General features: G+C 69.1%; 58 protein-coding genes (2 of these 58 running past the window's edge). 32 read left to right on the forward strand and 26 right to left on the reverse strand.

What is annotated here, in order from left to right; genetic code table 11:
- The 3 genes in view from radA to HDA44_RS29580 are tightly spaced (at most 46 nt apart) and all read right to left on the reverse strand, a layout consistent with a single transcriptional unit that may run on beyond the window.
- A protein-coding gene (gene radA, locus HDA44_RS29570) for a DNA repair protein RadA (protein WP_184839973.1) crosses the window boundary here: on the reverse strand, positions 1-724 show its 5' portion. Its footprint begins 677 nt before the window's first position; only the first 724 of its 1401 coding nucleotides appear in the window; its start codon is at positions 722-724; the stop codon falls past the left edge of the window.
- Between the two features lie 46 nt (positions 725-770).
- On the reverse strand, positions 771-1466 hold the full coding sequence (locus HDA44_RS29575) for a methyltransferase domain-containing protein (protein ID WP_184839975.1): 696 nt from the start codon (positions 1464-1466) through the stop codon (positions 771-773).
- Positions 1467-1470: 4 nt separating this feature from the next.
- Complete coding sequence (locus HDA44_RS29580; protein WP_337906560.1) at positions 1471-2664, reverse strand: MFS transporter; 1194 nt, start codon at positions 2662-2664, stop codon at positions 1471-1473.
- A 144-nt stretch (positions 2665-2808) separates the two neighbouring features.
- Here HDA44_RS29580 and HDA44_RS29585 point away from each other — a divergent pair, with 144 nt between their 5' ends.
- Positions 2809-4215 (forward strand): WS/DGAT/MGAT family O-acyltransferase, encoded by a 1407-nt coding sequence (locus HDA44_RS29585; protein ID WP_184839979.1) that lies wholly within the window; start codon positions 2809-2811, stop codon positions 4213-4215.
- On the opposite strand, the gene HDA44_RS29590 is transcribed toward HDA44_RS29585, so the two are convergent.
- Entirely contained in the window at positions 4212-4844 is a 633-nt protein-coding gene (locus HDA44_RS29590; RefSeq protein WP_184839981.1) for a VOC family protein, read from the reverse strand. The two genes, HDA44_RS29585 and HDA44_RS29590, sit on opposite strands and share 4 nt — an antisense overlap.
- A gap of 55 nt (positions 4845-4899) precedes the next feature.
- Complete coding sequence (locus HDA44_RS29595; protein WP_184839983.1) at positions 4900-5640, reverse strand: DUF3109 family protein; 741 nt, start codon at positions 5638-5640, stop codon at positions 4900-4902.
- A 96-nt stretch (positions 5641-5736) separates the two neighbouring features.
- Here HDA44_RS29595 and HDA44_RS29600 point away from each other — a divergent pair, with 96 nt between their 5' ends.
- The 6 genes from HDA44_RS29600 to HDA44_RS29625 are packed head-to-tail and all read left to right on the forward strand — an operon-like array spanning position 5737 to position 10245.
- Positions 5737-6669: a Ppx/GppA family phosphatase gene (locus tag HDA44_RS29600; RefSeq protein ID WP_184839986.1), complete on the forward strand. Its 933-nt coding sequence runs from the start codon at positions 5737-5739 to the stop codon at positions 6667-6669.
- Between the two features lie 4 nt (positions 6670-6673).
- A complete protein-coding gene (locus tag HDA44_RS29605) occupies positions 6674-7528 on the forward strand; it encodes a sugar phosphate isomerase/epimerase family protein (protein WP_184839988.1) in 855 nt (284 codons plus the stop codon).
- Entirely contained in the window at positions 7525-8175 is a 651-nt protein-coding gene (locus tag HDA44_RS38715) for a TetR/AcrR family transcriptional regulator (RefSeq protein WP_184839990.1), read from the forward strand. Before HDA44_RS29605 ends, HDA44_RS38715 begins: the two co-directional genes overlap by 4 nt.
- Positions 8175-8744, forward strand: a complete 570-nt coding sequence (locus HDA44_RS29615) for an HDIG domain-containing metalloprotein (RefSeq protein WP_184839992.1) — start codon at positions 8175-8177, stop codon at positions 8742-8744. The genes HDA44_RS38715 and HDA44_RS29615 overlap by 1 nt, the downstream gene beginning before the upstream one ends.
- 44 nt (positions 8745-8788) lie before the next feature.
- Positions 8789-9511: an ABC transporter ATP-binding protein gene (locus HDA44_RS29620; protein WP_184839994.1), complete on the forward strand. Its 723-nt coding sequence runs from the start codon at positions 8789-8791 to the stop codon at positions 9509-9511.
- Complete coding sequence (locus HDA44_RS29625) at positions 9508-10245, forward strand: ABC transporter permease (protein ID WP_184839996.1); 738 nt, start codon at positions 9508-9510, stop codon at positions 10243-10245. Before HDA44_RS29620 ends, HDA44_RS29625 begins: the two co-directional genes overlap by 4 nt.
- 50 nt (positions 10246-10295) lie before the next feature.
- Here HDA44_RS29625 and HDA44_RS29630 read toward each other — a convergent pair whose 3' ends face one another.
- The 3 genes from HDA44_RS29630 to HDA44_RS29640 all read right to left on the reverse strand — a co-directional run bounded on the left by HDA44_RS29630 (position 10296) and on the right by HDA44_RS29640 (position 12978).
- Positions 10296-11327, reverse strand: coding sequence for a hypothetical protein (locus HDA44_RS29630; RefSeq protein WP_184839998.1), 1032 nt, complete (start codon positions 11325-11327; stop codon positions 10296-10298).
- Between the two features lie 11 nt (positions 11328-11338).
- A complete protein-coding gene (locus tag HDA44_RS29635) occupies positions 11339-11848 on the reverse strand; it encodes a SigE family RNA polymerase sigma factor (RefSeq protein ID WP_184840000.1) in 510 nt (169 codons plus the stop codon).
- A gap of 95 nt (positions 11849-11943) precedes the next feature.
- Complete coding sequence (locus HDA44_RS29640; protein WP_184840002.1) at positions 11944-12978, reverse strand: DUF695 domain-containing protein; 1035 nt, start codon at positions 12976-12978, stop codon at positions 11944-11946.
- 150 nt (positions 12979-13128) lie between these two features.
- Here HDA44_RS29640 and HDA44_RS29645 point away from each other — a divergent pair, with 150 nt between their 5' ends.
- The 3 genes from HDA44_RS29645 (at position 13129) to HDA44_RS29655 (ending at position 15536) form a co-directional block, all read left to right on the forward strand.
- Complete coding sequence (locus HDA44_RS29645; RefSeq protein ID WP_184840004.1) at positions 13129-14058, forward strand: proline dehydrogenase family protein; 930 nt, start codon at positions 13129-13131, stop codon at positions 14056-14058.
- 29 nt (positions 14059-14087) lie between these two features.
- Positions 14088-14891, forward strand: coding sequence for a pyrroline-5-carboxylate reductase (proC, locus tag HDA44_RS29650; RefSeq protein WP_184840006.1), 804 nt, complete (start codon positions 14088-14090; stop codon positions 14889-14891).
- A 72-nt stretch (positions 14892-14963) separates the two neighbouring features.
- Positions 14964-15536, forward strand: a complete 573-nt coding sequence (locus HDA44_RS29655; protein ID WP_238352581.1) for a hypothetical protein — start codon at positions 14964-14966, stop codon at positions 15534-15536.
- A gap of 11 nt (positions 15537-15547) precedes the next feature.
- Here the strand turns inward: HDA44_RS29655 and HDA44_RS29660 are convergent, their stop codons facing one another.
- The 5 genes from HDA44_RS29660 to HDA44_RS29680 form a co-directional block, all read right to left on the reverse strand.
- Complete coding sequence (locus tag HDA44_RS29660) at positions 15548-16291, reverse strand: endonuclease/exonuclease/phosphatase family protein (protein WP_184840010.1); 744 nt, start codon at positions 16289-16291, stop codon at positions 15548-15550.
- Positions 16288-17256, reverse strand: coding sequence for a tryptophan--tRNA ligase (trpS, locus tag HDA44_RS29665; RefSeq protein WP_184840012.1), 969 nt, complete (start codon positions 17254-17256; stop codon positions 16288-16290). The genes HDA44_RS29660 and trpS overlap by 4 nt, the downstream gene beginning before the upstream one ends.
- 148 nt (positions 17257-17404) lie before the next feature.
- Positions 17405-18175: an SGNH/GDSL hydrolase family protein gene (locus tag HDA44_RS29670; RefSeq protein WP_184840014.1), complete on the reverse strand. Its 771-nt coding sequence runs from the start codon at positions 18173-18175 to the stop codon at positions 17405-17407.
- 235 nt (positions 18176-18410) lie between these two features.
- Positions 18411-19568: a GDSL-type esterase/lipase family protein gene (locus HDA44_RS29675; protein WP_184840016.1), complete on the reverse strand. Its 1158-nt coding sequence runs from the start codon at positions 19566-19568 to the stop codon at positions 18411-18413.
- A 62-nt stretch (positions 19569-19630) separates the two neighbouring features.
- Positions 19631-20188: a TetR/AcrR family transcriptional regulator gene (locus HDA44_RS29680; protein WP_184840017.1), complete on the reverse strand. Its 558-nt coding sequence runs from the start codon at positions 20186-20188 to the stop codon at positions 19631-19633.
- A 74-nt stretch (positions 20189-20262) separates the two neighbouring features.
- On the opposite strand from HDA44_RS29680, the gene HDA44_RS29685 reads away from it, so the two are divergent.
- From HDA44_RS29685 to HDA44_RS29695, 3 genes are all read left to right on the forward strand, one after another.
- Complete coding sequence (locus tag HDA44_RS29685) at positions 20263-20574, forward strand: hypothetical protein (RefSeq protein WP_184840019.1); 312 nt, start codon at positions 20263-20265, stop codon at positions 20572-20574.
- 17 nt (positions 20575-20591) lie between these two features.
- Positions 20592-21767, forward strand: a complete 1176-nt coding sequence (locus tag HDA44_RS29690; protein ID WP_184840021.1) for an acetoin utilization protein AcuC — start codon at positions 20592-20594, stop codon at positions 21765-21767.
- A gap of 157 nt (positions 21768-21924) precedes the next feature.
- Complete coding sequence (locus tag HDA44_RS29695) at positions 21925-22140, forward strand: helix-turn-helix domain-containing protein (RefSeq protein ID WP_132209923.1); 216 nt, start codon at positions 21925-21927, stop codon at positions 22138-22140.
- 27 nt (positions 22141-22167) lie between these two features.
- Here HDA44_RS29695 and HDA44_RS29700 read toward each other — a convergent pair whose 3' ends face one another.
- Positions 22168-22389, reverse strand: coding sequence for a hypothetical protein (locus HDA44_RS29700; protein ID WP_184840023.1), 222 nt, complete (start codon positions 22387-22389; stop codon positions 22168-22170).
- 164 nt (positions 22390-22553) lie between these two features.
- Entirely contained in the window at positions 22554-23414 is an 861-nt protein-coding gene (locus HDA44_RS29705) for an alpha/beta fold hydrolase (protein ID WP_184840025.1), read from the reverse strand.
- 92 nt (positions 23415-23506) lie between these two features.
- On the opposite strand from HDA44_RS29705, the gene HDA44_RS29710 reads away from it, so the two are divergent.
- Complete coding sequence (locus HDA44_RS29710; RefSeq protein WP_337906832.1) at positions 23507-25339, forward strand: AfsR/SARP family transcriptional regulator; 1833 nt, start codon at positions 23507-23509, stop codon at positions 25337-25339.
- A 64-nt stretch (positions 25340-25403) separates the two neighbouring features.
- Here HDA44_RS29710 and HDA44_RS29715 read toward each other — a convergent pair whose 3' ends face one another.
- On the reverse strand, positions 25404-25619 hold the full coding sequence (locus HDA44_RS29715; RefSeq protein WP_184840029.1) for a hypothetical protein: 216 nt from the start codon (positions 25617-25619) through the stop codon (positions 25404-25406).
- A gap of 104 nt (positions 25620-25723) precedes the next feature.
- Between HDA44_RS29715 and HDA44_RS29720 the strand changes: the two genes are divergently transcribed.
- The gene (locus tag HDA44_RS29720; protein ID WP_184840031.1) at positions 25724-25897 is read left to right on the forward strand and encodes a hypothetical protein; all 174 of its coding nucleotides are present in this window, start codon (positions 25724-25726) and stop codon (positions 25895-25897) included.
- On the opposite strand, the gene HDA44_RS29725 is transcribed toward HDA44_RS29720, so the two are convergent.
- Both HDA44_RS29725 and HDA44_RS29730 read right to left on the reverse strand, forming a co-directional pair.
- Entirely contained in the window at positions 25875-26420 is a 546-nt protein-coding gene (locus HDA44_RS29725) for a GNAT family N-acetyltransferase (RefSeq protein ID WP_337906563.1), read from the reverse strand. The genes HDA44_RS29720 and HDA44_RS29725 overlap by 23 nt on opposite strands.
- A 22-nt stretch (positions 26421-26442) precedes the next feature.
- Complete coding sequence (locus tag HDA44_RS29730) at positions 26443-27105, reverse strand: class I SAM-dependent methyltransferase (protein ID WP_184840032.1); 663 nt, start codon at positions 27103-27105, stop codon at positions 26443-26445.
- 110 nt (positions 27106-27215) lie between these two features.
- Between HDA44_RS29730 and HDA44_RS29735 the strand changes: the two genes are divergently transcribed.
- From HDA44_RS29735 to HDA44_RS29745, 3 genes are read left to right on the forward strand one after another with little or no spacing between them, the layout of a single operon-like run.
- The gene (locus tag HDA44_RS29735) at positions 27216-27317 is read left to right on the forward strand and encodes a 30S ribosomal protein bS22 (RefSeq protein ID WP_008356322.1); all 102 of its coding nucleotides are present in this window, start codon (positions 27216-27218) and stop codon (positions 27315-27317) included.
- A 37-nt stretch (positions 27318-27354) separates the two neighbouring features.
- Positions 27355-28380 carry an NAD-dependent epimerase/dehydratase family protein gene (locus HDA44_RS29740; protein WP_337906565.1) on the forward strand — a complete coding sequence of 342 codons (1026 nt, stop codon included), beginning with the start codon at positions 27355-27357 and terminating at the stop codon, positions 28378-28380.
- Entirely contained in the window at positions 28373-29557 is a 1185-nt protein-coding gene (locus tag HDA44_RS29745) for a 1-acyl-sn-glycerol-3-phosphate acyltransferase (RefSeq protein ID WP_184840034.1), read from the forward strand. Before HDA44_RS29740 ends, HDA44_RS29745 begins: the two co-directional genes overlap by 8 nt.
- A 131-nt stretch (positions 29558-29688) precedes the next feature.
- Here the strand turns inward: HDA44_RS29745 and HDA44_RS29750 are convergent, their stop codons facing one another.
- Together HDA44_RS29750 and HDA44_RS29755 are read right to left on the reverse strand one after the other, a co-directional pair.
- Positions 29689-30906: a DUF5667 domain-containing protein gene (locus HDA44_RS29750; RefSeq protein WP_184840037.1), complete on the reverse strand. Its 1218-nt coding sequence runs from the start codon at positions 30904-30906 to the stop codon at positions 29689-29691.
- 106 nt (positions 30907-31012) lie between these two features.
- A complete protein-coding gene (locus tag HDA44_RS29755) occupies positions 31013-31585 on the reverse strand; it encodes a sigma-70 family RNA polymerase sigma factor (protein ID WP_202887630.1) in 573 nt (190 codons plus the stop codon).
- A 362-nt stretch (positions 31586-31947) separates the two neighbouring features.
- Between HDA44_RS29755 and HDA44_RS29760 the strand changes: the two genes are divergently transcribed.
- The 7 genes from HDA44_RS29760 (at position 31948) to hemB (ending at position 39419) form a co-directional block, all read left to right on the forward strand.
- Entirely contained in the window at positions 31948-33396 is a 1449-nt protein-coding gene (locus HDA44_RS29760) for an AMP-binding protein (RefSeq protein WP_184840039.1), read from the forward strand.
- A complete protein-coding gene (locus HDA44_RS29765; RefSeq protein ID WP_184840041.1) occupies positions 33393-33629 on the forward strand; it encodes a glutaredoxin family protein in 237 nt (78 codons plus the stop codon). Before HDA44_RS29760 ends, HDA44_RS29765 begins: the two co-directional genes overlap by 4 nt.
- Before the next feature lie 136 nt (positions 33630-33765).
- The gene (locus HDA44_RS29770) at positions 33766-34521 is read left to right on the forward strand and encodes a redox-sensing transcriptional repressor Rex (RefSeq protein ID WP_184840043.1); all 756 of its coding nucleotides are present in this window, start codon (positions 33766-33768) and stop codon (positions 34519-34521) included.
- Positions 34518-35840, forward strand: a complete 1323-nt coding sequence (locus tag HDA44_RS29775) for a glutamyl-tRNA reductase (RefSeq protein ID WP_184840046.1) — start codon at positions 34518-34520, stop codon at positions 35838-35840. Before HDA44_RS29770 ends, HDA44_RS29775 begins: the two co-directional genes overlap by 4 nt.
- The gene (gene hemC, locus HDA44_RS29780; RefSeq protein WP_184840048.1) at positions 35837-36721 is read left to right on the forward strand and encodes a hydroxymethylbilane synthase; all 885 of its coding nucleotides are present in this window, start codon (positions 35837-35839) and stop codon (positions 36719-36721) included. The genes HDA44_RS29775 and hemC overlap by 4 nt, the downstream gene beginning before the upstream one ends.
- Positions 36718-38433 (forward strand): bifunctional uroporphyrinogen-III C-methyltransferase/uroporphyrinogen-III synthase, encoded by a 1716-nt coding sequence (locus HDA44_RS29785; RefSeq protein ID WP_184840050.1) that lies wholly within the window; start codon positions 36718-36720, stop codon positions 38431-38433. The genes hemC and HDA44_RS29785 overlap by 4 nt, the downstream gene beginning before the upstream one ends.
- A gap of 2 nt (positions 38434-38435) precedes the next feature.
- Positions 38436-39419: a porphobilinogen synthase gene (gene hemB, locus HDA44_RS29790; protein WP_184840052.1), complete on the forward strand. Its 984-nt coding sequence runs from the start codon at positions 38436-38438 to the stop codon at positions 39417-39419.
- A gap of 32 nt (positions 39420-39451) precedes the next feature.
- Here the strand turns inward: hemB and HDA44_RS29795 are convergent, their stop codons facing one another.
- The 3 genes from HDA44_RS29795 to HDA44_RS29805 all read right to left on the reverse strand — a co-directional run bounded on the left by HDA44_RS29795 (position 39452) and on the right by HDA44_RS29805 (position 43979).
- Entirely contained in the window at positions 39452-41047 is a 1596-nt protein-coding gene (locus HDA44_RS29795) for an FAD-dependent oxidoreductase (protein ID WP_184840053.1), read from the reverse strand.
- On the reverse strand, positions 41048-42169 hold the full coding sequence (locus tag HDA44_RS29800) for a LacI family DNA-binding transcriptional regulator (RefSeq protein ID WP_184840055.1): 1122 nt from the start codon (positions 42167-42169) through the stop codon (positions 41048-41050).
- Between the two features lie 64 nt (positions 42170-42233).
- Positions 42234-43979, reverse strand: coding sequence for a hypothetical protein (locus HDA44_RS29805; RefSeq protein WP_184840057.1), 1746 nt, complete (start codon positions 43977-43979; stop codon positions 42234-42236).
- A 213-nt stretch (positions 43980-44192) separates the two neighbouring features.
- Between HDA44_RS29805 and HDA44_RS29810 the strand changes: the two genes are divergently transcribed.
- From HDA44_RS29810 to HDA44_RS29835, 6 genes are all read left to right on the forward strand, one after another.
- Positions 44193-45116: a carbohydrate ABC transporter permease gene (locus HDA44_RS29810; RefSeq protein ID WP_184840059.1), complete on the forward strand. Its 924-nt coding sequence runs from the start codon at positions 44193-44195 to the stop codon at positions 45114-45116.
- A complete protein-coding gene (locus HDA44_RS29815) occupies positions 45106-45984 on the forward strand; it encodes a carbohydrate ABC transporter permease (RefSeq protein ID WP_184840061.1) in 879 nt (292 codons plus the stop codon). Before HDA44_RS29810 ends, HDA44_RS29815 begins: the two co-directional genes overlap by 11 nt.
- 68 nt (positions 45985-46052) lie before the next feature.
- Positions 46053-47354 carry an ABC transporter substrate-binding protein gene (locus tag HDA44_RS29820; RefSeq protein WP_184840063.1) on the forward strand — a complete coding sequence of 434 codons (1302 nt, stop codon included), beginning with the start codon at positions 46053-46055 and terminating at the stop codon, positions 47352-47354.
- Positions 47355-47421: 67 nt separating this feature from the next.
- On the forward strand, positions 47422-48510 hold the full coding sequence (locus HDA44_RS29825) for a Gfo/Idh/MocA family protein (RefSeq protein WP_337906568.1): 1089 nt from the start codon (positions 47422-47424) through the stop codon (positions 48508-48510).
- Complete coding sequence (locus HDA44_RS29830) at positions 48507-49415, forward strand: DUF6807 domain-containing protein (RefSeq protein ID WP_184840067.1); 909 nt, start codon at positions 48507-48509, stop codon at positions 49413-49415. Before HDA44_RS29825 ends, HDA44_RS29830 begins: the two co-directional genes overlap by 4 nt.
- A 206-nt stretch (positions 49416-49621) precedes the next feature.
- Complete coding sequence (locus HDA44_RS29835) at positions 49622-50989, forward strand: hypothetical protein (protein WP_184840069.1); 1368 nt, start codon at positions 49622-49624, stop codon at positions 50987-50989.
- A 32-nt stretch (positions 50990-51021) separates the two neighbouring features.
- On the opposite strand, the gene HDA44_RS29840 is transcribed toward HDA44_RS29835, so the two are convergent.
- On the reverse strand, positions 51022-52224 hold the full coding sequence (locus HDA44_RS29840) for a cytochrome P450 (RefSeq protein WP_184840071.1): 1203 nt from the start codon (positions 52222-52224) through the stop codon (positions 51022-51024).
- Positions 52225-52358: 134 nt separating this feature from the next.
- Entirely contained in the window at positions 52359-52964 is a 606-nt protein-coding gene (locus tag HDA44_RS29845) for a TetR family transcriptional regulator (RefSeq protein ID WP_184840073.1), read from the reverse strand.
- Positions 52965-53075: 111 nt separating this feature from the next.
- Between HDA44_RS29845 and HDA44_RS29850 the strand changes: the two genes are divergently transcribed.
- Complete coding sequence (locus tag HDA44_RS29850) at positions 53076-53858, forward strand: SDR family NAD(P)-dependent oxidoreductase (RefSeq protein ID WP_184840075.1); 783 nt, start codon at positions 53076-53078, stop codon at positions 53856-53858.
- Between the two features lie 45 nt (positions 53859-53903).
- On the opposite strand, the gene HDA44_RS29855 is transcribed toward HDA44_RS29850, so the two are convergent.
- Positions 53904-54819 carry the 3' portion of an aldose epimerase family protein gene (locus tag HDA44_RS29855; RefSeq protein ID WP_184840077.1) on the reverse strand. 314 nt of this gene lie beyond the right edge of the window, so only the last 916 of its 1230 coding nucleotides appear in the window; its start codon lies beyond the right edge, outside the window — the gene reads right to left on this strand; it ends in the stop codon at positions 53904-53906.

Here is a 54819-nt window from a genome sequence, read left to right on the forward strand (position 1 = left end):
CGTCGAACGCCAGCACCACGTCGACCAGGTGCTCCAGCATCCGCGGGCCGGCGATCGCGCCCTCCTTGGTCACGTGCCCGACGAGCACGACCGCGATGTGCCGCTCCTTCGCCAGCCGGACCAGGGCGCCGGTCACCTCGCGGACCTGGGTCACGCCACCGGGCGCGCCGTCCACATCGGGGTGCGCCATGGTCTGCACCGAGTCGATCACCAGGAAGGACGGCTCGACCGCGTCTACCTGGCTGACCACCGCGCCCAGGTCGGTCTCGGCCGCGAGGTACAGCTCGTCGACGAGCGCGTCGGTGCGGCCGGCCCGGAGCCGCACCTGGGCGGCCGACTCCTCACCGGACACGTACAGCGTGCGCTGGCCGCCGCGCGCGGACTGGGCCGCGACCTCCAGCAGCAGCGTGGACTTGCCGACCCCGGGCTCACCGGCGAGCAGGATCACCGCGCCCGGCACCACCCCGCCGCCGAGCACCCGGTCCAGCTCGCCGATCCCGGTCGGCCGGGACTCGGCCTCGATCGCCGACACCTTGCCGATCGGCAGTGCCGGCGACGTCACCGGGCCCGCGGTGATCCGCGCCGACTTGGCCGCGCCGACCTCGGCCACCGTCCCCCAGGCCTGGCACTCACCGCACCGCCCGATCCAGCGCGCCGAAGTCCACCCACACTCCGAGCACGCGAACGCGGACTTGCCCTTCGCCTGAGTCGCCGCCTTAGCCATGGGAACAACCTAGGCGAGACCACCGACAAGACGCTTCAAGGTGCTTTCAGAAGGTTCGGGTCCAGAGGTTGATCGCGTAGTCGACCTCGGTGCCCTGGTGCGCCGCCAGGATGCGGCGGGCGTCCGCGGGGGTGAACTCGATCTTCACCACCGCCTCCAGGTCCGCCCGGCTCTCGAACCGCCAACCCATGTCCAGCGGCGTACGGTGCCAGCCGCGATCCGCCCAGAACCGCTCCACCTCCGGCGCCTTGATCATCGGGTACGAAGCGCTGAACCACCTTCCGAACGTCGACCGACTCCCGTCGTTGTCGATCACGAACGCCGTACCGCCGTGCCGCATGACCCGGTCCAGCTCGGCCAGACCGGGCTCACAACCCGGACCGAAGAAGTACGCCCAGCGCGCGTGCATCACGTCCACCGACGAGTCCGGTACGGGCAGCCGCTGCGCGGTTCCTTGGCGTACCTCGACGTTCGGCAGCGCCCGCGTACGCCGTCGGGCTGCTTCCGCGAGGGCACCGTGCGGCTCCACGCCGACCACCCGCGCGGCGGTCGCGGCGAACATCGGCAGGTGGAAGCCCGTCCCGCAGCCGATGTCCAGCACGGTCGCGCCGGTCCAGTCCCGGATCGCCCGCATGGCCGGCTCGATCACGCCGTCCGGGTCGACCGCGCGGTTCTCGAGCTCGTACACCTTCGGGTGGTGCCAGATGTTCGGGCTCGGAATCCCACCGTCCGCGATGCTCACAGCCCTAGACCCTAACCATTGCCTGCTTGGTAGTAGCGGCGAGGACGGCGACCGGGATCAGCAGAATGCCGCAGAAGATGGCGAGCCAGTGGAAGCCGAGGTAGGCCAGCACCGGGCCGGCGGCCGTGCCGGAAATGGAGGCCAGGATGCCCATGGTCAGGTCGGACAGACCCTGCGCCGAGGTACGGATGTCATCGGGAACCGACCGCGACAGCAGCGTCGACCCGGCGACCAGACAGGCCGACCAACCCAGCCCGAGCGTGAACAGCGCTACTCCGGTCAACACGTGCGCGTCGTCCGGAGCAACCGCGGCGATGGTCATCGCGATGGCGAGAATGCCCAGGCCGATGCCGATCGTGGGGATGCGGCCGAGCCGGTCGGCCAGCCAGCCGGTCAGCGGCGACAGGGCGTACATGCCGGCCACGTGGCCACTGATGACGAAGCCGACGATCGTCAGCGATGCGCCGTGGTGCCGTAGGTGCACCGAAGTCATCGACATCACGCCGACCATCACGGCATGCGCGGTGGCGATGGCCAGCAGGCCGAGCCGGGCGTGCGGGATGCCGACCACCAGCCGAAAGGTCGCGGCCAGCGGCTGCCGTTCGACCTTCTCGGGGCGTACCTGGCTGCGCATGCCCACCCAGACCGTGGCCGCGCTCAGACCGAAGGCGACCACCGAGAACACGTACGGGCCGGCCAGCGCGAGGATGCCGAGCGACGAACCGACCGAGCCGCCGACGCCGGTGAGGTTCGGACCGACGATGACGCCGATCGTCGTGGCCCAGACGACCAGGCCGAGTGAGCGGGCGATCCGGCTCGGTTCGGCGGCGTCCGTGGCGGCGTACCGGGACTGCAGGTTCGAAGCGGAGCCGCTGCCGAAGAGACAGCCGGCGGCGAGCAGCAACGCCAGCGAACCGAGTTGCGCGGCCACGATCGTGAGCGCGGCCCCGGCGAACGCGAGCAGGTAGCCGAGCGACAGCGACACCCGCCGGCCGTGCGAGCGGGCCAGCCCGGCAAGCGGTACGGCCAGGACGGCCGCACCGAGAGTGGTGGACGTGGCTACCAGGCCGGCCAGCGAGGTGGACCCGGACACGTTCTCCGCGAGCAGCGCCGCCACCGCGAACCCGCTGGCCGTCGCGACCCCTCCGAGCGCGTTGCTCGCCACCAGTACCCGCAACGTCGTCCGCTGGCTAGTCACGCCCAAACCCTCTCACGCCCCTGACATCTCAACATCTTTCCGGAACAAAGTTTGCGCAGGCTGCCGGCTTCTTTCCGGAAAGGCTTGGTGAAGCGTCGGGCGCGGGGGTGGACGAGGTTCGGGTGCGGTGGCGACGATGGTGCGATGAGCGCTGTCGGGCCGCTGGACGCCATGTTCCTGGGCGGCGAGAGCCGTGAACAGCCGATGCACGTCGGCGGGCTGATGCTCTTCGAGCTGCCCGAAGGCGCCGGGCGGGACCAGGTGTTCCCGGAGAGCTCGCGGGACTTCGTCTCCCGGCTGTACCACGAGCTGGTCGCGGCGCCGGAGGTGAACCCGCAGTTCGCCCGACGCGTCCGCAACCGGATACAGGACCTCGGCTACTGGTCGTGGGAGCAGGACGACGCGATCGACCTCGACTACCACGTACGGCTGTCGGCGCTGCCGCGGCCGGGCCGGGTCCGGGAGCTGTTCGAGCTGACCAGCCGCCTGCACGGCACCCTGCTGGACCGGCATCGCCCGCTCTGGGAGATGCACCTGATCGACGGCGTCGAGGGCCGCCGGTTCGCGGTCTACAGCAAGATCCACCACTCGATGATCGACGGCGTCACCGCGCTCCGCTGGATGCAGAAGACCCTCACCACCGACCCGACCCGAACCGGCATGCCCGCCACGTACGCCCTGCCGCCGGAACCTGCAGATCCACAGTCCGGGAATGGTTGGCTGCCCACCATCACCCGGACGCCTACAGACATCCTCAAAACAGTTGTGGACGTGGCCGGCCTGCCGCTTGCCGGCGTCAAGGGACTCGTACAAGCGACTATGCCGTTTCAGGCGCCGCGGACGGTGTTCAACCAAGGGGTGACCGGGGCGCGGCGGTTCGCGGCGCAGTCGTGGCCGATCGAGCGGCTGGAGAAGGTTCGGGCGATCTCCGGGGCGACTCTGAACGACGTCCTGCTGGCGATGTGTTCTGGGGCCCTGCGCAACTATCTGCTGGAACTGAACGCGCTGCCGGACAAGTCGCTGACCGCGATGGTCCCGGTCTCGCTCCGCGACCGCGAGAGCACACCCGCCGGCGGCAACCCCGCGCCCGGTGGTGGTAACTCGCTCGGTACCCTGATCGCCGATCTGGCCACCGACGAGGCCGATCCGGAGCGGCGGATTCGCCGGATCATGGCGTCGACCGCGCACGCCAAGAGCGTGCTCTCCGGCCTCACCCCGTTACAGAACCTGATCGTCGGCGCGCTCGGCTTCGGCGTCGCCGGTCCGGCCGCGGTCCTCCCCGGTGTCGCGGGCCTGGCGCCACCCCCGTACAACCTGGTCATCTCGAACGTACCCGGCCCGCGCGAAAGCCCGCTGTACTGGAACCGGTCCCGGCTGCTCGGGATGTACCCGGCAAGCATCGTGCTGAACGGCCAGGCGCTGAACATCAGCGTCACCAGCTACGCCCACCAGCTCCACTTCGGCCTGGTCGGCTGCCGCCGCACCGTACCGCACCTGCAACGCCTGCTCGGCCACCTCGAAGCCTCGCTGGCCGGCCTCGAGAACCTTTAGAGCCGGACGACCCCGTTCGGGGTGTTGAAGACCGCGGCGACCAGGCCGGGCTGGCCGTTCGGGCCGACCCAGGCGACGTCGAGGTCGTCGAGCAGGTGGTCGGCCGGGTGGCCGATCCAGTCCGTCACCCGGGCCGGGTCGCCGGCGATCTCGAGCGCGGTCAGCTTGATGTCCTTGCCGCCGATCGACGGGTGCTGGCTGAGGTCGTCCCAGTGCACGAAGAACGGCAGCTGCGGGTCCGCGATCAGGCCCTTCACGCCGAGCTGCCGCCAGGTCAGGTTCACCCCGTCCGGGCGGTGCCGGTTCCCTGGTACGGCCTGCCGGCCGAGGCGCTGCTCGATCGCGGCCAGGTCGGTGACCTCGACCACCCACCCGAGCCAGCCGCCGCCGAGCTCCTTCCGGGCCCGCACCGCCTGCCCGAACGGCGCCTTGTCCGACGCCGGGTGGTCGAGCACGTCCACGACCTCGATGTACCGGTCGTTCTCCAGCGGCAGGATGTGGTTGACGGTCCCGAACCGCGGGTGCACCCCACCATCCACGAACTCCGCCCCGAGCAGCTCCGAAAGCCGCTCGAGCGTGGCCGCGCACCCATCCGGTCCGCACGCGTACGACAGATGATCCAGACGCATGCCAGCCATTCTTGCGCCCCGCACCGACAACCGCCGAGCGGGGTGTGTCGTCAGGCTATTTGGAAGCCGGGTGCGGCAGCAGCGGATGTACTGCCTCGAGGCGCTGGCGGCACAGTTCGGCGAGTACGTCGTACGCCTTGAGGCCCATCAGCGTTTGCAGTTCGACCTTGCTCGATTCGTACACCGGCTCGACCGCGATGTGCGCCTCGGTGTTACCGGTGCAGTACCAGTCCAGGTCGTGCCCGCCGGGGCCCCAGCCGCGGCGGTCGTACTCGCCGATGCCGACCTCGGTGTACGTCGTCCCGTCCGGCCGCTCCACGTCCCGGAACGTACGCCGGATCGGGAGTTGCCAGCACACGTCCGGCTTCGTCTCGACGAAGTGCACGCCGCGCTTCAGCGCCAGCCCGTGCAGCGCGCAACCGGCGCCACCGGAGAACCCCGGGCGGTTCAGGAAGATGCAGGCACCTTCCCAGACCCGGGTCTTGCGGTCGCCGTCGTCATCGGTCTCGACCCAGCCGTTCGCCCGGCCTTCCTTGCGGAACTGCCAGTCCTCCTTGCCGAGCTCCTTGACGTACTTCTTCACCCGCTTCTCGTCGTCGTCATCGGAGAAGTGCGCGCCGAGCGTGCAGCAGCCGTCGTTCGGGCGGCCCTTGTAGATCCCCTGGCAACCACCGCCGAAGATGCAGGACCAGTTGGAGGTCAGCCAGGTCAGGTCGCAGCGGAACACCTGATCGGCGTCGTCGGGGTCGACGAACTCGACCCAGGCACGGGGAAAGTCGAGAGAAACCTCAGGCACCCGGAAAGCGTACGCGCCGGACCGCCGCAACCCGAACGCCGACTCCGGAAAAGCCGTGATGGGGGCCGCTATCCGATTGTCCAGTAGCGTGAGGGTATGCGGCTCGGCGTACTCGACGTGGGATCCAACACCGTCCACCTGCTCGTGGTGGACGCGCATCGTGGTGCCGCGCCGTTACCGGCGTACTCGCACAAGACCGAGCTGCGGCTGGCCGAGCACCTGGACACCGACGGGCGGATCGACGAGTCCGGTGCCGACGGGCTGGTCGAGTTCGTCAAGGAAGCGGTCGCGCTGGCCGAGGACAAGGGCTGCGAGTCGGTGCTGTCGTTCGCCACCTCGGCGCTGCGGGAGGCACCGAACGGCGAGAAGGTGCTGGCCAGGGTACACAAGGAAACCGACGTCACGCTGGAGGTGCTCAGCGGCGAGGACGAGGCTCGGCTGACCTTCCTGGCCGTCCGCCGGTGGTTCGGCTGGTCCTCCGGCCGGCTGTGCGTGTTCGACATCGGTGGCGGCTCGCTGGAGATCGCGGCCGGGTCGGACGAGCAGCCGACGGTGGCGGAATCGGTCCAGCTCGGCGCCGGCCGGCTGACCCGGGAGGGACTGACCGCCGACCCGCCGGACAAGGACGAGGTACGCGCGTTACGCCGCCGGATCCGGATGGAGCTGGCCGCCGTCGCGGGCCCGATCCTGCGGGCCGGCAAGCCGCAGCGTTCGGTCGCCACCAGCAAGACCTTCCGCTCGCTGGCCCGGATCGCCGGCGCGGCGCCGTCCGCCGACGGGCCGTACGTCCCACGGCTGCTGAACCGGGACGACCTGAACGAGTGGATTCCGAAGCTGACCACGATGACGGCCGCCGAGCGGGCCGCGCTGCCGGGCGTCTCGGCCGGCCGCGCCTTCCAGCTGACCGCCGGTGCCCTGGTCGCGGACGCGGTGATGGACCTCTTCGACCTGCCCGCGCTCGAGGTCTGCCCGTGGGCCCTGCGTGAAGGCGTCATCCTGTCCCGGCTCGACCAGCTGCAACCCCGGTGAGCGAATGAACCCCCGTACGACCGCGAAGATCGGCCTGTCCACTGCCTCCGTGTACCCGGAGTCGACCGCCAGCGGGTTCGAGCTCGCCGCGCGGCTCGGGTACGACGGGGTCGAGGTGATGATCGGGATCGACCCGCTGAGTACCCAGATCGACGCGATCCAGCGGCTGATCGACTACCACCAGCTGCCGGTGCTGGCGATCCATGCGCCGACGCTGCTGATCATGCAGCGGGTGTGGGGCACCGACCCGTGGAGCAAGCTCGAGCGCAGCGCCGAGGCGGCGAAGGAACTCGGTGCCGACGTGGTCGTCGTGCATCCGCCGTTCCGCTGGCAGCGTGACTACGCGCGCGGGTTCGTCGAGGGGGTCGCCCGGCTCGAGGCCGAGACGGGCGTGACGCTGGCGGTCGAGAACATGTACCCGTGGCGGGCGCCGGGCAAGGGCCTGCAGGCGTACGCGCCGAGCTGGGACCCGACCGAGCAGACGTACGCGCACACCACGCTGGACCTGTCGCACGCGTCCACCGCGGAACAGGACTGCGTCGAGCTGGCCGCGACGATGGGCAAGAGCCTCACGCACGTACACCTGACCGACGGCACCGGCTCCGCGAAGGACGAGCACCTGGTGCCGGGTCGCGGTACGCAGCGCGCGGCAGAGCTGCTGTCGACGCTGGCCACCCAGGATTTCCGCGGCCACATCATCATCGAGATCAACACCCGGCGCGCGACCAGCCGCTCCGAGCGCGAGATCGACCTGGTCGAGTCGCTGGAGTTCACCCGCAAGCACTTCGTCCGCAAATCCTCCCGCCGGACCCCGTTCGCGGTCACCCCGGACGGGGTGGTCTCGGAGCTGGCGCCGTGACGACCGCGCGCCCTCCGGCGTCGGGCCGGTCGTCGTCAAGCCGGTCGTCGTCGGGCCGCCCGGCGTCGGGACGGTCGCCGGGCCGGCGGCCGGGCGGTCCGGACACCCGCGGCGAGATCGTCAAGGCGGCCCGGGAGACCTTTGCGGAGAAGGGATTCGCGGCCACCTCGCTCCGTGCCGTCGCCCGGCAGGCCGGCGTGGACGCGGCGCTGGTGCACCACTATTTCGGCGGCAAGGACGAGCTGTTCATCGAGGCGATGGCGCTGCCGCTGGACCCGCGGCAGATGGCGGCGCGGATCGTCGACGGTCCGCGCTCGGAGCTCGGACGGCGGATCGTGACCCTCTTCCTCGGCGTCTGGGAGTCGGCCGACGGGCGGCAGCGGATGACCGCGATGCTGCGCAGCGTCGTCACCAGCGAGGCGGTGGCGCGGACGATGCGCGAGGGGATGACCGGCATGATCCTGGAACCGGTCTCGCGGTTCATCGGGCCGCCGGACGCCAGGCTCCGGGCCGGCCTGATCGCCGGCCACCTGTTCGGCGTCGCACTGACCCGGTACCTGGTCGAGCTCGAGCCGGTCGCCGACGCCGACCTGAGTACGTTGATCGACCGCATCGCGCCCGCGATCCAGCAGTACATCGACGGCTGATGCGGGTCCCGACCGACCGCGAGATCCGCGCGCTGCATCGCGAATGCGCGCCGAGCCGCGGTTCGTACGAGCTTGTGTCCGAGCATTGCCGGCTGGTGTGTTCGGTGGCGGAACAGTTCTTCACCCGGCTGGACCTCGACACCGACCTCGTACGCGCGGGTGCGTTGCTGCACGACATCGGCGTGTACCGGCTGGACTCGACCGCGTACATCCGGCATGGCGTACTCGGCCATGAACTGCTGGCGTCACTCGGATATCCGGTCGAACTCTGCCGGTTCGCGTCCTGTCACACCGGGGTCGGGATCACCCGGGAGGACGTGGTGCGGCAGGGTTTGCCGATCCCGGTCGCGGACTACGTACCGGCGACCCCCGAGGAAGAGCTGGTCCTTTACGCCGACAAGTTCCACAGCAAACGGACGCCGCCGGTGTTCCTGTCCGGGGCCACGTACGCCGCTGAGGTCGCGCGGTTCGGCGCGGACAAGGCCGTCGCGTTCGACGCGTTGCGGGCGCGGTACGGCGAACCCGAACTGGGCGCGCTGAGCGCCGCCACCGGGTACGCCGTCAGCTGACCGGGGTTGTTGCCAGGCGATGTTGCACGCGCTAAATTCATCATATGATGAAAAACGCCGTGAGCTGCCGGGACGTGGTCGTCGTACGCGGCGACCGGGAGGTACTGCACGGGGTCGGCTTCGACCTCCGGGCCGGAACGGTGACCGGCCTGCTCGGGCCGTCCGGCTGCGGCAAAACCACGCTGATCCGCGCGATCGTCGGCCTGCAGGCGCGGGTCACCGGCGACGTGTCGGTGCTCGGGCAGCCGGCCGGCGCGCCGAAGCTGCGCGGCCGGATCGGGTACGTGACCCAGGAGCCGAGCGTGTACGGCGACCTGACCGTGACCGAGAATCTGCGCTTCTTCGCCGCGGTGCTCGGGGTCGAGCCGGCGGATGTGCAACGGGTGATCGAGGCGGTCGACCTGACGACGCACGCCGATGCTCGGGTCGACCAGCTGTCGGGTGGCCAACGTTCGCGCGCGTCCCTGGCCGCGGCGCTGCTCGGCAGCCCCGAGCTGCTGGTGTTGGACGAACCAACGGTCGGGCTGGATCCCGTGCTCCGGCGTGATCTCTGGAACCTGTTCCACGAGCTGGCCGACGTGGGCGCGACGCTGCTGGTGTCCAGTCATGTCATGGACGAGGCGTCGCGCTGCGATCGGCTGTTGCTGATGCGCGAGGGGGAGCTGCTCGCCGACGACACACCCGACGCGCTGCTCACTTCGGCCGGTACGGCCGACATCGAGCAGGCGTTTCTCACCCTGATCGACCGGAAGGCAGGTGCACGATGACTCCGCGGGTGACGTTCGCGGTCGCGGCCCGGGTGCTGGCGCAGTTGCGCCGGGATCGTCGGACGGTGGTGATGCTGATCGTGCTGCCGGCGTTGCTGGTCAGCCTGATGTACTGGATGTTCACCGACTCGCCGAACACCTTCAACCGGGTCGGCGGGCCGCTGCTGGCGGTTTTCCCGTCGATCATCATGTTCGTGGTCACCTCGGTGGCGACGCTGCGGGAGCGGTCCAGCGGGACGCTGTCGCGGTTGTTCACGATGCCGATGGCAAAGCTGGATTTCCTGCTCGGGTACGCGTTGGCCTTTGCGCTGATAGCCGTTGTGCAGGCGCTCGTAGTGGTGTCGATCGCCCTTTATCTGCTGGACTTGCAGATCCAGGGTGCTGCCTGGCAGCTCGGGGTGGTCGCGGTGCTCGACGGCGTACTGGGCGCGGCGCTCGGCTTGTTCGCGAGTGCTTTCGCGCGGACCGAGTTCCAGGCCGTCCAGCTGATGCCGGCCGTGATGATTCCGCAGATCCTGCTGTGTGGATTGCTCGTGCCGCGCGATCAGCTACCGGGTGTCCTGCGCGCGATCAGTGACGTACTTCCACTGTCCTACGCGGTCGACGCCGTTCTGGGGGTTGCCAAGGGCAACGGTTTCGCCACCGGTACCGGCGGCGACGCGCTGGTCGTACTGGCCTTCATCCTCGCCGCGCTCGGTCTCGGCGCCGCCACCCTGAAACGCCGTACCGCCTGAGAACGCAGACCGCCCGGACCGTGGTGTCAGCACGGCCCGGGCGGGCGGGGTCAGTTTTCTCCGAAGACCCTTACCACCTTGTTGTTCTTGTCATAGGCAGTGGCCTTCGGGAACACCTTCGCGGGGTGCTTGGCCTTGGAAGTGAAGACGTAGGCGAACCAGCCGTCGTTCACCGGCACCTCTTGCACCGGGCCGGTGCCCTGCTGAACCTTGACCTTGGTCGCGTTCGACGCGGCCCGGCCCCAGTCGACGTAGGTGTCACCGAAGCAGGCCCCGTTGTGGCACTGCCCGCCGCCGCCACCGCCCGAGTACAGGTCGAGGCGCTTGTTGCCGACCGCCGGCATGGCCGGGTCGAGGTTCGGGTCGATCTTGTCCAGCGTCAGCGAACCGATGCTGGTCAGGTCGTACCAGGGCGCATTCTCATCGGTTTGCAGGGTGCAGTTGACCGCCTTCTGCCTCGACGGCGAGACCGCGACCACAATCGCCTTGCCGAGCGCGGCGTTCCGGTCCTGGGCGACGACCGTCCACTTGGTCAGGTCGGACCAGGCGGCCACCGAGCAGGCCTTCAGCTGGCCGGCGAGATCTGCCGGGACACTCTTGGTCTTCTGGACCTCCGCGACCAGTGCCGCGGTCGGCTTGTCGCCGCCCGGGATGTCACAGCTCCCCGGCTTCGTCCCGTTCCGGAGGTCGTAGACGGCGGAATGCACCGAGCGGAACGTCTTGCCCATGAGGGGTAGCTTCTGCTCCGGGTTCCGGAGCGCGCAGCGGCGCTCGGCCTCCGCCTTGCTGATCGTCTGATTGACGCCGGCCTCCCCGCTGGGCACACCGGGCACGGCCTCGAACATCGAGCTGTCCTGCCCGGCAACGCTCGGCTGCCGGTCGGCGCTGGTCAGGTTCGGTACCAGGGCGGCGCCCAGCGCGATCACGGCAACCCCGGCGACGGCCCCACCAGCGCCGAACAGCTTGCGGCGGCGCCGGCCGCGGCGGCCCTTGGCCACCAGCTGAGCCGTGTCGAACGGCTCCAGCGGCTCGCCGTCGGCCAGCCGGTGCAACTCGGCGCTGACCTCACGTGTGTCATCCATCTTGTTCTCCTTCACAGCGCCGCCCGGCCGGATCGCCGGAGGTCGATGGCTCGTCGGAGAGTGTCGAGCCCACGAGCTGCCTGGCTTTTCACGGTGCCTTCCGAGCAGCCGAGGATCTCCGCGGTCTGCTCGACCGACAGGTCCTCGTAGTACCGCAGCACCACGCAGGCGCGCTGCCGCGGCCCGAGTGACCTCAGTGCTGCCAGTACCTCGTCCCGCTCGGCGTGACCGTGGGCGAAGTCGTCCGGAACCACTCGGTCCGGTACCTCGGCGATCGCCACCTCACGCCGCCAAGGCCGCCGCGTACCGTCGTACGCCACGTTCACCACCATCCGGCGCGCATAGGCCAGCGGGTTACCGACCCGCCGCACCTTGGGCCAGGCCAGATACAGCTTGTACAGCGCGTCCTGGACGATGTCGTCCGCCTTGTGCCGATCTCCCGACACCAAGAACGCCGTCCGCCGTAACGCCGCGCCCGCCACCTCGACGAACTCGACGTACTCCCGGTCCCGCTCCGCCATCCAAGCCTCCACTCTCCATCTCCACCTCAAGACGGAAAGCCGAATCCCCCAGGTTGCACCGTCACCAGATTCGCATACGAATCCGTCCGGTGGGGCTAACTGGAGAGGTGGGCGACATTCTGCCAGGCGGGGTCGGGGGTGGTGACCAGGGTCACTTTGCCGTGTGGCCAGCCGGTGGTGGCGGCTTGCAGCTGGGCGTCGGCGGGGGTGGTGCTGTCGGTGTAGTAGTGCAGGATTCGGGTGCCGGCCGACGTCTCGTGGGCGAGCAGGTTGCCGGAGCCGCCGAGGCGGTCGGTGAGGTGGTCCTCGAAGGCGCGGAGTTCGTCCAGCATCTCGGATTCGGGCAGGCCGTCGTCGCGGACCAAGGGGTACTGGATCGAGACCGCGACGTGCGTGTCGAGGTGCGGCCGGCGGATCGAACGCAGTGGGTACTCGGCGGTGGCGATCACCCGTCGACCGTCCCGCGTACCCTCCAGCATCTTCCAGGCCGGGCTGCCGTCGTCGAGGGTGTGCTCGGCGGCGAACCCGGCCACCGCGGGCAGCAACTCCTGTACGGGTACGGCGCCCGCGGGTGCCTCCGCCAGCGGGTCGATCGCGCCGACCCAGGTCTCCACCATCTCCTCACCCAGGACCAGATCGAGGATCAGGAAGGTCACCCGACGCTGCGCGTCCACCGGCAGGGTCCCGAACACCGGGTGGTGTACGCCGACATGCACCGACGCCGAATCCGGATCGATCGACACCAGCGATTCGTCGATCGCGACCGGCGGCAGTCCGTCGAACTGGATCGTCACCGCGGGTCCGGGGCGGCGCAGGTCGGCGTACTCCCAGACCTGGTCCGACGTCGGCGCGGCCCGCAGCCAGCGGCGGGCGACCGCGCGCTGGGCCGGGTTGCCGGCGGCGGTGACGATCAGCACGTGCTCGGCGTGCAGCCCGGGCCCGAGCTCCCACTCCAGGTCCGGGTGGATGCGGGCGATCCGCTCGTTCAGCGTCGCGTTCGCGTCGGCCGGCTGCCGGCGGGTGACGGCGTCCGCGACCGTCGTGGCGCCGGTACCGGCCCACCAGGACCAGAACGCGCCGATCGGGTCGGCGTCCACCACGATCCGCTTCCGGCGCTTGAAGATGGGCATGCGCGCATCTTCTCCCAGCCAGGGGTGCGACCGCCGAACCAGTACACCTGCTGGTGTGGTCCCGGCCACACGATTAGGGAGCGCTCAGTTCAGGCGCGTAGCCTGCAGACACCACTGCGGCTGGGTGGGTTTGACGAGGAGGAACACGTAGTGCTTCGGCGAGTCCTGCTGGGCATGTCCCGCAGCCCCCAGATCAAGAAGGCAGTGTCGTCGCTGCCGGTGTCCAGTGGGATCGTGGCGCGGTTCGTCGCCGGTGAGACCGCTCCGGAGGCCGTGCTGGCGACCGAGAAGCTGGTCAGCAACGGCCTGAACGTGACGCTCGATCACCTCGGTGAGGACGTCACCGACCTGGCCGCCGCGCAGGCCACCGCCGACGCGTACCTCGACCTGCTGAAGAAGCTCGCCGCCGCCGGCCTGACCAAGCACGCCGAGGTCTCGGTGAAGCTGTCCGCCGTCGGCCAGGCGCTGCCGGGCGACGGCGAGAAGATCGCGCTGGAGAACGCGCGCACCATCTGCCGCGCGGCCCGCAACGCCGGCACGACGGTGACCCTCGACATGGAGGACCACACCACCACCGACTCCACGCTGGGCATCCTGCACGAGCTGCGCCAGGACTTCCCGGAGACCGGCGCGGTCCTGCAGGCGTACCTGCGGCGGACCGAGGCCGACTGCCGCGACCTCGCGTACGCCGGCTCCCGGGTCCGGTTGTGCAAGGGCGCGTACAAGGAGCCGGAGTCGGTCGCGTTCCAGGAGAAGCGCCAGGTCGACAAGGCGTACGTACGCGCGACGAAGGTACTGATGAACGGCGCCGGCTACCCGATGATCGCCTCGCACGACCCGCGGCTGATCTCGATCGCGGGCGCGCTCGCCGACCGCGCGAACCGGCAGCCGGGCAGTTTCGAGTACCAGCTGCTGTTCGGCATCCGCCCCGAGGAGCAGCTCCGGCTGGCCGGGCAGGGGCACACCGTGCGCGTCTACATCCCGTACGGCGAGGACTGGTACGGCTACCTGGTCCGCCGCCTCGCCGAACGGCCCGCGAACCTGCGGTTCTTCGCCCGCTCCTTGATCAGCAAGAAGTAGCCCGCCCGCCTCGCGCTAGCCTGTGGACCATGAGTGCACAGGTGGCGGTCCTCGGGGCCGGAGTGATGGGGGAGACGTTGCTGTCCGGGCTGATTCGGGCCGGCCGGCGACCGCAGGACCTCCTGATCACCGAGCGCAGGCCGGAGCGTGCCACTGAGCTGCGGGAGCGGTACGGGGTGGAGGTCGTCACCAACGTCGAGGCGGCGAAGCAGGCGGACACGCTGGTGCTCGTGGTGAAGCCGCAGGACATGCCTGACCTGCTCGCGGAGATCGCGCCCGCGATCCGGGTCGAGCAGACGGTGGTTTCGCTGGCTGCCGGTATCAGCACCCGGTTCGTCGAGTCGCGGTTGCCGGAAGGCGTCGCCGTCGTACGCGTGATGCCGAACACGCCTGCCCTGGTGGACGAGGGGATGGCCGCCATCTCGCGTGGCGCGCACTGCGACGAGAGCCACCTGGAGCTGGCCGAGAGCCTGCTGGCCGCGACCGGCCGGGTGATCCGGGTGCCGGAGAAGCAGCAGGACGCGGTGACCGCGATTTCCGGCTCTGGCCCGGCGTACCTGTTCTTCGTGGTCGAGGCGATGATCGAGGCGGGCGTACACATGGGTCTGCCCCGCGGTACGGCCACCGATCTGGTCGTACAGACCGTGGTCGGCTCGGCGAAGCTGCTCCGCGAAACCGGCGAGCACCCGACCGTACTGCGTGAACGCGTCACCTCCCCGGGTGGCACCACGGCCGCGGCGGTCCGCGAGCTGGAGGACCACAAGGTCCGCGCCGCGTTCCTGTCCGCGATCGAAGCCGCTCGCAACCGGTCACGAGATTTGGCCGCTGAGTAACACCTGTCGCTCAGGTGGCGTTAAGGTTGGGCGCCGAGGTATTCCTGCCATGTTCGAGGGATGATTCCGCCCATGGGTAATGGTTCGGTCGAGCCGGCCACCACACCTGCGCAGCCACAGCAGCACGAGGTGCCGCAGCTCCCGTGGCGTGTGCCGCTGGACCCGGCGCCCTGGTGGGCGTGGGCGCTGTTCGTCCTGCCCTTCATCGTCGTGCCCGCGCTGAACTCGTGGCTGTGGATGGGCGCCCGGGACATGCTCGCGGTCGGCCTGCTGACCATCATCGGCGCCTCGGTGGTACGAGTTGCCGGCGGCGTCGTGCTCTACCGGGTCGAGCTGACCGCGACCTCGCTGAAGGCGCGGACGAGCATGCTGATCCGGAGCCTGTCCTGGCAGGACGTGGACGCGATCGAGATCGGCGACGACAACGTCGTGCTGACCCACGGCCGGGACGAGAACGAGATCAACGGCATCCCGAAGGACCGCGCCGCCGAGGTCGGCGCCGTGATGGCGGCGATCCGGCAGCAGGCCGCGGACACCCCGACCCGCCGGCACCGCCCGCGGCCAGGTGTCGGCGCGCTGCTCGTCCTGCTCTACCTGGTCCTGTCCATCGGCGCGTTCCTGCTCCGCTGGCACATCGTCATCTGACGTCCGAGGATCTAGAGGGACAGCGTCGCGACAACCGGCCAGTGGTCGCTCGGGACGCGGCCTTCGGGGCGGTGGTGGGAGACGGCCGCGTCGGTGACGGTCCAGCCGGGGGTGACGAGGATGTGGTCGATCCGGTCGTCGTCGGTCGCGCCGGTGAAGTCGTGCCAGCTGCCGCCGGCCTCGAGTGGGACGGCGAGCGAGAGGCCGGATGCCAGCAGGGCCTTGAGCGGCGCGGAATCGGGGGTCGCGTTCAGGTCGCCCATCACGATCCATGGCAGCGAGCCGGTGATCCAGCGCGCGATCAGCCGCGACGACTGCAGCTGGGCGACCTCGCCGGCGTGGTCGTAGTGCGTGTTCACGACGCCGACCGTCGTACCGTTGCGATGCCGGAGCCAGACCAGGGTCGCGATCCGGGTCAGGTCGGCGTCCCAGCCGATCGACCCCGGCGTACCCGGATCGTCCGACAGCCAGCGCGTCTCATGTCGCTCGATCCGCCAGTCGCCGGGCCGGACCAGGACCGGGGAGTGCTCACCCGCATCCATCCCGTCGTCCCGGCCGGCGCCGACGATCTCGTACTTGGGGAACCGCCAGCGCAGGTACTCCAGCTGGTCGGGCAGCACTTCCTGCAGCCCGACCACGTCCGCGTCCAGCTGTTCGATCGCCGCCACCGCCGCCTTCCGCCGCACGGGCCAGGCGTTGTCGCCGTCCGGTGCGGAGGAGTTGCGGATGTTGAAGGAAGCGGTGCGGATCTTCATGGCGCAGATCCTGCCAAACCCATCGCCCGGGCCGCAGCCTGGAGTCGCGGCGTACTCGCGTCGAGGGCCCGGTCCCGGCCCTGAGCCAGCAGGTGATCGATCGCGCCCGGGTCGGTGGTCAGCCGCGCGTACTCGTTCTGCAGCGGTTCGATCAGCGCCAGTACCGCGTCCGCGACGTCCTGCTTGAGCTGGCCGTACGACGCGTACGCTGTCGCCAGCTCGACCGGATCGCCGTCGGTACACGCGGCCAGGATCTCCAGCAGGTTCGTCACGCCCGGCTTGTTCGCCTCGTCGTGCCGTACCTCGTTGCCCGAGTCGGTGACCGCGCGCATGATCTGCCGGCGGATCACGTCCGGCGGGTCGAGCAGCCGGATCGTACCGATCGCGTCGTCCGCGTCCGACTTGCTCATCTTCGCGGTCGGGTTCTGCAGGTCCTTCACCCGGGTCGCCAGCGCGGCCTTGTTCAGTCGCGGTACGACGAACGTCTCGCCGTACTCGCGGTTGAACCGGATCGCGACGTCCCGGGCGAGTTCCACGTGCTGGTCCTGGTCACCGCCGACGGGCACCCGCTCCGCGCCGTACAGCAGGATGTCCGCGGCCATCAGGCACGGGTACGTGAACAGCGAGGCCCTCGTCATCGGGCGGCCGTTGCCCTTCTCCTTGTACTGGATCATCCGGGACAGCTCACCGACGTACGACGTGCACTCCAGCAGGTACGCGAGCTGCGCGTGCGTGGGTACGTCGGACTGCACGAACACCGTGCCTTCGGGGACACCGGCCGCGAGCATCAGCGTCGCGAACTCGCGGGTCAGCGTGGCGAGTCTTCGGGGATCGTGCTTGGTCGTCATCGCGTGCAGGTTCGCGACGAAGTAGAAACCTCCCCTGTCGGTGAACCGGCGGAGCGCGCCGAGGTGGTTCCCGAGGGTGAGCCGGCCGGACGGGGTGATGCCGGAAAGCGAGGTCATGATGGTGCCCTTTCGGTGAGTCGGAGCCCCACCGAGGGCAAGAAAAAAGGCCGCCTCGGCGAGGCGGCCTTGGTGGCTGCGTGCGAACACGCGCTGGGATGGACCGCCCTAGGCGGCCCACCACTGCTGCAAGTTCGTGTTCACACAATCAGCCTACCAGCGACTGGACGATCAGCTCGTTCCGCGCGTCCTGACCGAGCGGGACCGACGGGTGTACGCCGTCGCGGAGGTAGTTGGCCAGCCGGTACGGCTTGACCCAGAGCCACTCGGCCCAGCGGATGATCCGCAGGTTCGGGTACCGCTCCTGCGCGTCGTACAACTGCATGTTCAGCCAGGAGCTGTTCCGCTGGTCGGCGAGCTGCACGGCCGCGGAGACACTGCGGCGGACGACCTGGAGGTTCACCCAGTACAGCGTCCGGTTCTGGCCGACGATGCTGACCGCGCGGGCGACCTGGGCGGCGAACTTCGGCGGGTCGAAGATGTCGTTCGAACCGCTCGCCATCAGGATGCGGCGCGGCAGCCCGTACGTCGACGCCCACTGCTGGAGCGCGTCGACCGCGCCGGAGGTCGGCCGGCTCGACCAGTTGTGTACGGCCAGCTGGGTGCCGTTGCGGTTCAGCAGCCGCACCGCCAGCGCCTTGCCGTCCTGGACCGAGATGCTGTCGCCGAACATGTAGACACCGCCGGTCTGGCGGGTGCGCTGGATCTGCTCCGGCGTGGAGATGGCCCGGGTCGCGGACGACCAGGAACCGGCGACGCCCGAGCCGTACGGTCCGGTGGAGGCGGTCGACGCCGCCAGCTCCGCGGCTGCCGGGCGGGCGGCGGCGGTCTGGGTCTGGACGCCGGCGGTAGCTGCGGCAGCGGCGGCCGCCGCTCCGGCCGTGACGATCTGCCGGCGCTTCGGGGTTGTCTTCCTCACCGGAGAACTGTGCGGCCTGGACCGGAGACGCGCAAGTCCGGATCTCACCGGAAGTTCACTGTATGCAGTCGGATCATGCGTTACTCAGGAGTAGATCAGCGGAAATTTGCAAATCCTGTAACGCTTTGCAGTCCGGGCCCGATAAATCGACTGTTGGACCACAGACGGGCCGGCGCGACCTGGGAGGGGTGTCGCGCCGCCCGTCGTCGTGTTTTCAGACCCTTTTCTGGGGTCCTCAGGCTGTCGGCACCACGCTGACGTCGATCGCGTCCAGCTCGGTGTAGCAGTCGCCCTTGGTGAACTTCACCGTGTTCGAGCCGGCAGTCAGCGGCAGATCGACCGCCGACTCACCGAGCAGGTCCCAGCTGTACGACGGGTACTTGACCGTCGCCGGCGGCCCGCCGTTCGCGGACACCTGGTGGCTGCAGACCGTCCCCATCCCGTTGGCGCCCCGGGCGCGGATCCGGTACGTGCCCGTGCTGCCGACCTGGAAGGTGAAGGTGACCGAGCTGTCGGGGTAGTCGATGTACCCGATCTTCCCGCCGCCGGACGCTGACGTGATCTGGACGCGCTTCGCGTTCGTGATCGTCGCGTTCGCGGTCTGCTCGGCCTCGTACCGGGTGATCGGTACGCCGGTCAGCGCGCCGTACCAGCGGATCGCCGCCTTCGACGCGGCGCCGTAGTTCGGGTGCCACATATCGACGAATTCGTACGGCTGGAACAGACCCGAGTTCGCGTCCACGTACCGCACCTGTTTGCCGGCCGCCGCCTTCGCCGCGACGATGCCGGGGATGGTGTAGTTGAACGCCGCCACCCGCGCGTAGTGGTTCGGGTCGGCAAGCTGCGGGATGCTCGCGACGAACAGCTTCACGCCCGGCAAGGTCGCCGTGATGGTGTCGAGCAGCGTCGACAGTTTGCCGGGCGCGGCGCCCGCCGAGGCGTCGTCGTACATGTCGTTGGTGCCGATCTGAAGGGTGATCACGTCCGGCCGGTACGTCGTCAGCCAGCCGGTGACGCTGCCCTGGATCTGTCCGATCGTCCAGCCGCCGTGCCCTTCGTGATCACGGTCCCCGAGGACACCGGCTGGTCCGCTGTTCACCGACCCGACGAAGTCGACCGGTCTGCCGTCGGCGCGCAACAGCTGCCACAAGTCGGCCCGGTACGCGGCTCCGGCGGCGTCACCACCGACGGTGTTCGAGTCGCCCAGCGGCATCAGCTTGGTCGGCGTCGCGCGACTGATCGGCACGGCCGGCTCGTCGGCCGTCGGGGCGGAAGTTGGAGCGAGGGTGAAGGCCAACGCGCCGACGCCGGCGATGGCAGGCAGCGCACGGAGTAATCCACTGGGCAAACCACTGGGCAAACCACTGAGCAAACCGCTGGGCAATCCACGCATGGGGTATCTCCTTCGGGGCGGCGGATGCCCCGATCGTCGGCCTGGCCCCGGCCGGCGGCAATCTATTCGAGCGCCCTGGAACCCTTCACCAGCTCGTCGATCAGCGGCCCGGCCACCGCCATCAGCTGCTCGGGCGCGGCGTCCAGCCCTTCGAGGCGAACCAGGTGCCGGCTGATCACCAGGCCGAGGGTGAGCGCACCGATGACACCCGATCGCAAGACGGCGTCCTCGCCAGGCAGAAGCGCCGCGACCTGCCGTTGCTGGGCCGCCATCGCTGCCCGGACCTCGTCGGCCGCGGCTGGGTGGCTGAACATGGCGCGGAGCGCACCCAGCGCGGCGGTCGGCTCATCGGTCAGCTTGCTGCTGAGCGCGTCCGCCAGTTGCCGGGCGATCTGGTCCGGTGTGCCGTCGATCGGCCCGGCTGCCGGGATCGCGGTGGCCTGGGCGAACAACTTCTCCTTGGAACCGAAGTACCGCATCACCAGGCCGGGGTCGCTGCCGGCCGCGGTGGCGATCGCCCGGATCGTGGTCCGGTCGAAGCCGCGCTCACCGAAGAGTTGCCGGGCCGCGGCGAGGATTCGGTCCTCGGTCCGTTGTCGTTGCTCGAGCCGGGTCGCCATCACCTCAGTCTACGGATGTTGACTCGAGTGCTATGGTTTCAGTCAACACTTGTAGACTGAAACCGGGAGCTCCGATGCTGCAGACGATCGCGCTGACCTTCCTCGGCGTGCTGATGGGGACCAACGGCATTCCGCACTTCGTGCAGGGCATCACCGCCCGCGAGTACCCGAACGTGACCGGGAACTCGGCCACCCACAACGCGATCGCCGGACTGGCGGCCTTCGCGGTCGCCGGTGCGCTGATCGCGCCGGCGCACGTCGGCCGGCATCCGTGGCCGGCGTTGATCGCCGGTGCGCTGGGTGCTGGGGTGATGTCGGTCTTCCATGCCCGTCGGGGTGCCTACTGGCTGAGCAGGAGGTTCGGGAAACCTCTGCCTGAGCTGTGACGGTTAAGGTCGTTGCCATGAGTGGCGAGGCGTTGCTGGTGTTCGACGACGGATTGACGGCTTACGACTTCGGCCACGGGCATCCGATGAATCCGGTCCGGGTCGAGTTGACGATCAAGCTCGCGCGGGCACTCGGCGTACTCGACCGGCTGAAGGTGGTGCCCGCGCCGGCCGCTGACGATGCGCTGCTGGAGAGCGTGCACACCGCCGAGTACGTTGCCGCGGTGAAGCGCGCCGGCGAGTACCCGGACGACGCGGACCCGGCGCACGGGCTGGGTACCAGCGACACGTACTGCTTCCCGAACATGCACGAGGTCTCGGCCCGGATCGCCGGCGCTTCGGTCGAGGCGGCGCGGGCGGTGTGGCAGGGCGACGTACTGCATGCGGCGAACGTCGCGGGCGGTCTGCACCACGCGATGCCCAACCAGGCCAGCGGTTTCTGCGTGTACAACGACCCGGCGATCGCGATCCAGTGGCTGCTCGATCACGGCGCCGAGCGGGTCGCGTACGTGGATGTGGACGTACACCACGGCGACGGCGTACAGACCGTGTTCTACAACGACCCACGGGTGCTGACCGTCAGCCTGCACGAGTCGCCGACCACGTTGTTCCCAGGTACGGGCAGCGCCGGCGAGACCGGTGGACCGGGCGCGGAAGGTACGGCGGTCAACGTGGCGCTGCCGCCTGGTACGGGCGATGCCGGTTGGCTGCGGGCGTTCCACGCGGTCGTACCGGACGTGGTCAAGGCGTTCCGGCCGAGCGTACTGGTCACGCAGCACGGATGTGACTCGCACGTCGAGGACCCGCTGGCGCACCTGACCAAGACGATCGACGGGCAGCGGGCCGCGTACCTGGCGCTGCACGACCTCGCGCACGAGTTGACCGAGGGGAAGTGGGTCGCGACCGGTGGCGGCGGGTACGCGATCATCGATGTGGTCCCGCGGGCCTGGACCCATCTGCTGGCGATCGTGGCCGGCGAGCCGATCGACCCGGCCACCCCGGTGCCGGACGGGTGGCGCGAGGAGGTCCAGCTGCGCTTCGGACGGGTCGCGCCGCTGCGGATGACCGACGGCCGCGAGCCCACGTACGCCGACTGGTCGACCGGCTACAACCCCGGCGCTTGGCTGGACCGGGCCATCAAGGCCACCCGGGACGCCAGCTTCCCGCTGCTCGGGCTCGATCCAACCTACTGAGCGCTCGGGTTCAGTACCCGTTCCGAGTTCAACGATTGAGTCACAGGAGTCCCCCTCTTTCCCATTCGCACCAACAGCCACTACGCTCGTGACATGCACGGACGGAGGTGCCGGAGGGGAAGCCGGCGCACGATCCGTGCTGGAAGTGCGGTGCGCAATGGCATCAAAGAAGTCCGGTGGTGAGCAGCCGCTCGCCGAGGTGAAGTTCCTGACCGTGGCGGAGGTCGCCACGGCCATGCGCGTGTCCAAGATGACTGTGTACCGGTTGGTGCACTCCGGCGAACTGCCCGCGGTCCGCGTGGGACGTTCGTTCCGGGTGTCGGAGGACGCCGTGCACGACTACCTCAAAGGCGCCTACTTTCAGGCCGGATAACCACGAGAAACGAAGGGCCGGTTCCAGCTACCTGGACCGGCCCTTCGTCATGTCAACTGCGGTTTCGGGGCTGGTGAGGGCGCGGAGTGACTCGGCCGCCTGGGTGACTGCTGTGGTGGGCAGGTTGGCCCAGTGCTCGTGGTGTGCCGCGGCGCCGGCGGCGACTGCACGCCCGGCGAGCTCGACGCCCTCCAGGGTGAGCCGGAGCTGCGTCCCGCGTCCGTCCTCCGGGTCCGGCTCGCGCACCACCAGCCCCCTCCCATCCAACTGCCCTCACCGCATCAGCCACGTACTTAGCCGGCCAGGTTCGGCGGCTCGACAGGTAGTGCACCGGCGAGACGGTGTACACGCGGCGGCGATCACGCTCAGGTGCACTACCCAGCCGGCCAGTACCTCCTGTCGTGCCGCTGAAGTTACCGGGCGAGCAGCGCGCGAATGGCGGTGGTGATCTCGGCCGGGGCCTCCTCGGCCATGAAATGGCCGGCGGTGGTGGTCTGATGGTGGAGGTCGGTCGCCCACGCCTTCCAACGGGCCGCCGCGTCGAACCCCAGCGCCGCGCCCCAGTCCTGCTGAATCACCGTCACCGGCATCCGCAGTTTGTTGCCCTGAGCAAGATCAATCTCGTCGTCCGCGACATCGACGGTCGCCGACGCTCGATAGTCCGCGACGATCGACGGTACGGCTGCCCGGCACGACTCGAGGTAGTGCGCGCGTACATCAGCCGGGATCGCCGCCGGATCTTTCGTCCACAGGTCAAGGAAGTACCCGAAGAACTCGTCCGAACTCGCGGCAATCATCCGTTCCGCCAACCCAGGCGGCTGCGCCATCAAGTACAAATGAAACCCGACCGCCGCGCCGGCCCCGTGCATCACTTCCCACATGTCCAACGTCGGCAACACATCCAGACACATCAGGTGCGTCACCACGTCCGGATGATCCATCCCCGCCCGAAACGCGACCAGCGCCCCACGGTCATGCCCCACCAACGCGAACCGCTCATACCCAAGTCCCCGCACGACCCCCACCACATCCGCCGCCATCACCCGCTTCGAATACCCGTCAGCAGGTTTGTCACTACCCCCGTACCCCCGCAGATCCGGCACGATCACCGTGTGCTCCGCCACCAACGCCCGAGCAACCTCCCGCCACATCAAATGCGTCTGCGGAAACCCATGCAACAACACCACCGGCAACCCCGACCCCGCGACCGCGACGTTCAACTCGATGTCGTCGGCCCCGCGCACGCGGACGTACTCAAATCCCTCGATCTCCATGTCACCAGCGTCGCGCCGGTCGATGAGCGTTCGATGAGCGTTACCGTGGGTGGGTGGAGTTTGGGGTGTTGGGGCCGGTGGTGGGGTGGGATGTGGGGCCGGTTGATTTGAAGGGGCCCCGGCATCGGGCGGTGTTGGGGCGGTTGATTGTGGCGCGGGGGCGGGTGGTGCCGGTCGAGGTGTTGATCGGGGATCTGTGGACGGTTCCGCCGGCTGGGGCGTTGAGTGCGGTGCGTACGTTTGTTGCCGCGTTGCGCCGGGCGATCGAACCGGATCGGGCGCCGCGTACACCGCCGCGGTTGCTGATCACGTCCGGCCCTGGGTACGCGTTGAAAACGGAGAACGTGGACGCGTGGCGGTTCGAGGCGGCCGTACGGGCGTCGTTGCCGGCCGAAGAGTTGTTGCCGGAGTTGCTGTCCGCGTTGGCGTTGTGGCGCGGGCCGGCGTACGCGGAGTTCGCCGATGAGGGGTGGGCGCTGGCCGAGCGGAAGCGGTTGACGGAGCTGCGGTTGCGGGCGGTGGAGCGGGTCGCGGAGGCGCGGCTGGCGTTGGGGCGGGCGGCGGATGCCGTACCTGAGTTGGACGCGCATGTGACCGAGCATCCGTGGCGCGAGGACGCTTGGCGGCTGCTCGCGCTGGGGTTGTACCGGAGTGGGCGTCAAGGTGATGCGTTGGCTGTACTGCGTCGCGCCCGCGAAACCCTGGTCAGTCAACTCGGCGTCGATCCCAGCCCAACCCTCGCCCGGCTGGAAACCGACATCCTCAACCAGGATTCGCACTTGGCTCTACCTGCTCGAGTTGAGGCAGGTGGGGTCTGGGAGGAGGCTGCGGCGGTGTACGGGCGGGTGGTCGGCGGGTCGCGGGCTCGGATCGAGTCTTCGGTCGGGTTGTTGCGGAGTCTTGCGGTGGCCGGGGGTGGGGGATTGGAGGCTGCCCGGCGGCATCGGCTGGCGGCCGTGGTGGCGGCTGAGGAGCTTGGTGATCCGGACCTGACCGCTCGGGTGATCGGCGCGTACGACGTACCGGCGATCTGGACGCGGGCGGATGATGAAGCGCAGGCGGCCGCGATCGTGGCGGCGGCCGAGCGGGTACTGCCGACGCAGGATCATCCGAGTATCCGTGCCCGCCTGCTCGCGACCATCGCGCTCGAGTCACGCGGCTCACGGGAAGCACCCCGCCTGGACGAACCTCGTCTGGACGGACCTCGCCTGGTCGGGCAGCGGCGTGTTTCGGCGTCGCGTGCCCGCGAGGCGGCGCTGGAGGCCGAGGAGCTGGCGCGCGGTCTCGACGACCCGATGCTGCTCGCGTTCGCGTTGAACGGGGACTTCATGCAGACCTGTTACCGCTCCGGCCTCGCGCCACAACGGGCAGCGATCGGTACGGAGCTCGTCGCGTTGTCCCAGCGCCACAACCTCTTTACGTACGAGGTTCTGGGCCATCTCATCAGCATGCAAGCAGCCTGCGCCACGGCCGATCACACGCGCGCCGATGAGCACGCGCAGGCCGCGGACGCGCTCGCAGTACGCCATGAGTTTCCGCTGGTCGCGGTGTTCACCCGCTGGTACGCCGCACTGCGCGAGGACACACCGGAGTCCTATCGCGCGGCCGCCAGCTTGCTGGACGATGCGGGCATGCCGGGGTTGAGCGATGGACTGCTTCCGCTGGCGTTGGCCGCGCACGCCGTACGCCATGGGGAACCGATTCCGGTAGCCGACTACGGTCCGCATACGCGGGGGATGCACGGATCACCGCCGCCGGGTTTGCTGCTCGAGGCGTACTCGGCGCTGACCGTCCACCAAGCACGGCAGTCAGGTGATCTTCGGTTGCTCGCGAAGGCACAAGCCGCGCTAGCACCCGCGGCCGACGAGGAGGCGGCCGGCAGCGGCCTGCTCACCCTCGGCCCAGTCGCCGACTACCTCAACTAGCGCCGACGGCCTCGACTAGCGCCGGTCCCGCGAGACCAGAGGCCGTAGACGCCGTCCCGCCAGGCTAGAGGTCGTCCGGTGAGCCGGTCTCGGACTTCCGGTCCGCCTGCTGTCGTAGCTCGTAGTGCGACTGGTGCCCGGTCGTCCGGTACGCCTCCTCGTACGCGGCCAGTGCCCCGGCCACACCGGACCCGCGTCCGCGCCGCTTCGCCCACGAGGCGAACCAGGTCAGCCCGCCCAGCACGACCACGACGCCACCGAGAAACACCACGTACGCCATGCCCTTCACGGTACCGCCCGTTCCCAGCCGGCTCCCAGGTTGCTGCCAGGGGCGTCGCAGCCCGCGGCGTCAGGATGGAATCACCAACCTGAAGGAGGCACCCGATGCCGATCCGAATCGTCAAAACCGTTGCCGTAGGCACCATCGCGTCCCTGGGCCTGGCCGCCGTCGCCTTCACCCCCGCCGCCTACGCGAGCAGCAGCAAGCAGACCGCCACCCCGCACCTGGCCGTACTGGCCGAGCCGGTCGGCGCTGTCACCGCCCGCAAGGCCGCCTAAGGTCCAGGCTCCAGTCGTTGCAGCGCATCCAGTGCCCTTTCGGGTACTCGAAATCGCGCTCGCGGACGAGGCTGAAGCCGGCCTTGCGGCAGAGCGCGTTGGACGCCGCGTTGGTCACGCCGGGGTAGGCGTGCAGCGTCCGGTACGAGCCGGCCGCCCGCGCGACCTCCGCCACTGCCTGCACCGCCAAGGCCGCCAGACCGCGACCCTGGAACTCCGGCAGCACCGCCCACCCGGTCTCCCACACCGTCTCGGTGTGCTCGGGGTCGTCGGCGTGTTCCCAGTACCCGATCAGGCCGGCCCGCTCGCCGTCTTCGGTGACGATCACGAACATCTGCCCGGTGAAAGCATTCTCGGCGTACTTGCGATGCCGGTCACGCACCTTCTCCGGCGTCTCCGGGCCACCCAGATGCGCCGTCATCTCGGGCGTGTTGCACCGCTCGAGCAGCCCGAAATCCTGCTCACTCCACGATTCCAGCGTCACCATGCCGACAGTCCACCACCCGACACCGACAGTTTTCACCCCGGGATGTCAGCCCAGGATTTCAGTTCGTACGCCGCGCCCGCACCGCCAGCGCGTGCGGTACTTCCGGACCGTCCGGCTCCTCAAAGCGCTCGATCGACAGCGACGGGACCAGGAACGCGTTCAGGAAGTCCGCCAGCGGTACGTGATGCATCCCGACCCGCCGCCGAATCCCGTCCTCCGACCAGTACGGCGACTCGTCGTGCCAGCCCCGCTGCCGGTACGTCGGATGTACGAGCCGGCTGCCGTCCTCGTTGAAGTACATGTGTGGCCCGTTGAAGCACGGGTGGACGCCGTACACGACGAGCACCCCGCCCGGCCGCAGTACCCGGGTCGCCTCCCGAACGACGGTCGCGAAGTCCTCGACATCAGTCGAGATCCACATCGTCACCGCGGTATCGAAGCTCCGATCCGCGAACGGCAGCTTGGTCGCGTCGCCTCGCATCAGCGGGCCGTCGGTGCGGGTGCGGGCGCGGCGGAGCTGGTCGGCGGAGAAGTCCAGCCCGACCACCGTACGACCGGTGGCGCGGATGGTTCCGAAGTTGCGCCCGGTGCCGCAGCCGATGTCCAGACAGGGCCCGGAGCCGGTGCCGAGCAGGTCGAGGAGGCCGGGTTGATGGGTCGGCGCGTCGGCGCCGAACCGCTCGTCGTACCAGTCCGCCAACCCGTCGTACCGAGCTCTCATGAAGCCTCCCCAGGTCCCCGCCCAGTCTAGTTGTGGAGGCTGCTTTAGGTCGGGGCAGCGACCTACGGGTAAGCTTTGCCGACGTTCTCTTTGAGTTTGGATGGTCCGACGTGGGTTCTGTGATCAAGAAGCGCCGTAAGCGGATGGCGAAGAAGAAGCACCGCAAGCTGCTGAAGAAGACGCGGGTGCAGCGCCGCAAGCTCGGCAAGTAGGCAGTTCCGCCGCGCCCGGTCCGGCTGGGGGTGTCTGGTGGCACGGGTAGTGATGGTGACCGGCGTCTCGCGAGACGCCGGTGCTCGCTGTGCCCGTGCGCTGGCAGCTGACCCCTCGATCGGCACCGTGCTCGGTGTCGACGTGGTTCCGCCGCGGGCGGAGCTCGGCAAGGTGCGGTTCGTCCGGGCCGACATCCGCAACCCGGTGATCGCGAAGGTGATCGCCGCGGAGGACGTCGACACGGTCGTACACACCGGGGTGGTGGCCACGCCTGGCAGCGCCGGTGGCCGGTCGTCGATGAAGGAGATCAACGTCATCGGCACCATGCAGCTGCTCGCCGCCTGCCAGAAGGCACCCGGCGTGGCCAAGCTGGTGGTGAAGTCGTCGACCACCGTGTACGGCGCGGGTCCGCGCGACCCGGCCATGTTCACCGAGGAGATGGCGCCGCGGGCGAATCACCAGCACGGGCTGAGCAAGGACGCCGTCGAGGTCGAGGGGTACGTCCGCGGTTTCGCGCGGCGCCGCCCGGACGTCTGCGTCAGTACGCTCCGGATGGCGAACTGGATCGGTCCGAAGACCGACTCCCCGATGACGCGGTACTTCGGCCTGCCGGTGGTCCCGACGGTGATCGGGTACGACGCGCGGCTGCAGTTCCTGCACGAGGACGACGGCGTCGAGGCGATCCGGCACGCCACCGTGAACGACCTGCCCGGTACGTTCAACCTGGCCGGTGACGGGATGCTGATGCTCTCGCAGGCGATCCGCCGGCTCGGCCGGCCGACGCTTCGGGTACCTTCGTTCACCGCGTCCAGCACGGCCGCCGTGGTCCGCCGGGCCCGGCTGGCGGACTTCTCGCCGGATCAGATCACCTTCCTCACGTACGGGCGCGGGGTCGACACCACGCGGATGCGGACCGAGTTCGGTTTCGAGCCGGCGTACACGACCGCGTCGGCCTTCGACGACTTCCGCGCCTCCCTCGGCACCGGCGCGATGACCCGCGCCACCACCCTGCTCACCGCCGGCCTGCACGGAGCAGGTTTGCACGGAGCCCGCCGTGGCTGACGCCGAAATCATCCCCATCGGCACCGCCGGCCGCCCGGGCCGCGCCACCGGAAACCGAACCACCCCCTCAGCCGCCGCCCGCAACCTCGCCGGCAGCAAGAAACCCCGCCGCACCACCACCGCGTCCACCCCGTCCACCCCGGCTCCGGGCGACGCGCAGGCGGGTAGTGCGGGCGGCACGGGCGGTGCGGGTAGCGCGGGCAGCACCGGTGGTGCGGGCGGCAAGAGCGGCGCGGGTAGTGCGGGTCGTGGGGAGCGGGTGGTTGGGGTTGAGGTTGGTGAGCCGGGTGTGGGGGTGGCTGAGTTTGAGCGGTTGGCTCGTGGGGTGCGGGAGTTGTTCGGGGAGGATGGTGAGCGGCGGGTCGCGGAGTGGGTGGCGTTTCTGCGGCGGCGGCTGGTGGGGGAGTACGAGGTCGACGAGTTCGGGTTCGACACCGATCTGACCGATCAGGTACTGCTGCCGATGCTGCGGCCGCTAGCGGAGAAGTGGTTCCGGGTGGAGGTGCGCGGGGTGGAGAACATCCCCGCCACCGGCAGCGCGCTGATCGTCGCGAACCATTCCGGCACGATGCCGCTGGACGGCCTGATCACCCAGCTGATCGTCGCCGACCACACCGGCCGCCCACTGCGTACGCTGGCCGCCGACCTGGTCTTCAAGACGCCGTTCGTCGGGGAGCTGGCCCGTAAGGGCGGCGCGACGCTGGCGGGGAACGACGACGCCGAGCGGCTGCTCCGGCAGGGCAACCTGGTGGGGGTCTGGCCGGAGGGTTTCAAGGGCCTCGGGAAGCCTTTCAGCGAGCGGTACAAGCTGCAGCGCTTCGGCCGGGGTGGCTTCGTCAGCGCCGCGATGCGTACCCGCGTGCCGATCGTGCCGTGCTCGATCGTCGGCGCCGAGGAGATCTATCCACTGGTCGGCAACCTGGCGTCGCTGGCCCGGCTGGTCGGCGTCCCGTACATCCCGGTGACGCCGTTCTTCCCGCTGCTCGGCCCGCTCGGCCTGGTCCCGCTGCCGTCGAAGTGGCTGATCGAGTTCGGCGAGCCGATCCGTACCGACGACTTCCCGGACGGCGCGGCGGACGACCCGATGCTGGTCTTCAACGTCACCGACCAGGTCCGCGAAACCATCCAGCAAACCCTCTACACCCTCCTCATGCAACGCCGCAGCGTCTTCTTCTGAGCCTGCTTCTCCACCCGTCTGTTGGGTTCTCCACCGGCATACGGGTGGAGAACCCACAACAAGAGTGGATAACCCTCACCGGAACGCGCCGAAGCCCCCGGTCGGACGGACCAGGGGCTTCGGTTTGGTGCTTACTTCCAGGGTGGGAGCAGGCTTTGCAGTACGCCTGGGAGGTTGATCAGCGGCGTCGTCGGCAGGGTCGGGAACGGCCACGGCCAGGACGGCGTCGACGGGGTCAGGGAAGGCAGCACCGTAGGCGTCGTAGTCGGCGAGTTTGACGACGAAGGCCGTGGTGGTGTCTTCAGCGCGGTCGGTGGCGGAGCGGTGGACTCCTCCACGATGGTGGTGTTCGGCACCTTGGTCGGCGTCGTGCTCGGCTGTTGCGAGGTCGAGGCGCCGGGCGTCGGGATCGTGCTCGACGCCTTGGTGCTCGAACTCGCTTTCGCGTGGTCACTCGGCTCGGCCGGGCTGGTGCGGTTCGGCTGGTGGTTCGTCCCCGTACTCGGGGCGGTGGCCGGCTTCGGGGTGTTGCACTTCGGGCAGGCCGCCGTGGTGTGCTGAGCCAGCTGCTCGATCGTGGCCAGCGCCTCCACCCCGGACTTCAGCGATTCCGGTGGGAGTTTCGGCGCGAGCTCACCAAGAGCCTGGCGGGCGCTGGTGATGAAGGCCGTGATCGCGGCGATCGAACTCTGATCACCGTTCTGCTGGTACGACGCGACCAATCGGGACACGCCCTTGCGGGCCTGGGCCGAGAAGTCGTCGAGCGTCGCGTTGATCGTGTCCACCGAACCGCCGTTCGCGGCCAGTTCCTGGACTTCGGACAGTCGGGTCATGGCGTGCTCGAGATCGCGCCGGCCACGGGAGTCGTCGCCGACGCTCACGTTGGTCGAAACGTTCTCGATACTGCGTTTCATGCCGTACAACGTGTCGCCTGGCATTGCCTGCTGGGCAGCGGCAGCAGAACCGATGCCACCTCCCAGCAGTACCAGCGCGGCGGTCGATGCCACCAGCCGGATCCTCCGGCCCTGGCGACGGCGGATATCTGTCACGGACGCGCCAACGTCCTCGCTACCCGGCGGGTCATCCGAGTCGTCCGGTGTGCTGCGCACCAGCAGCGGAGTCGCAGTTGTTGCCGCGCGCGCCGCCGCCTGCTCCATCAGGCGGTGCCGCAACTCGGCGCTGAACTCCGGTCGCGGTGCAACTGCGCCGGCGGTCCTCAGCCGTCCGGCCAGCTCCACAGCTTCCAGCAACTCGGGGTCTTCGCTCAGTCGCGCGGAGTGACGGGGCCCGTGATCGACGGCGTGCGCGAATGCCTCCGCGCGCGCTCGAGCCCTGTGTAGGTCACTCATGAGTTCTCGTTCTCCTCAATGGCCCGCCGGGGTCACCGACAGGTCCTCACCAGGCAAACGAGGAAACTCCCTGACGGGTTACGAAAGACATTCGTTGTCATCCTCCTCACCTCAAGTCCTTGGGGATAACCTTCGCCAAGTGCCGGACGGCCCGCAGCTGAAGCTGCTTCACGGCGCCTTCGGACTTCTCCAGGGCCTTGGCCGTCTCGGCGATCGACAGACCGGCGAAGAACCGCATCGTCAGGCAGTCGCGCTGTTCGTCCGGCAGACCGGCCACCGCTTCCCGGAGCACCTCGGCGGTGGCCGCGGCCAGCACGTCGATCTCCGGGCCCTCGGTCTGCCGGTCGTGGGTCTCGATCTCGTCGGTGACCACCTCGAGCCGGACCCGGCCGGACTTGTAGTGGTCGGTGATCAGGTTCCGGGCGATGGTCACCAGCCAGGCCCCGAAGTCCCGGCCCTGCCAGCGGAACGAGTCCAGCGCCCGGAGCGCCCGGACGAAGGTCTCGCTGGTCAGGTCCTCGGCCAGGGCCGAGGACGAGACCCGGGCGTAGATGTAGCGATAGACGGTGAGCGAGTACTCGTCGTACAGCTCACCGAAGGCACCGACGTCCCCGGCCTGGGCGCGATCGACGAGCTCCGCGCGTCTGATCCCGTCCGGGCTTGGCTCCGGCGTGGTCAAGTTTTCTCCCCGTTCAACTGACACGTCTTCTGACACATTCGCGAATGGCCACAATGGCTGCGACAGCACCGAGCGTCATCGGTGCAACACATGCTGTCAACAGCCTGGGGCGTGCCGCCTTCCGTTCGCTCCGAGCGTCATCGAATGCGCCAGCGGACTGCGTCCCGGATCGGGGCAGCCTGCTGTCGGGGAGGGTCCATCGCGCATGAGGTTCCCCGCGCGAACGGAGTTTCTGCAGTGTGAGGTTCTGTAGAAGCGCGTTCGCGAAGGCACCTGTATATCGGTGGTCACGCTCCGCTGCAACCGTTCTGCCAAAACCCGGCCGGTCCCGGACCGGATCGGTGCCGTGACAGACTCACCTGGTGAAGGTGAATTTCGCGGACATTCTTCGTGACACAGCGCAACGTCACGGCGAGCGTCCCGCGCTGGTCGACGGGGATCGGCGGCTGACCTGGAACGAGCTCGACCAGGCCGTCGACCGGACCGCGCGGGGCCTCGCCGCGGCCGGCCTGGTGCCTGGCTACCGGGTCCTGCTGCTGGTTGCCAACAGCATCGAATTCGTCACGTCCTACCTGGGCATTCTTCGCGCCGGGCTGGTCGCCGTACCGCTGAACACCGGGCTGACCAAGCCCGAGCTGGCGGCCGTCGCGGCGCATTCCGGCGCCCGGCTGGCGATCGCCGGGCCGGGTCTCGCGGAGCGCCTCGAAGGCGTCCGGACGGTGGCGCCGGACCAGCTTGACGGTGACGTTCAGTTACCGCCGTCGATCGACCCCGAGGCGCTCGCGGTGCTGCTGTACACGTCCGGAACGAGTGGCGATCCGCGCGCCGCGATGCTCACCCATCGGGCGCTGGCGGCGAATGTGCAGAACCTCACCGACCTCGGCGAGGACCGGATGGGTCCCGGGGACGTCGTCCTCGGCGTGCTGCCGATGTTCCATGCGTTCGGCCTGAACGCGGTCCTCGGCTGGGCGGTCGCCACCGGGGCGGCACTGATCGTCGAGCAGCGGTTCGACCCCGCGTACACCCTGGACCTGATCGGCCGGTACGGCGTGACCCGCCTGCCGCTGGCGCCACCGGCGCTGAACGCGCTGCTTACCCGGCCGGACCTGCGGACCGCGCTGAAGTCGGTGAAGGTCGTGCTGACCGGCGCGTCCACCCTCGACCGCGGGCTCGCCGACCGCTTCGAGCAGGCCAGCGGGTTGCACGTACACCAGGGCTATGGCTTGACCGAGGCGTCCCCAGGCGTCACCACGACGCTCGGGGAGGCGGCGCCGAAGCCCGGTTCGGTCGGCCGCGCGCTGCCGAACGTCGAGCTCCGGATCGCCGACGAGCAGGGCGAGGACGTCGAGGGCGACGACCCCGGCGAGATCCTGATCCGCGGCGGCAACCTGTTCTCCGGCTACTGGCCGGACGGCGTGGACGGGCCGGACGCGGAGGGCTGGTACCGGACCGGTGACGTCGGCTTCCTGGACGTGGACGGCGACCTGTTCCTGGTCGACCGGCTGCGGGAGCTGATCATCGTGTCCGGGTTCAACGTGTTCCCGAGCGAGGTGGAGGACGTGCTGGTCGGCGCGGACGGGGTCCGCGAGGCGGCGGTGATCGGCGTACCGTCCGAGGACACCGGCGAGGCGGTGAAGGCGTTCGTGGTTCCGTTGCCGGGCGCCACGATCGACGTCGCGGCGGTGCGCGCGTACGCCGAGGGCCGGCTGGCGCGGTTCAAGTGCCCGGTCGAGATCGAGGTGGTGGACAACCTGCCGCACTCGGTCACGGGCAAGGTGGCCAAGGGCCGGTTGCGGGCGGGAGGCAAATGAGCAGGGTCACGATGTACGGGAAGCCCGGTTGTCACCTCTGCGACGACGCCCGGGAGATCATCCGGGCCGTCTGCGCCGAGGCGGGGGTGGAATGGGACGAGGTCGACATCACTCAGGATGACCGGTTGTTCACCCAGTACGGCGAGCAGATCCCGGTCACCTTCGTCGATGGGAAGCAGCACGACTTCTGGCGAGTGGACCCCGCCCGGCTCCGAAAAGCCCTGATGAGGTAAGCGCGCCGGGAGCAATCCGGCCCGGAGTGTCTCTCAGCTCACTCTCGCCGATTTTGTTCTCACGTTCACAAGCTCCTAGAGTAAGAGAGCCGCCGGCCGTCAGACCGCGGTGAACCAACCTGCTCCCAGGAGAATTGTGACGCGTGCCAGCAGCCGTCGCCCCGGCCCGCCGACGAGAACCGAACGCGGCATCCCCGAGGCGACTGTCGCGCGCTTGCCGGTCTATCTGCGGGCGCTGACCGCGCTGTCCGACAACGGCATCGCGACCGCCTCCAGCGAGGACCTGGCCACCGCCGCCGGGGTGAACTCGGCGAAGCTCCGCAAGGACCTTTCCTACCTCGGCTCGTACGGCACCCGCGGCGTCGGCTACGACGTGGAGTACCTGCGGTACCAGATCGCCCGCGAGATCGGCGTCACCCAGGACTGGGCGGTCGTCATCGTCGGGATCGGAAACCTCGGTCACGCGCTGGCGAACTACTCCGGTTTCGGTACCCGCGGCTTCCGGATCGTCGCGCTGCTGGACGCCGACCCGAACCTGGTCGGCGAGCGGATCGGCGACATGGAGGTCCGCGACTTCGCCCAGCTGGAGGAGATCGTCGAGACCGACCGGGTCTCGATCGGCGTCATCACCACCCCGGCCGGCCCGGCCCAGGAGGTGTGCGACCGGCTGGTCGCCGCCGGTGTGACCAGCATCCTGAACTTCGCGCCGGTGGTGCTGTCCGTGCCCGACGGCGTGGACATCCGCAAGGTGGACCTCTCGATCGAGTTGCAGATCCTGGCGTACCACGAACAACGAAAGTCCGGAGAGGCGGCGCTCCCCCAGGTGCCCGAGCTACCAGCGATGAACGGTCTGACGGATCTCCCGAGCGTCGGGGGAGGTGTCGGAGCATGAGCTACCTGGTAGTCGGAATCAGCCATCGGTCCGCCGCGATCGATGTGCTGGAGCGGGTGGCGCTGGACGCGGGCGCGGCGACCAAGCTGGCGCTGACGGTGAACAACTCCCCGGCGGTGGCCGAAACCGCGGTGCTCGCGACCTGCAACCGCACCGAGGTGTACGGGTCGGTCGACCGGTTCCACGCCGGCATGGACGAGATCACCGCGATCCTGTCCGACCTCACCGGCGTACCGCTGATCGACCTGGCCGAACACCTGTACGTGCACTTCGAGGAAGGCGCCGTCGCGCACCTGTTCCAGGTCGCGGTCGGGCTGGACTCGATGGTCGTCGGCGAGAGCCAGATCCTCGGCCAGGTGAAGGAGACGCTGCGCGTCGGCCAGGACCTGGAGACTGTCGGCAGCGACCTGAACGCCCTGTTCCAGCACGCGTTGCGGGTCGGCAAGCGGGCCCGGACCGAGACCGGCATCGACTCCGCCGGCCGTTCGGTCGTCTCGGCCGGCCTGGAAGCGGTCGGCGGGTTCGAGAACCGGCGAGCGCTGATCGTCGGCGCCGGTTCGATGGCGTCGCTGGCCGCGCAGACGCTCGCGAACGGTGGCGCCCGGAGCGTGACCGTTGCCAACCGCAACTACGACCGCGCGGTCGTGCTGGCGGAGCGCATCGGGGGTACGGCGATCCGCCTGGACGACGTACCGAAGGCATTGCACGACGCCGACCTGGTCGTCTCGTGCACCGGCGCGCGCGGCGTCGTACTGACCGAGGAAATGATCCGCGACGCGTCCGACGGGCGCCCCCTCGGCGTACTGGATGTCGCGCTGCCGCGGGACGTCGCGCCCGAGGTGGCCCGGATTCCGGGCGTCGCGCTGGTCACCCTCGCCGACCTGGCCCGGACGGCCGGCGGCAGCGAGGACGACATCGACGAGGTCCGCCGGATCGTCGGCGAGGAGAGCGGGTCGTTCGAGGCGACCCGCCGGGCCGCGTCGGTGGCGCCGACCGTGGTCGCGCTGCGGGCGATGGCCAGCGGACTGGTCGACAGCGAGCTGGCCCGGCTGGAACGCCGGCTGCCGGGTCTCGACGAGCACGAGCGGCACGAGGTCGAGCGCACCATTCGGCGGGTCGTCGACAAGGTGCTGCACAACCCGACGGTTCGGGTGAAGGAGCTGGGCGGTGACCCGGGCGGACCGACGTACGCCGACGCGCTGCGGCAGCTGTTCGCGCTCGACCAGGCGGCGGTGGACGCCGTGACCGCCGCGAAGACGCCGGGCGAGACGAGCAACACCCGCGCCGATGCGGGAGCAGCAGGAGGTGAGCAGGCATGATCCGGTTGGGTACCCGCCGGTCCGCGCTGGCGAACGCGCAGGCGACGCTGGTCGCGGACGCGCTCCGGAACCTGGGTCACGAGGTCGAGGTGATCCCGATCGCCACCACCGGCGACGCCGACAAGGTGTCCCCGGTCGAGCAGATCGGCGGCACCGGCATCTACGTGAGCTCGCTGCGGGACGCGCTGCTGGCGGACGAGATCGACATCGCCGTGCACTCCCTGAAGGACCTGCCGACCGCGCCGATCGACGGTCTCACCATCGGTGCGATCCCGGTCCGCGAGGACCCACGCGACGTCCTCGTCGCCCGGGACGGCCTGACCCTCGGCGAGCTGCCGCGCGGTGCCCTGATCGGCACCGGGGCGCCCCGCCGGGCGGCCCAGATCGACGCGCTCGGCCTGGGCGTCGAGTGCACCGGCGTCCGCGGCAACGTGGACACCCGGATCGGGCTGGTCACGTCGGGCAAGGTCGACGCGGTCGTGCTGGCGCGGGCCGGCCTGGCCCGGCTCGGCCGGCTTGCCGAGGTGACCGAGACGCTGGACCCGATCCAGGTCCTGCCGTCACCCGGGCAAGGCGCCCTGGGCGTCGAGTGCCGGGCCGGCGACACCGCGATCCTGGCCGCGCTGGCGCCGCTGGAGGACCCGGCCACCCGGGCCGCGGTGACCGCCGAACGACAGCTGCTGGCCACGCTCGAGGCGGGCTGCACGGCGCCGGTCGGTGCCCTCGCCGAGGTGGTCGAGGGTGAGGACGGCCCGGAGCTGTGGCTGCGCGGCGCGCTCGGCCAGGACGACGGCGTCCGCCGGCTCTCCGCGAACGGAGCGGTCGACGATCCGGTGGTGCTCGGCAAGGCGCTGGCGTACGAACTGCTGGAGCGAACATGACACCAGCACAGGGCACCACCACGAAGGCCCACAAGACGAGCAGGAAAACGACGAGGGCGAAGGCAGACGTGAGCGCGAAGACAGCCGCCACCGCGGCACCGCAGAAGGCCGCCACCAGTACCGTCAAGCAGACCAAACCACTCGGCCATGTCACGTTCGTCGGCGTCGGCCCCGGTGACCCGGCGCTGCTGACGCTGGCCGGCCGGGACGTGCTCGCGAACGCCGACGCGGTGGTCGTCGAGGGCCCCGAGCACGACGCGTTCCTGACCTACTGCCCACCGGGCGTCGAGGTGATCGACGGCTCCGGTGCCGAGGGCAGCCGGGCGCTGCGGGTGGCCGCCCGGGCCCGGCTGGTGGTGAAGACCGCCAAGTCCGCGGCGAACGTGGTCCGGCTGCTCAGCGGCGACCCGTTCACCTTCTCCAGCGGCGCCGAAGAGGCGGCCGCCTGCCGGAAGGCCGGCATCGGGTTCAACGTCGTGCCGGGCGTGAGTGAGGTCAGCGCGGTCCCGACGTACGCGGGGATTCCGCTGACGATGAAGGGCGACCGCGAGGTCACCGTCGTCGACCTGGCCGAGAACAAGCTCGACCTGACCCGGCTGCAGCCGAAGCAGACGCTCGTCCTGCTGAACGCCACCGAGGTCCTGAAGGAGACCGCAGCCGCGCTGATCGAGGCCGGTTTCGACGCCGGTACGCCGGTCGCGGTGACCGTCGGGGGTACGACGACCACCCAGACCAGCGTGGTCGGCACCCTGGAGACGATCGTCGCGGACCTGCGCGCGGCCAAGGTCACCGGCGAGGCAGTGATCGTCGTCGGCGCCGTGGTCGAGCAGCGCGAGGCGCTGTCCTGGTTCGAGACGAAGCCGCTGTTCGGCTGGCGGATCCTGGTCCCGCGGACCAAGGACCAGGCCGGCCCGCTGATGGACCGGCTCCGTCGGTACGGCGCGATGCCCGAAGAGGTACCGACCATCTCGGTCGAACCGCCGCGCAACCCGCAGCAGATGGACAAGGCGATCCGCGGCCTGGTCGAAGGCCGGTACGAGTGGGTCGCGTTCACCTCGGTCAACGCGGTCAAGGCGGTCCGGGAGAAGTTCGACGAGTACGGGCTGGACGCGCGGGCGTTCTCCGGGCTGAAGATCGCGGCCGTCGGTGACAAGACCGCCGAGGCGATCGGTGCCTGGGGCATCCGTCCGGACCTGGTCCCGTCCGGTGAGCAGTCGGCGGCCGGCCTGGTCGAGGACTGGCCGCCGTTCGACGAGGTGCTGGACCCGATCAATCGGGTCTTCCTGCCCCGGGCGGACATCGCCACCGAGACGCTGGTCGCCGGTCTCACCGATCTCGGCTGGGAGGTCGACGACGTGACCGCGTACCGGACCGTACGCGCCGCGCCGCCGCCGGCCCCGACCCGCGAGGCGATCAAGTCCGGCAAGTTCGACGCGGTCGTCTTCACCTCGTCGTCGACGGTCCGGAACCTGGTCGGCATCGCCGGCAAGCCGCACGCGTCCACCGTGATCGCGGTGATCGGCCCGGCGACGCTGAAGACCGCCGAGGAGCACGGCCTGCGCGTCGACGCGATGGCCGAAACCCCGTCCGCCGAAGAGCTCGCCGACGCGCTGGCCCGGTTCGGCGCGGACCGCCGCGACACCATGGTGGAGGCCGGCGAGCCGGTCACCCGCCCGTCCGAACGCCGTCCCGGTTCCCGTCGAAAGAGCTGATCGTGTCTGGATTCCCGGAAGTACGGCCGCGCCGGCTGAGGTCGTCGGCGGCGGTGCGCCGGCTCGTCGCCGAGACCACGCTCGAACCGCGGCAGCTGATCCTGCCGATGTTCGTCCGCGAAGGCGCCCGCGAGCCGATCGCGATCAAGTCGATGCCGGGCGTCGTCCAGCACACCCGTGACACCGCCCGCAAGGCGATCGCCGAAGCCGCCCAGCTCGGCCTCGGCGGCGTGATGCTGTTCGGGATTCCTTCGGTCAAGGACGAAACCGGGTCCGGTGGGCTCGATCCCGACGGCATCCTGAACGTCGCGATCCGGGACGCGGTGTCCGAGGCCGGTGACGCGTTGCTGGTGATGGCGGATCTGTGCCTCGACGAGTTCACCTCGCACGGGCACTGCGGCGTACTCGACGCGTCCGGCCGGGTCGACAACGACGCGACGCTGGCGCTCTACGCGGAGATGGGCGTCGCGCAGGCGTCGGCCGGTGCACATGTCGTCGGGCCGTCCGGGATGATGGACGGGCAGGTCGGCGCGGTTCGTACCGCGCTGGATGCGGCTGGCTTCCTTGACACGGTGATCCTGGGGTACGCGGTGAAGTACGCGTCCGCTTTCTTCGGTCCGTTCCGCGAGGCGGTCGACTCGTCGCTGACCGGGGACCGGAAGACGTACCAGCAGGACAACGCGAACGCCCGCGAGGCGATCCGCGAGGTCGACCTGGACATCGCCGAGGGCGCCGACATCGTGATGGTGAAGCCCGCGCTGGCGTACCTCGACATCATCCGCCAGGTCCGCGACCACGTGAACGTACCCGTTGCCGCGTACAACATTTCCGGCGAGTACGCGATGGTGGAGGCGGCCGCCGCCAACGGCTGGATCGACCGCGAACGCGCGATCATGGAAACCCTCACGTCGATCCGCCGGGCCGGCGCCGACACCATCCTCACCTACTGGGCAACGGAAACCGCCCACCTGCTCAACCGCCGGTAGCCCACACCACCCCGCCGAGCAAGCCGCCGAGTTCAGTAGCCGGTGATGTCGGGCCAGGAGAGTTCGATGCCTTGGGCAACTAGGGTGGACTGGAAGGTGCTCAGGGAAGCGGGGGTGTTGCGGACGGCTCGGGGGGTGGTGTTGTGGTTGAGGCAGTAGGCGGCGAGGGCGCCCGCGGATTCGCCGATGTTCCATTCGACCGGATGTAGCCGGTAGCAACCATTGGTGATGTGGGTGGTGCCCAGGTTCTTGCCGGCGGGCAGGAGATTCTCGACGCGTTCCGGGATCAGCGACCCGAGTGGAATCCGGAACGGGCTGCTCGCCACGTCGATGTAGTTGTCGCCGCCCGTCGACGGATGCAGGTCGATGCGATACATCCCGACGCCGACCGAGTCCGCGTACTCGACCGCGCCCCGCGCGCCCCGGACCGCGACGGACAGATCCTGTTCGACGATCGTGTACTCGGCCTTGATGCGCCGTGATTCCCGGATGTACGGCGCCTGGGCCAGACCGTTCGTGGAGCCGAGCAGATCCCCGCGCAGCCGCAGACCGGGGAATCCGGTGCCGCCATCGGCTCGAGGTGCTTCGGTCTGCAACCAGTAGAAGACGGCCAGAGACAACTCTTGAGCCGCGGCAAGGTGCTTCGCGGCATCGGGTACGTCGATCACCGGGCCGTCGAAGTAGTCGATCATCGGCCAGTTGACCAGGCAGATGTCGCTCCCGTACGCGCCGGGGACGAACTGCCGGCGGGCGGCGATCCGGCGGAAGGTCCAAAGGTTGGTGTCACCACCGGTACGGCGCTGGTCGGCGATCACCGCGAGCGGGTCGTCGTCGGGGTTCGGGGTGAAAGTACGCTTCGAGGATTCCAGGGTGCGCGGGTTCGGGGCGGTCCAGGACAGCAACCGGTCGCCCCAGAACTCGGGCTGGTAGTTCCGCCAGTACGCGTAGTTGGCCGGTTTGTCGCCGATCTGATCGCCGTCGACGTGATCGACCGCGAAACAGTACGAGACGGCCTGCATGTTCAATGGTTGCGCCTCGGCGGGGGCGCTCGGCTCGCCGGTGGTGGACTGGGATTCGAAACCGGTGACGTACTCGGTGCCGGTCAGCGGTAGTAGCTCGCCGGTCTCGGTCGCGTCGAGTACGTACGGCGCGGTGATCGTGATGCGTTCGTCGGACTCGCGGTGCTGGACGGTCACCGCGGTGACCCGGTCGCCGTCGGTGTCGGCCGCGACCGGACGGTACGGCTGGAGGACCTGCAGGCGGCGACCCGCCCGGTACGGGGCGAGCATGGCTTCCAGTACGGCGAGGGCGACGCGTGGTTCGTGGCAGAGCTTGGAGACGTAGCCGGCGCCTGGGTTGAGCTGTACGGCGTCGCGGGCGGCGGCGGTGAGCGGATAGTGGCGGCGGTAGTAGTCGCGGATTCCGTCCCGCAGGGCGCGGTACGACGCGGTGACGCCGAACTGCTCGACCCAGGAGTGCTCGTCCGGCGGTACGGCCTGGCTGGTCAGCTGTCCGCCGAGCCAGTCGAACTCCTCGGTGAGGACGACCGAACGGCCGGCGCGCAGGGCGGCGAGGGCTGCCGCGACACCGCCAAGACCGCCGCCGACGACGAGAACATCAGTACGCATTTAGTGGCCTTTGCTGGGCGGGGTGAGGGTGGTGCCGGTGGTCAGTTCGCAGGGGAGGAGCACTTGGTGCGGGGTGGTGGTGCCGTTGAGGATTGCTTCCAGGAGCTCGACCGCCCTGAGGCCCATCGCGCGGCGGGGGATGTGGAAGCCGGAGAAGTCGACGTCGGTGGCGACCGGGCGGGTGGAGTCGCCCAGGGCGATCACTGACAGATCGGCGGGTACGTCGATGCCGCGCGCCGAGGCCGCCGCGAGCAGGGCGATCGCGTCGGCGCGCTCCTCCACGAAGACGGCGGTGATGTGCCGATCGAGCAGGGTGTCAAGCAGCTCGCCCGCCCAGGAGTCCGGTGGGGTCGCACCGGCGCTTCCGGACGAGCTGTGGTCATCGGGAAGGGCGGCCGGTCGAGGGGCGGTGGTGAGGGTGAGGGCGCGGGGGCCGGCGGCCTGGTGGAAGCCGCGGATGCGGTCGGCGGAGGACTCGGCGAGGTGATCCGAAGCGGTCAGGTCGTGGAGGGTCGCGCCGGGGCCCGCGTAGGCGACGTGACGGTGGCCGAGGGACAGGGCTTGCCGGACGATTGCCGCGGTGGCGGTGGTGTAGTCGGCGCCCACGTACGGCACGGGGCCGCCGGCGTCGTCTCGGCGGCCGACCGAGACGAATGGGTAGTCCTCGGCGATCAGCCGAGCCAGCTCGTCATGCGGGACGTCGCGCCCGAGCAACAGGCACCCGTCGGCGATCCGCAACCGGTTGTTCTCGTGGAAGATCCGCCGGTGACCTTCGTTCACCGGCGCGCTGGTGAACAGCAGCAGATCCAGCCCGAGCCGTTCGGCGCAATCCTCGATCCCGGCCAGGAACGGATGATAGAAATCCCCGCTCGCACTCGGAAACACCGACTCGTACGTGAACACGCCAAGGATCTGGTTGCGCTGTTTCAGCATCCGCCGGGCCAGCGGATCGGCCTGGTACCCGGTTTCGCGGATCACCTTGAGCACCCGGTCCCGGGTTTCGGCCGGGATCCGGGCGGTCGCGTCGCTGCGGTTGTTCAGCACCAGCGAAACGGTGGTCTGGCTGACGTTCGCCAGCCGCGCGATGTCACGCTGCGTCAGTCGGGTGGCCTTGTCCGGCATCGTGCGACGATAGCTCGCCCGAAACTCCCTCGTCAAGCCGAACAAGCAGTGATAATTCGAATTACTAGGACACTCGGAACTGCAGCACCTGACGCCCGGGAGTACGCCCGGTCAGGTACACCCGAAGCCCGTCCGGGGTCAGATTGCCACCGAGATACGTGTACCGCTCACCCGGATCCATCGCGACCCGAGCCGTACCGTTCCCCGGCCCGAACGAGATCCGGTCCGAACCCACGGTGTAACTCCCGGTCCCGGCCCCGAGCTGATAGTTGCCCACAGCATCCAAGGTGTCCACCCCGGCCAGGGTCCCGCCCGGCCGGAAGCACAGCTCGATCGCGTACGCCGTCGCGTCGCCCGCGAAATCGAACGTCAGGTCGAACCCGTCCGAGACCTCGGCAACCGTGATCGACGTACGCAACGACCGGTACTGCTTCGGCCGATGCCCGAAGTCCATCGATGCGTAGAAACGTCCATCCGGAGTCAACGCATACTGCCCGTCAGCCCGGCGATGCCGCTTCGGCAACGGCAAGTGGTACGGCACTTTCACCTCGGACGCCAACCGAAACGTCTTGCCCGTGACCCGAAGTCCAGCACTGCGAAAGTGCCCCGTACTGAAGAACTGCGGAGACAGCCGCACCGAGTCCAGGATCGCCGCACCGTTGCGCAGTTTGAAGAACGTCGGATTCGTTGACAACCCCGACGAAATCACCGGCAGGTCCCAGAAGTCCGTGCCACCGAAGACAGTCGCCGTACGCGCCCCACGCCGCACCCGGACCGACGCCTGCGACGGGTAGTGCCGCACGAAATCAGCCGGCGCCGGAACCGAAACCGGAAGCTTCGCGGCAAGTGACGGCCGCTCCAGTACCTCGGCCAGAAAGTCCCCGAGCTCACCGGTCCCACGTGCTTCGATGCCTTTGGCAACAGTCGCGAATCGCCCGTCCCGCGAGTGCAACGCGAGCTCACGGAACTGGGTCAGGTACCACCAAACCTCCCGAACCCCCTTCTGATCCTGCCGTCGCGACGCGGTCGTATCCACCTCGCCGTTCGGCTCCAGCAGATACAGCGTCACGTCGAGATTCCGGCGTACGTACTCGAGCAACCCGGGCTTGTTCCGCAACCACGCGATCGTCAGCAAACAAGGGTTCGTGACCTCGGCCGCGTACGTGGAGCTGCGTTCGCTGTAGATCCCGTCCGGGGTCGCGTCGATGCCTTCGTCCAGCCAGTCGTCGATCCGCGCCGCGTACCGCCGGTCCGGGAACAGGTGGTGCGCGCGGGCCAGCGCGGCGGACACCTCCCACCGGTGGTTCGGTGTGTGTACGCCACCACTCGCCAGCGCCGGACCGGCCTTCTTCACCACCGACGCGAGGCGCTCCCGGAGCGCGGCGGAAGCGGACTGACCGTCGGCGTCCAGCAGCGCGTACAGCATGCAGACATCCTGAATCGCGAACGCACTGTCCGGTGGCGAATGCAGGTTCCCGACGTCGTACAGCCCATCCGAGTGCTGCCGTACGACGAGCTGATCGATGAGCCACTCAAGCGGCTCGAGCAACGCCGGGTCGTGGTGGTACGACGACCGGCCCCACACGTACCCGGAGACCAGGCGGCGGGCCTTCCGCGCCACTGTCCGGACGCTGTCGCCGGCGTTCCGGTAGTTGGCCAGGACCAGCGGGATCTGTGCCTGGTTGGCCTTGGTCAGCACGGCCAGGAAGTCGTCGTCCACGGCAGCAACCTCAGCATGCGCGGCGCCCGGATGCAGCGCGCCCACCGCCACCGTGGTCAGCGAACCGGTCAGAAATGTACGTCGGAGCATCAGGGCTCTCCTCTGGTAAGCGGTTGCCAAGTGTCCAGAACTGTCGCTGCGCGACTTTGTCCTGTCAAGACCGCGCAAGCACCGCGCGACCGGTCGGCCCGGCGCGCTCCGAGCCCTTGCATAAACCGGTTTCTCGTACTAGTTTCACCGGCCAAAGCAAGCGCTTTCCGGCGGCCTGGTTCAACCCGCCGGCCTGGGATGGAGGAGTAGTCGATGAGTGCGCTCAGCGAACTGGGCAGCCTCCGGGGCAGGAAGGCATCAGGCCGGAAGAAGGACAACCTGGCCGGGTACCTGTTCCTGGCGCCGTGGTTGCTCGGGCTGTTCCTGATCACGATCGGCCCGATGCTGGCCTCGCTGTACCTGTCCTTCACGGACTACAACCTGATCCAGGCGCCGAAGTGGATCGGCCTGGACAACTTCGTCCGGATGCTGTCCGACCAGCGGCTGCACAACTCGCTCAAGGTCACGTTCACGTACGTGTTCGTCTCGGTCCCGCTGCAACTCGCGCTGGCGCTGCTGCTGGCCGTGGTGCTCGACCGGGGGGTTCGGGGGATGGCGCTTTATCGATCCATCTTCTACCTGCCGTCGCTGCTCGGCTCGAGTGTCGCGATCGCGATCCTGTGGCGGCAGGTGTTCGGCACCGAGGGCCTGATGAACCAGGTGCTCGGCCTGGCCGGCATCGAAGGCAAAGGCTGGATCTCCGACCCGAGTACGGCGCTGGGCACGCTGGTCGTACTGAACGTGTGGACGTTCGGTTCGCCGATGGTGATCTTCCTGGCCGGCCTCCGGCAGATCCCGTCGATGTACTACGAGGCAGCCGCCGTCGACGGGGCCGGCACCCTGCGCCGGTTCGTCAGCATCACGCTGCCGCTGCTGACGCCGATCGTGTTCTTCAACCTGGTGCTGCAGCTCATCCACGCGTTCCAGTCGTTCACCCAGGCGTTCGTCGTCTCCGGGGGCAGCGGCGGGCCGTCGGACTCGACGATGTTCTTCACGCTCTACCTCTACGACCGGGGCTTCGGGAATTTCGACATGGGGTACGCGTCCGCGATGGCGTGGTTCCTGCTCGTGATCATCGGGGTCTTCACCGCCGCGAACTTCTTCGCCTCGAAGTACTGGGTGTTCTATGACGACTGAGACGCTGCCCCGAACCGTCGGCCGGACCGCGATCCTGACCTGGCCCCGGGTCCGCCCGCTGATCATCCACGTCCTCCTGGCCGGCGCCGCGCTGGTGATGCTCTACCCGGTGATCTGGATGGTGGTCAGCTCGCTGCGGCCGGGCAACGAGATCTTCCGCGATCCCGGCATCCTGGTGAAGGACCTGCGGATCGAGAACTACCGGGTCGGCTGGAACGCGCTGACCGAGCCGTTCACGCGGTACCTGCTGAACTCGGCGCTGGTGGTGCTGGGCGCGATCCTCGGCAATCTGGTGTCCTGCTCGATGGCGGCGTACGCGTTCGCCCGGCTGGAGTTCAGCGGCAAGAAGTTCTGGTTCGCGATCATGCTGCTGAGCATCATGCTGCCGATCCACGTGGTGATCGTGCCGCAGTACATCCTGTTCTCGAACCTGGGCTGGATCAACACCGTGCTGCCGCTGATCGTGCCGAAGCTGCTCGCCACCGACGCGTTCTTCGTCTTCCTGATGGTGCAGTTCATCCGCGGCATCCCGCGCGAGCTGGACGAGGCGGCCCGGATCGACGGCTGTGGCAAGGCCGGCATCTTCGTCCGGATCATCCTGCCGCTGATGGTGCCGGCGCTGGCGACCACGACGATCTTCACGTTCATCTGGACCTGGAACGACTTCTTCAGCCAGTTGATCTACCTGACCGACCCGCACATGTACACCGTGCCGCTCGCCCTCCGTTCGTTCGTCGACTCGACCTCGAGTTCGTCCTGGGGATCGATGTTCGCGATGTCGGTGGTGTCCCTGGTCCCGGTCTTCCTCGCCTTCCTGCTCGGCCAGCGTTTCCTGATCAAAGGCATCGCCACCACCGGCATCAAGTAACCCGCACCGACCAACCCGGCTTCGAACAGATCCGTTGTCGCTGTAGATATTGCTGAAAGGTGCACCACATGAGGCACATCCCCAAGGCCCTGACGGCCCTGGCGCTGGCCACCACGTTGCTGGCGGCAAGCGCCTGCGGTGGCGACTCCGGCGGCGCCGCGTCGTCGAAGGACGGCGGCAAGGTCACGCTCCGCTTCACCTGGTGGGGGTCGGACACCCGGACCAAGCTCACCCAGCAGGTGATCGACGCGTACCAGCAGGACCATCCGGACGTCACCATCAAGGGTGAGTTCGGTGAGTGGTCCGGCTACTGGGACAAGCTCGCCACCACGGTCGCGGCGAACGACGCGCCCGACATCATCCAGATGGACGAGAAGTACCTGCGCGAGTACGCCAAGCGGGGCGCGCTGCTCGACCTGAAGAAGGCGCCGGGCCTGGACACCGGCAAGTTCGAGCCGGACACCCTCGGCGCCGGTGAGTTCGACGGCGGTCTGTACGGGCTGAACGCCGGCATCAACTCCTTCGCGGTAGTGGTGAACCCGGCGGCGTTCAAGACGGCCGGCGTACCGATCCCGGACGACACCACCTGGACCTGGGACGACTTCGCCAGGACCGCTGCCGAGATCACCACCAAGACCGGCGGCAAGATCACCGGTTCCGGCACGCTCGGCGGCAACGAGGCCGGCCTGAACCTGTGGGCCCGGCAGAACGGCGAGTCGCTCTGGACCAAGGACGGGAAGCTCGGCGTCTCGCCGGAGCAGACCACCGACTTCTTCAAGTACATCCTGAAGCTGCGCGACCAGAAGGCGATCCCGTCGGCCGAGGCGGTCTCGCAGGACATGAACGCGTCGCTGGACCAGTCCGCGTTCGCGACCGGCAAGCTGGCGATGACGTTCATCTGGAGCAACCAGCTGGTCGCCTTCAGCAAGGCGACCGGTCAGCAGCTGAAGCTGCTCCGGATTCCGAGCCCGGACGGCAAGGCGGCCGACAACGGCTCGTACTACAAGGGTTCGATGTTCTGGTCGATCTCGTCCCGGTCGAAGCAGCAGAAGGCGGCCGCCGAGTTCGTCAACTACCTGGCCAACAGCGCCGCGGCCGGGAACGTGCTGCTGGCCGAGCGGGGCGTACCGCCGAACACCGAGATCCGCGCCGAGGTGACGCCGAAGCTGCAGCCGGCCGACGCCGCGACCGCGAAGTTCATCCAGGACATCGGCAAGGACCTGGGCGACCCGTCGCCGGCGCCGCCGGTCGGTGGTGGCCAGGTGGAGAAGATCATCCAGCGGTACACGACCGAGGTGCTGTTCGGGCGGCAGGCGCCGGACGCGGCCGCCAAGGCGTTCCTGGCCGAGGTCGACGGGGAGCTCAAATAGTGTTGCTGACGGCAACTGATTGCCGATGACGGGGCCGCTTGGGCCGTCTGGGCCGCGCGTGGCCGTGGTGGGAATTCACGGCCACGGCGCCTCCCATCTCCGGAACGTCACCCGGCTGGCCGGACGCGGCCAGGCCGAGCTGGTCGCGGTCGCCGACCCGCAAGGCGCGGCCGACCTGCCGGCCGGGGTCCAGGTCTTCGCGGGTCTGGACGAGCTGCTGGCCGCGACCGCGGTCGACGTGGTGGTGATCTGTACGCCGATCCAGACGCACGTACCGCTCGCGGAGCTGGCGATGCGCGCGGGCGCCGACATACTGCTGGAGAAGCCGCCGACCGCGACGCTGGCCGAGTTCGAGCGGCTGTCCGCAGTGGTGGCCGAGACCGGCCGGGCTTGCCAGGTCGGGTTCCAGGCGCAGGCGTCGGAGGCCACGTTGAAGCTGGCATCGATGATCGCCGACGGACACCTCGGCGAGCTTCGCGGCATCAGCGCGACCGGCAAGTGGGTACGAAAGGCGCGGTACTTCCAGCGGGCGCGCTGGTCCGGCCGGCGACGGCTCGACGGAATCGACGTGGTCGACGGCGCGGTGACGAACCCACTCGCGCATGCGGCCGCGGCTGCGCTGCTGCTGGACGGTTCGACCGGCGTGGATGACGTACGCACGGTCGAGACCGAGCTGTACCGGGCGAATCCGATCGAGTCCGACGACACCTCATCGGTACGGATCACGACCACTCGAGGTACGCCGATCCTGATCGCGGTCACCTTGTGCGCGACGGAGCATCTGGAGGCGTCCGTGATCGTGCACGGCTCTGAAGGGCGTGCGGTGCTGACGTACCAGTCGGACCTGATCGACGGTACGAAGTACGGCCGGGCGGATCTGCTGGAGAACCTGATCGCACACCGCGCCGACCCGGCCGTACCGCTCTACTGTCCTTTGCACGCGACCGGCGGATTCACCCGCGTGGTCGAGGCGGTGCGGACCGCCCCGGATCCGATCGAGATTCCCGCGGAGCTGGTGCGCTGGGAAGGCGACGGACCGGAACGCCGGCCGGTCGTCCTCGAAGTGGAGGACTGGATCGACCGCGCCTCGGACGAGCTCGCGTTGTTCAGCGAACTCGGCGCGCCTTGGAGCCAATCAAAAGGGAAGACTCAATGACGCGGAATCTTGGCTGCAACCACGCGGTCGGCCGATCCATCCAGGTCACCGCGGGCGGCCGCGAGCTGTTCACGTACGTGTACAACGCGGACGACCCGCAGTACGAATCGCCGCGCCCGTACTTCCACCCGATCCGCACGCTGACCGGCGATCTGGTCAGCGTGTACCGCCCGTGGGATCACCTGTGGCACAAGGGTCTCGCGTGGTCGCTGCCGCACTTCGGGCGGGACAATTTCTGGGGCGGGCCGACGTACGCCAAGGAGGACGGCTACCAGCCGCGGGACAACAACGGATCGCAGCACCACGACCGGGTGGACGCGCTCGACGTCAGCGATGACGAGGTCCGGTTCGCGCATCACCTCTCGTGGCACACCCAGAGCGGCAAGCAGGTCGTCGACGAGCTGCGTACGATCATCACGCGCTGCACCGACGACGGCTGGGTGTTGCGGTACGAGACCGCGATGACGAACGTGTCCGGCGAGGACGTACCGATCGGCAGCCCGACCACGGCCGGTCGGCCGAACGCCGGGTACGGCGGACTGTTCTGGCGCGGACCGCGCTGCTTTACCAACGGCACGATCCTCTCCCCGCAGGGCAGCGGGCGCGACGAGTTGATGGGGCAGCGCGCACCGTGGATGGGCTTCACCGCGCGGCAGGACGAGACGGACACGGCGTCGACGATCATCGTCGCGGACGACACCGGCAACGTACGCCATCCTCCGCGGTGGTTCGTCCGCTCGGAGAACTTCGCCGCGGTCTGCCCGGCTCCGTGGTTCTCCGAAGAACTGCCTGTCCCGGCCGGCAGCACTCTTAACCTCAGGTACGCCGTCCTGGTCGCCGACGGTCTCTCCGATGACGCCCGCGCCAACGCGCTCGCGGACCAGGCGCGGAAAGCACTGGGCTAAGTCGCTTCCTTATCAACAAAAAAGGAAGCGTTTGAAATTCGGAGGTGTAAGCCGCCAAGGTAATGGGGAGGTTCGAGACGTTTCCGGATTCGCCTCCCCTTCCGGGGCCGGGAACCGGTAGCCTCGTGCAGCGCGCTACATGGGGGCCGCCGTACCACCCACCCGACGAACTGCCGGAGAGCCCAAACCGGTCAGGAGAGCACGTCTTGCAGGAGAACACCAGCACAACCAGTACTGGCGAACTGGTCAACGTACCCCTCACCGGTGCGGACAAAGTCGCCTACGCTTTCTACGCGACCGCGGCTGCCGCGGCTCTGGTCGGCCAGGTCTGGGCCGGCGTGACCCATATCCCCTGGCCGGACAGCGGCTTCTCGACGCTGCTCAAGATCGTCCTGGTCACTCCCGCGGTCGCGGTGCTCGAGCTCGGTGGTGTCGCCACCGCCGCGCTCGCCGACCTGCGCCGGCGCAAGGGCGAGCAGGCCTACGCGTACCGGGCGATGTCGTTCTTCGCGGCCCTGGTCGCGGTCGTCTTCAACGTGATCGGCCACTGGCGGCCGGAGGAGCGGTTCCTCGCCTTCGGCTTCGGCGGCCTGTCCGCGTTCGCCTACGTACTCTGGCTGATCCACAGCTCGGCGCGCCGCCGCGACGCGCTGCGCGGGGCGGGGCAGATGCGTGACACCGGTCCGGTGTACGGCCTGGTGCAGTGGGCTCGCGAACCGCGGGTCACCTGGCTGGCCCGTTCGCTGGCGATCGAACACGGCTACGGCCTGTACGAGAGTCTCCGCGCGGCGCAGCACCAGATCCGGAACCGGAGCCGGCGTGAGGCGATCGCCGGAACGGTTGCCGAGTACATCCGGTCCGAGCACCAGGACGAGCGGCTGGCGAAGATCGCCGAGACGACGTACGACCCGGACCGGCTGGCCGGCATGCTCGAGGAGCGGATCAACTACGAGGTCATCACCAACAAGCTGACCAAGGCGATCTCGCCGCCACCGGAGGCCGAAGAGCGTCCGGCCGCGGTGTGGGTGCTCGAAGGCGGGCAGCCGCGGCGCGCGGACGGCGGTGTGTCGTTGCGTGGCGACGAGGACGCCTGGACCGGCGAGCTGATGGCGATCGTCGACCAGCCCGACCGGACCGACAGCGACGTCGCCGAGGCGGTCGTGGTCGAGGACGAGAGCGAGTCGCGGAACGGTGCCAGCGGCAAGCTTCAGCCGCTGGCCCCGCAGCCGAAGGCCGAGCCGGTGGTGAAGAAGCCGCAGCCGCCGTCACCGTTCGCGGGACCGACGGACGCCCAGCCGCCGGCGCTGCTGAGCGGTGTGAAGGTCGAACCGGTGCTACCGGACCCGGCGCCGGCCGGGAAGGCTGAGCCGGAGCCGGAGGAAGAGCAGCCGGAGCCGACCGATCTGGAGAAGCGGCGGATGCGCGCGTGGAACATGCTGGCCGACTGGCCGGAAGGTCACGAGCGCACGGCGAAGAACCTGGCCACGGCGATCAACTGCAGCGAGCCGATGGCGAGCCGTTTCATCGAGCAGTACGAGGCTGAGCACGGCCTGGTCTTCACCTCGCCGAACTGAGTTTCAAGAGCTATGTGAACTGCCGGTGCGCCTCAGAGGTTGAGGTTCACCGGCAGTTCCGCGAGACCGCTGACCAGGACGCGCCGCCATTCGAGCTCTTCGGCCGGTTTCGCGAGCCGCATCCGCGGGAAGCGCCGGACCAGCGCCAGCAGTGCCTCCTGCAACTCGATCCGCGCCAGTTGCGCGCCGAGACAGAAGTGCGGTCCGAAGCCGAAGGACAGGTGCTTGTTGTCCGCCCGGTCCAGGCGCAGTTCGTCCGGCGCTTCGTACGCCCGGGGGTCGCGGTTGGCCGAGTTGAGGGCTGCCATCACGCCTTCGCCGGCCTTGATGCGTACGCCGTGCAGCTCGAGGTCCTCGAGCGCGACCCGCAACTGCCCGACCTCGCTGAACCGGTTGAAGCGCAGCAGTTCCTCGATCGCCGACGGGACCAGCGACGGGTCCGCGACCAGCCGATCCCAGTTCTCCGGCCAGCGCAGCAGGGTCGCGACACAGCTGGAGATCTGGTTCGCCGAGGTCTCGTGACCGGCGACCAGCAGGTTCACGCCGAACGCGATCAGCTCCTCCTGGCTGAGCCGATCGCCCTGCTCGCGGGCGCGGACGAGCTCGTCGAGCAGATCCTCGGCCGGCTGATCGGTGTTCGCCAGCTTCTTGCCGACCAGGTCCTCGATGTACGCGGTCAGGCTGGTCATCGCGTCCTCGACCAGGTCCTTCTCCGCCATCTTCATGCTGTACCCGAGCTCGGTCCACTCGCGGAACTGTTCCCGGTCCGCGTACGGTACGCCGAGCAGCTGGCAGATGACCTGGATCGGCAGCGGCAATGCGACCAGCTGACGGAGGTCGGCGCCATCGCCGGCGCGGGCCACGTCCTCGGCGAGTCGCGCCGACAGCTCGGCGACCCACGGCCGGGTACGTTCGATCTTCCGGTGCGCGAACGTTGGGGCCACCAACCGTCGGAGCCGGGTGTGCTCGGGCGGGTCGGTGGTGGTCAGGCTGTTCGGCATCGGCTTGGCCAGCGCGACCCGGGGCGCGCCCTGCTTGACCACGGCGGCGCGCGAGAAGCGCGGATCGGCGAGTACGAGTTTGACGTCCTCGTACCGCGTCACCAGCCAGACGTCGGCGCCGGCCAGCGTGCGGACCCGCGCCACCGGGCGGTCCTCGCGCAGCTCGGCGAACGTCGGCGACGGATCGAACCGGAACGCGTCCTCGAACGGAATCTGCAACACCGGATCAGCCATACCCCGACCCTAGGCAACTTAGGTAACCCTTGCCTCCGAGAACGGCGCGTCGGCAGGCGCGCGGCGGATCGCGTCCACGCCGGGGGCGTGTCTCGCCGACCGTGGCTGCACGCGGCCGAGCGGCCCGGCTCCGACTACAACTGGGCGTTCGGGCTGCCTACCCCGCGGAGCAGGGTGTCGACGACCTGGGTCGCCAGTGTGTCGGTGTCATCCGGGTCATCCGGGTCATCAGCGTCGGCGGCGCGGTTTTCGCAGACTTCGTGCAGCAGCGCGTAGTACACCCGGCGGACCCAGATCAGGTCGACGTCCGGGCGCAGTACGCCGCTGTCCTTCAGGCGCGCGAACAGCCGGTCGCAGGCGGCCACCACGTCCGCGAGGATCTGGTCGCTTTCGTTGCCGGTGGCAAGGGCCGTGTTCATCGAGAAGCCCCAGGAGAGCTTGACCTCGAGCGCGTTCGCGGTCGCCTGGTAGAGCGCGACCAGCGGCGGCGCGCTGTCGAACCGGGCCTCGTCGACGGCGGTCGCGAGCTGCCGGGACGCCCAGGTCTTCATCGCCACGATCAGCGCCTCGCGGGTCGCGAACCGCCGGTGCACGGTGGTCCGGGCGACACCAGCCGCGGACGCGATCTCCTCCATCGAGGCGGACGGGTTGCGGTTCAGTACCCGCTCGGCCGCCTCGAGGATCGTCCGCACGGTCCGCTCGGCGTCCGCACGCAGCGGGCGCGCGGCTGTATCGGTCACACCGGAAAGACTACCCGCTCGTCACTTCTCTCGCGCTACTTGCAACATCAATGTTGCAAGTAGTAGCTTCTAGGCATCAGCAAAGATGCAATTAGCCGAAAAGAGGGTCCGATGGATCTCCAGTTGAAGGACAAGACCGCGCTCGTCACCGGAGCCAGCCGGGGGATCGGCCTGGCGGTCGTGGAGCAGCTCGCGGCGGAGGGCGCGCGGGTCGTCGCGGTGGCCCGGACCAGTACGCCGGAGCTGCGCGCCACCGGGGCGTACGTCATCTCCGCGGACCTGGTCGCGGCCGACGGCCCGGAGCAGGTGGTCGCCGCCGCGCTCGCGGAGGTCGGCGAGCTCGATCTGCTGGTGAACAACGTCGGCGGTGGTGACGGCGAGGCGGCCGGCGGGTTCCTGCAGACCGACGACGAGACCTGGCGCCAGCTGTTCGAGGTGAACTGCTTCGCCACCGTACGCACCACGCGCGCGGCGCTGCCGAGCCTGCTCCGGCAGGGCGGCGCGATCGTGAACGTGTCGTCGAACGCGGCCCGGACGCCGTCGAGCGGCCCGATGCCGTACACGACTGCCAAGGCCGCGCTGACCGCCTTCGGGAAGGCGATGGCCGAGGAATTCGGTCCGCAGGGCGTGCGGATCAACACCGTGTCACCGGGTCCGGTGCGGACCGGGTTGCTGACGGACCCGGAGCGGTACGGCGGACAGCTGGCGCGGGCGCTCGGCGTACCGCACGAAGCTCTGCTGGCGGGTCTGCCGCAGCAGGCGGGCATGCTCACCGGCCGCCTGATCGAGCCTGCCGAGGTGGCCGCGCTGATCGTCCAGCTGTGCTCGCCGCTGACCGCGAGCATCATCGGCGCCGACTACCTGATCGACGCCGGTGCCGTGAAGACTGCCTGACGAACCGCCGTACCTGCTGGGGGTACGGCGGCTCGCGCGGGCCGGCTACTTGGTGCCGAAGCTGTAGATGGTGGTCGACTTGTACGTCTCGCCCGGACGCAGGACCGTGGACGGGAAGTTCGGGTGGTTGGGCGAGTCCGGGAAGTGCTGGGTCTCGAACGCGAAGGCATCGCTCTGCCGGTACGCCTTGTTGCCGATGCCCGCGAACGTGCCGTCCAGGAAGTTGCCGCTGTAGAACTGCACGCCGGGCTGATCGGTACGCACCTCGATCGTGCGCCCGTGCTCCGGCTCCCAGAACCGCCCGGCCCGGCGCAGCCCGTCACGGTCCGGCTGTCCGGCGATGACGAAGTTGTGGTCGTACCCGCGCCCGAAGACGAGCTGCTGGTGGTCGCCGCGGAGCCGGGCGCCGATGGCGGTCGGCTTGCCGAAGTCGAACGGCGTACCGGCGACCGGGGCGATCTCGCCGGTCGGGATCAGGTTCGCGTCGACCGGCGTGTACTTGGTCGCGTTCAGCTCCGCGACGTGGTCGTAGATGGTGCCGTTGCCCTCGCCGAGCAGGTTGAAGTACACGTGGTTGGTCAGGTTCACGATCGTCGGCTTGCCGGCCACTCCTCCGTGGTAGTCGATCCGCAGGTTGTCACGGGTGTCCAGGGTGTACGTGACGGTGCTGGTGAGTTCGCCGGGGAACCCCATTTCGCCGTCCGGGCTGACGTACGTGAACGCGACGCCGATCGCCTTGCCGGTGTTGACGGTCTTCGCCTTCCAGACCAACTTGTCGAAACCGATCGTCCCGCCGTGCAAGGCGTTCTCGCCGTTGTTGACCGGGATCTGGTACGTGGTCCCGTCCAGGGTGAACCGGCCCTTGGCGATCCGGTTGCCGTACCGGCCGATGGTGGCGCCGAAGTACGGGCTGAGCTTCGCGTAGTCCGGCAGGTTGTCGAAGCCGAGGCTGATGTTCTCG

This window comes from Kribbella solani, assembly GCF_014205295.1.
GTDB lineage: Bacteria > Actinomycetota > Actinomycetes > Propionibacteriales > Kribbellaceae > Kribbella > Kribbella solani.

What these genes read in the sequence shown, in the direction of transcription:
- HDA44_RS29705 (WP_184840025.1), bottom strand. Translation starts at nt 23,414, where the DNA reads ATGGAGATCGAGGGATTTGAGTACGTCCGCGTGCGCGGGGCCGACGAC.
- HDA44_RS29810 (WP_184840059.1), top strand. Translation starts at nt 44,193, where the DNA reads ATGAGTGCGCTCAGCGAACTGGGCAGCCTCCGGGGCAGGAAGGCATCA.
- HDA44_RS29615 (WP_184839992.1), top strand. Translation starts at nt 8,175, where the DNA reads ATGCGGGTCCCGACCGACCGCGAGATCCGCGCGCTGCATCGCGAATGC.
- HDA44_RS29590 (WP_184839981.1), bottom strand. Translation starts at nt 4,844, where the DNA reads ATGCGTCTGGATCATCTGTCGTACGCGTGCGGACCGGATGGGTGCGCG.
- HDA44_RS29605 (WP_184839988.1), top strand. Translation starts at nt 6,674, where the DNA reads ATGAACCCCCGTACGACCGCGAAGATCGGCCTGTCCACTGCCTCCGTG.
- HDA44_RS29820 (WP_184840063.1), top strand. Translation starts at nt 46,053, where the DNA reads ATGAGGCACATCCCCAAGGCCCTGACGGCCCTGGCGCTGGCCACCACG.
- HDA44_RS29640 (WP_184840002.1), bottom strand. Translation starts at nt 12,978, where the DNA reads ATGCCCATCTTCAAGCGCCGGAAGCGGATCGTGGTGGACGCCGACCCG.
- HDA44_RS29830 (WP_184840067.1), top strand. Translation starts at nt 48,507, where the DNA reads ATGACGCGGAATCTTGGCTGCAACCACGCGGTCGGCCGATCCATCCAG.
- HDA44_RS29795 (WP_184840053.1), bottom strand. Translation starts at nt 41,047, where the DNA reads ATGCGTACTGATGTTCTCGTCGTCGGCGGCGGTCTTGGCGGTGTCGCG.
- HDA44_RS29805 (WP_184840057.1), bottom strand. Translation starts at nt 43,979, where the DNA reads ATGCTCCGACGTACATTTCTGACCGGTTCGCTGACCACGGTGGCGGTG.
- HDA44_RS29775 (WP_184840046.1), top strand. Translation starts at nt 34,518, where the DNA reads ATGAGCTACCTGGTAGTCGGAATCAGCCATCGGTCCGCCGCGATCGAT.
- HDA44_RS29765 (WP_184840041.1), top strand. Translation starts at nt 33,393, where the DNA reads ATGAGCAGGGTCACGATGTACGGGAAGCCCGGTTGTCACCTCTGCGAC.
- HDA44_RS29800 (WP_184840055.1), bottom strand. Translation starts at nt 42,169, where the DNA reads ATGCCGGACAAGGCCACCCGACTGACGCAGCGTGACATCGCGCGGCTG.
- HDA44_RS29600 (WP_184839986.1), top strand. Translation starts at nt 5,737, where the DNA reads ATGCGGCTCGGCGTACTCGACGTGGGATCCAACACCGTCCACCTGCTC.
- HDA44_RS29630 (WP_184839998.1), bottom strand. Translation starts at nt 11,327, where the DNA reads ATGGATGACACACGTGAGGTCAGCGCCGAGTTGCACCGGCTGGCCGAC.
- HDA44_RS29635 (WP_184840000.1), bottom strand. Translation starts at nt 11,848, where the DNA reads ATGGCGGAGCGGGACCGGGAGTACGTCGAGTTCGTCGAGGTGGCGGGC.
- HDA44_RS29730 (WP_184840032.1), bottom strand. Translation starts at nt 27,105, where the DNA reads ATGAGAGCTCGGTACGACGGGTTGGCGGACTGGTACGACGAGCGGTTC.
- HDA44_RS29655 (WP_238352581.1), top strand. Translation starts at nt 14,964, where the DNA reads ATGGGTAATGGTTCGGTCGAGCCGGCCACCACACCTGCGCAGCCACAG.
- HDA44_RS29695 (WP_132209923.1), top strand. Translation starts at nt 21,925, where the DNA reads ATGGCATCAAAGAAGTCCGGTGGTGAGCAGCCGCTCGCCGAGGTGAAG.
- HDA44_RS29840 (WP_184840071.1), bottom strand. Translation starts at nt 52,224, where the DNA reads ATGGCTGATCCGGTGTTGCAGATTCCGTTCGAGGACGCGTTCCGGTTC.
- trpS (WP_184840012.1), bottom strand. Translation starts at nt 17,256, where the DNA reads ATGACCTCGCTTTCCGGCATCACCCCGTCCGGCCGGCTCACCCTCGGG.
- HDA44_RS29585 (WP_184839979.1), top strand. Translation starts at nt 2,809, where the DNA reads ATGAGCGCTGTCGGGCCGCTGGACGCCATGTTCCTGGGCGGCGAGAGC.
- HDA44_RS29625 (WP_184839996.1), top strand. Translation starts at nt 9,508, where the DNA reads ATGACTCCGCGGGTGACGTTCGCGGTCGCGGCCCGGGTGCTGGCGCAG.
- HDA44_RS29715 (WP_184840029.1), bottom strand. Translation starts at nt 25,619, where the DNA reads ATGGCGTACGTGGTGTTTCTCGGTGGCGTCGTGGTCGTGCTGGGCGGG.
- proC (WP_184840006.1), top strand. Translation starts at nt 14,088, where the DNA reads ATGAGTGCACAGGTGGCGGTCCTCGGGGCCGGAGTGATGGGGGAGACG.
- HDA44_RS29815 (WP_184840061.1), top strand. Translation starts at nt 45,106, where the DNA reads ATGACGACTGAGACGCTGCCCCGAACCGTCGGCCGGACCGCGATCCTG.
- HDA44_RS29750 (WP_184840037.1), bottom strand. Translation starts at nt 30,906, where the DNA reads ATGAGTGACCTACACAGGGCTCGAGCGCGCGCGGAGGCATTCGCGCAC.
- HDA44_RS29850 (WP_184840075.1), top strand. Translation starts at nt 53,076, where the DNA reads ATGGATCTCCAGTTGAAGGACAAGACCGCGCTCGTCACCGGAGCCAGC.
- HDA44_RS29680 (WP_184840017.1), bottom strand. Translation starts at nt 20,188, where the DNA reads ATGGCGACCCGGCTCGAGCAACGACAACGGACCGAGGACCGAATCCTC.
- HDA44_RS29785 (WP_184840050.1), top strand. Translation starts at nt 36,718, where the DNA reads ATGACACCAGCACAGGGCACCACCACGAAGGCCCACAAGACGAGCAGG.
- HDA44_RS29720 (WP_184840031.1), top strand. Translation starts at nt 25,724, where the DNA reads ATGCCGATCCGAATCGTCAAAACCGTTGCCGTAGGCACCATCGCGTCC.
- HDA44_RS29685 (WP_184840019.1), top strand. Translation starts at nt 20,263, where the DNA reads ATGCTGCAGACGATCGCGCTGACCTTCCTCGGCGTGCTGATGGGGACC.
- HDA44_RS29690 (WP_184840021.1), top strand. Translation starts at nt 20,592, where the DNA reads ATGAGTGGCGAGGCGTTGCTGGTGTTCGACGACGGATTGACGGCTTAC.
- HDA44_RS29620 (WP_184839994.1), top strand. Translation starts at nt 8,789, where the DNA reads ATGATGAAAAACGCCGTGAGCTGCCGGGACGTGGTCGTCGTACGCGGC.
- HDA44_RS29675 (WP_184840016.1), bottom strand. Translation starts at nt 19,568, where the DNA reads ATGCGTGGATTGCCCAGCGGTTTGCTCAGTGGTTTGCCCAGTGGTTTG.
- HDA44_RS29660 (WP_184840010.1), bottom strand. Translation starts at nt 16,291, where the DNA reads ATGAAGATCCGCACCGCTTCCTTCAACATCCGCAACTCCTCCGCACCG.
- hemC (WP_184840048.1), top strand. Translation starts at nt 35,837, where the DNA reads ATGATCCGGTTGGGTACCCGCCGGTCCGCGCTGGCGAACGCGCAGGCG.